Below are 54,373 nucleotides of genomic sequence, written 5' to 3'. Positions count from 1 at the left end.
GAGGAGGCGTCCCGGGAGGCGTCGGGGGAGAGCGTCCGCGTGAACGCGAACTCGCGCTCAACGTCCGCCTGGAACTGCTCGAGGTCCTGGCCCTGGAAGATTTTCGCGACGAAGTTCCCACCCTCGCCGAGGAGGTCGTCCGCCGTCTCGAGCGCCTGCTGGGCGAGGTAGGCCGAGCGGGCGTGGTCGAGGTTGTACTCGCCGGTCATGTTCGGCGCCATGTCCGAGACGACGGTGTTGACGCGGCCGTCTGCGGCCTTCCGCACCTTCTCCTTCGTCTCGTCCTCGGTCATGTCGCCCCGAATCGTCTCGACGGGCGCGTCGCCCTTCTCGACGTCGTCGATGCGCTGGAGGTCGACGCCGATGACGCGGCCGTGCGAGCCGGCCTTCTCGGCGGCGACCTGCAGCCACCCACCGGGGGCGGCGCCGAGGTCGACGACGGTGTCGCCCGACGAAATCAAATCGAGTTCGCGGTCCAGTTGCTTCAGCTTGTACGCCGAGCGGGCGCGATAGCCCTGCTGCTTCGCCCGGTTGTAGTACTCGTCTTTCCCGGCCATTGTTGGCCTAGTAAAGGGCGTGGCGGCGTTTACGCGCTTCGCTCGGCGGCCGCCGTCGCCCGCCACTTCTTCACGCGCACGCGCGCATACCGGGGGTTTATTATGCGGCCCGGGCGTACCGATTTCCAAGATGTTCAAGGCGATCGTGAGTGCCGACACGCTCCGGGACACGCTCGACTCCGTGAGCGTGCTGGTGGACGAGTGCAAGATCCACCTCAACGAGGACGGCCTCGAAATTCGTGCCGTCGACCCCGCGAACGTGGGGATGGTGGACCTGGAACTCTCCGCGGACGCCTTCGAGTCCTACGAGGCCGACGGCGGGCTCATCGGCGTCAACCTCTCCCGGCTTGAGGACATCGCCGGGATGGCGGACGCCGGCCAGCTCGTCCAGCTCGAACTCGACGAGGAGACCCGCAAGCTCCACATCCAGATCGAGGGCCTCGAGTACACCCTGGCACTCATCGACCCCGACAGTATCCGACAGGAACCCGACCTCCCCGACCTCGACCTCCCCGCGCAGGTCGTCGTCGAGGGCGCGGACATCGATCGCGCCGTCCGCGCCGCCGACATGGTCTCCGACCACATCGCACTGGGTGTCGACGCCGAGCGCGAGCTCTTCTACGTCGACGCCGAGGGCGACACCGACGACGTCCATCTCGAACTCGAGCGCGAGGACCTCATCGATCTGGAGGCCGGTGACGCGCGCTCGCTCTTCAGCCTCGACTACCTGAAGGACATGAACAAGGCGCTCCCGAAGGACGCCGAGGTCACCCTCGAACTCGGCGAGGAGTTCCCCGTCAAACTCCACTTCGACATCGCGGAAGGGCTGGGCTCCGTCACCTACATGCTCGCGCCCCGTATCCAGTCGAACTAACGCCCGAGCCGCCGTTTCTCTCTTTGTGCTTCCCCGTCCAGTGGCCGCGCCGCTCGCGTAACACCCACGTACCCGCGCCGCCTATCCCCGTGCGTGAACCGTGCGTACGCCCTCGCGCTCGCCCTCGGCGTCCTCGCCGTCGTCTGCCTCGCGAACCCGCTCTACGTCGCGGCGATACCGGAGGCGAACGTCCTCGGGCATACACCGAGGGGCGGTGACGCGGCGGCGTTCGCGCCCGACTTGCGGTATCTCGCGCGCCTCGGCCTCTCCGCGGTCGGCGTCTTCGCGCTCGTCGGCGCGCTCGCCTCGCTCTTCGCCGTGGGTGTCGCGGTGTCGGCGGAGGAACGCCCGTAACTCGTGACGGGACCGTCGCGACGAATCGCGCGCCTCTTGGCGCCCCGTCGCCTCCGCTCGGGTATGAGCGACCCCGAGTTTCCCGACCCGGATTCGGCACATCCGGTTGCCCCGGGTTGTGAGCGCTGTCCCGCGCTCGCGGAGGCACGCGAATGCATCGCGTGGGGGAACGGTCCCCTCGACGCGGACATCGTCGCAGTCGGCGAGGCGCCGGGCGCGGGGACGCCCGAGGCCGAGCAGTGGCAGGGCGGCAACTGGACGGGGATGGCCTACACGGCGCGCCATTCGGGACGAATCGTCCGCGAACTCTTCGCGGACGCGGGCCACGACGCGGTCTTCTACACGAACGCGGTGAAATGCTTCCCGCCGGACGGTGAGGGGTCGAACCGCGAGCCGCGCCAGTCCGAACTCGAGAACTGCTTCGAGCACTTGGAGGCGGAACTCGAGTCCGTCGACCCCGCGGTGGTCGTCACCACCGGGAAGCACGCGACGCACGTCATGTTCGACGCCGCGAGCCGCGAGCTCGAGGGCTTCCTCGACTCGGTGCTCGAGCCCGTCCCGTGCGAGCCGCTCGGCGTGACGATACTGCCGGTGCTCCACCCGGCCTACCAGCACATGTGGCTCTCGCGGCTCGGCTACGACTACGAGGAGTACGCCGCGGAACTCGGCCGACTTCTCGAGGAGTACTGTTAGGCGCGACGCGACTTACGCGAGCACCGTCTCGCCCGCGCGAACCGTGTCACCCACCTCGACGGTGACGTCCTCGACGTCGTACTCGGGCGGGAGGAGGACGTCGGCGCGGCTGCCGAAGGAGATGTGGCCGACGCGTTCGCCGCGCTCCACGACGTCGCCGGGTGCGACGTAGGGGTGGATGCGGCGGGCGAACGCGCCCGCGATGAGGTCGAGCTCGTAGCTATCGGTGGTGACGCGGACGCGCTCGTTCTTCTCGGACTCCTTCGAGAACGCAGGGCGGTGCGCGCCGTCGCGGTGGTCGACGGACGCGACGACGCCGTCGAGGGGCGCGCGGTTCACGTGGACGTCCGAGACGTTCATGAAGACCCCAATGCGGACGCGACCGTCCTCGGTTCTGAGAACGCTCACGCGGCCGTCGGCGGGCGAGACGACACCGTCCGCGGGAACGTCCCGGTCGGGGTCGCGGTGGAACCAGAGGACGAACAGCCCGAGGCCGGCGAGCGCGAGCCCCACGGGCAGGAGGACGAACAGGCAGGGAACCGCGAGCGCGAGCGGCGGGACGGCGTACGTGCGGGCGCCGGGCGCGAGACGCATACGCCACGGATGGGGGCGCGGCCGTCAACCGTCTTGCGGTCCCGACGCGGCGCGGACCGGGCGGTTTATCGGCGTCGGACCCCACCGACAGTCCGTATGGAGACTCGTCACGCCCGATATCCGTTCGCCCGCGACGCCCGTCGGGCCGTTCAGGAGGCGGGCGTGGATCTCGTCGAAGTCGTCCGCGAGGACGACGCGGTCGTCGAGCGCGCGACCGAGCGCGTCCAGAACGCGCTCACGGAGCGCGACGTCGGCGAGCGCGCCCCCTCGGACCGCGTCGAACTCCTCTCGTATCCGGTCGCGCGTGTCCTCGTCTCGCTCGTGGACGAGAACGTCTGTACGCGCTACTACGCGCAGGCAGAGGCGAACCGCGCCGAGACGCGCTTCCGCGCTGACTTCGGGGACGAGCGCGGCGTCGTCACGCGCACGGACCTCCTCCGCGAGTTCGACCTCGCCGACGACGTCCGCCCGGTCCGCGACGGCGGCTTCGAGGCGGGTGTCGCCACCTACCTTCGCCTCGCGGCGTCGCTGCGCGGCGACGAGTGGCGCCTCGTGAACCGGCCGCTCGACGACGGCGTCGTCCCGGTGAGCGAACCAGAGCTCGACACGCTGCTCCGCGAGGCGGTCCAGGAGCGCGTCGAGGACGGCCTCCCGCTCGGGGTGCCGGACGCGATCGGCGACGCGCTCGACGAGCCGCTCGCGGCGATTCGGGAGACGCTCGCGGACCTCGACCTCACGCGCGAAATCGACACCGTCGTTCCCGACCTCTTCCCGCCCTGTATGCAGCACCTGCTCGACGCCGTCCAGCGCGGCGACCACCTCGCGCACCACTCGCGCTTCGCGCTCACGGCGTTCCTCGGCAACATAGGCCTCTCGACGGACGAAATTGTCGAGCTCTACGAGGTGAACCCGGGGTTCGGCGAGGAGATGACGCGCTACCAGACCGACCACATCAAGGGCGAGTCGAGCCCCACCGAGTACACCGCGCCGTCGTGCGCGACGATGCAGGCCTACGGCGACTGCGTGAACCCGGACGCGCTCTGCGAGCACATCAGCCACCCGCTCAGCTACTACGAGGCGAAACTCGAGGACGCCGACGAGGACGAACTCGAGGACTGGCGGGAGGCGGACGCGACCGAGGAGACCGCAGAATAGGGCGTGGCAGACGGGCGTTCGAAGCGCGGCGCGTGTTCGGCGTTCGTCGGCGGTTTTCGACGGCGCTCAGTCCTGTTTCGTGGAGAGGTAGAGGCCGGCACCGGCCATCACGAGGACGAAGGCGACGATGGCACCGACGACGGTGTACCCCTCCTGCGTGGTGAACGCCTGCGTGTGCGTAATCGTGTCACCGACGAGGATGATGCCGATGAAGAGCGCGACCGCCCCGAGCGTCACGGCCGCCTCGACGACGGTGTCGCGTTCGATGAGCATACCGCTTCTTTCCGCACAGCGAGCAAAAGGGTGGCGGTCTGCCGCTCGTGATACCGCACAGATGGCCGATAGGAGCGCCGGTGATGCGCTTTTAGGGCTGTAGCACCTATCTGTTCTCATGGTGCCAACGAAACCCACCCGCACCACGAACCCCCGCATCGAACCTCTCGTCCCGGACGGCCGGACGGACAGCCGCGCCGCCCGCGCGCGCAGCGAGCCGATGGCCGTCGTGCCGCTCGGCGACGGCCGCTACGACGTCGTCGTCGGTGCCGGCACCGCCTATACTGTCGCGCTCCCCGAGGGGACCTGCACGTGTCCCGACTACCAGTACCGCGAGACGCGCTGCAAGCACCTCCGTCGGGTCGCCATCGAGATTACCGACCGCCGTGTCCCAGCGCCCGACGAACGCGACGCCGACTGTGCGGCCTGTGGCGAGCGCGTGTTCGTCGACGCCGAGACGCCCGACCCGGTCTACTGCGACGACTGCACGCTCGACGCCGGGACGCTCGTCCGCGACCGCGAGCGCGGCGACGTCCTCGTCGTCGTCGACACCCTCCAGAAACGTGCCCGTGCCGTCGACGTCGGCGACCACACCGTCGCTACCCACCCGTCGAACGAGGGCTACGACCCCGACGACGTCGTCGTCGAGGCCGTCTACCCGGTTCGTGACGCCACGCCCGAGCGCCTCCGCGAGCGCGGCGTGCGGACGTACGCCTTCCCGCGCGGCCGCCTCGAACGCGTCTGACTAGTCGAGCATCTCCGCGCCCTCCTCGACGCTGAGGACGCCCTGCGCGACGGCTTCGAGGACCTTCGTGACGTCCGTGTCGTCCGCCTCACCCTCGCCCGCGGCCTTCAAGTCGGGGATGGTGTCGCCGTCCGCGAGCGCCTTCTCCTTCTTCACGCGGTAGTTCCCGCCGTCCGTGACGTGCAGGTCGCTCGGATGGAAGAAGTACCAGTCCTCCCGGTCGAAGCGCACGCCGATCTTCGGCCGCGCCCCGAAGTTCTGCGAGAAGTAGACGAGCGCCTCGACCTCCTCGCCGGTGAGGTAGATGGGCTTCCCGGAGGAGGACTTCGCCTCCACCGCGTAGAAGACCGTGCCGTCGCCCGCAAGGACGTCCGGGAGTTCGCGCGTCGTCGCGGACCCGGACGCGGGCGCACGCATCACGGCGAACCCCGCGTCGTCGAGACGATTGACGAGTTCGCGCTCGCGCCGGTCGCCCTTCTCGTTTCGCACCATATCCCCTCTCGCCGCCGAACGCGGATAAACTGGCCGATGGCGACGGGGTCGGCCGGGGTTCTTAATCCGGTTCGTCCCGAACCACGCTCGCGTGAGCGAGTCCTCCACGTCGAGTTTCGATGCCGACGACGCGGCGGAGTCGGGTACGTCCGGCACCGACATCCTCGCCCGGCAGATCCGCTCCGGTCTGAACGAACTCCAGCGGCCCGCGGACGGCCTCCTGCTCTCCGCGCTCTCCGCCGGTCTCGACATCGGCTTCGGCCCGCTCTTCATGGGTGTCGTCCTCACCCTGACGGCGGGCGTCTACGACCACGCGACCCAGACGTTCCTCGTCGCGAACGCCTACGCCATCGGCTTCGTCTTCGTCGTCCTCGGGCGCTCCGAACTCTTCACCGAACACACCACGCTCGCCGTCCTCCCCGTGCTCGACGGCCGTTCCTCGTTCGCATCGCTCGCGCGCCTCTGGGGCCTCGTCTACGTCGGCAACATCGTGGGTGCGTCGATCTTCGCCGCCGCGATGGTGTGGCTCGCGCCCGCTTACGGCATCGTTGAGCCCGGCGTCTTCGCGGAAATCGCCACACCCCTCCTCGCGCACGGCCCGTTCGTCGTCTTCACGGGCGCCATCCTCGCCGGCTGGCTGATGGGCCTGCTCTCGTGGCTCGTCGCCGGCGCTGACAGCACGCTCGCACGCTTCGCCGTCGTCTGGCTCGTCACCGCCGCCATCGGCCTCGCACACCTCCCACACTCCATCGCCGGCACCGTCGAGGTGCTCGCCGGCGTCCTCACCACTGACGCCTACCCGCTCGTCGCCTACTTCCGCTTCCTCGTGGTCGCCACCGCTGGCAACGTCGTCGGCGGCGTCGTCTTCGTCGCCCTCCTCAAGTACGGCCACGTCGTCCGGGGCGGCGAGTGAGGGGCGTAACGGCTATCTCGTCGTACTCAGTATCACCGCCCGAAATGGCGGACACACCCGACTCCGGCGGCGAACCACAGCGCGTCGGCCGCTGCACGTCCTGTGGACGTGTGTTCCCGGTCCAAGTAGACGGCGACGCCGCCCGTCCCATCGGCACCGACGGGACGTGCGTCTGCGGGAACGCGACGTTCCGACTGCTCCCCGAAGAAGAGTAGTGCGCGTCGTCCGTCGCTCGATGCGGCCGTGTTCGACGGCGGAGCCGTCGGGCTTGCTCACGGATCGTTCCTCCCCGTTCGCGTGTTCGGCGAACTCTTCGAGTTCGCCTACGTCCCGTGCCGCCAGGAGCCCATGTACTGCTCCTGCTCGGTGGAGAGGACGTCGTGCTCGATGCCCTCGGCGTCGAGTTTCGTCTCCGCGACCTCGCGGTCGAGCTCGTCAGGGACGGAGTGGAGGCCGGCGTCGTACTCGTCACCGTTGTTGGCGAGTTCGCGCACGCAGACGGCCTGCACGCCGAAGGACTGGTCCATGACCTCGACGGGGTGGCCGAGCGCGACGGGGCTCGCGAGGTTGACGAGGCGGCCCTCGGCGAGGACGTTGACGCGCGAGCCGTCCTCGAGTTCGTACTCGCGGACGCCCTCGCGGGCCTCGCGCTCGTTCACGGCGAGCTCGGAGAGCTGTTCGAGGTTGATTTCGACGTCGAAGTGGCCGGCGTTCGCGAGGACGACGCCGTCCTGCATGCTCGCGAAGTGCTTCTCGGTGATGACGTCGCGGTTCCCGGTGGTGGTGACGAAGACGTCCCCCACTTTGGCGGCCTCGTCCATCGGCATGACCTCGTAGCCCTCCATGTGGGCCTCGAGCGCGCGACGGGAGTCGACCTCGGTGACGACGACGTTCGCGTTCTGGCCGGCGGCCTTCTTCGCGACGCCGCGGCCACAGTAGCCGTACCCGGAGACGACGACGGTCTTGCCCGCCCACGAGAGGTTCGTGGTCATCGCGATGTTCGCGAGCGCGGACTCCCCGGTGCCGTGCACGTTGTCGAAGAGGTGCTTCATCGGGGTGTCGTTCACGTTGAACATCGGGTAGTCGAGGGCGCCCTCCTGATCCATCGCGCGGAGGCGGTGGACGCCGGTCGTGGTCTCCTCGGTGCCGCCGACGATGTCCTCGATGAGTTCGGGGTACTCCTCGTGGATACGGAAGACGAGGTCGCCGCCGTCGTCGACGGTGATAGTGGGTTCGTGGTCGATGACGGCGTCCATCGCCTCGTAGTACTCCTCGTCGTCGACGCCGCGCTTCGCGTAGGACGTGATGTTCTCGTGGGCGTCGAGCGCCGCGCTCACGTCGTCGTGCGTCGAGAGGGGGTTACAGCCCGTGATGGCGACGTCCGCGCCGGCCTCGGCGAGCGTCTCGACGAGGACGGCGGTCTTCGCTTCGACGTGGAGCGCCATCCCGACGCGGTGGTCGCGCAGGGGCTTGCCGGCCTCGAACTGCTCGCGGAGCGCGGTGAGGATGGGCATGTGTTCGAGCGCCCAGTCCATCTTGCGTCGACCCTCCTCGACGTGCTCGTCGACGTCGTCGAGGCGGTCGCTGATAGGAGCGGCGGTGTCCATACGTGTTCGTGCACGGGGCGCGTGGAAAATACTTCGCATACCCGCTCGCGTCGCCGTGCGGCGTGTGCGCCGGCACGTGAGCAAGGCGTGCCGGCGCCGGTGGCTCCGATGGCCGTCGCGTTCACCCGTGGCGTCGCGTCTCCGCCACGGCGGCTCTAGTTCGGAGCGCTCGTCAGAAAAGGACGGTGGCTGCTGAGGTACTAGTCACTCACGGTACAACGGCGCTCGCGGCCGATTAGCCGTCGTGGCCGTGGGCCTTGCCGTTGCCGTTTCCGGGCGTCTCGTCCTCGGTGTCGGAGTCGCCGTCGTCGCTACTCTCGGCGTCCGTGTCGGAGGACTGCGTGCTGTCGGAGTCCGCGTCGGACTCGGTGGAGTCGTCAGTCTCGTTCTCGGCGGCATCGTCGTGGCCGTTGGCGCCGGCGTGCTCGGGCGGCCCGCGCTCGTTACCGTCGTCAGTCTCGTTCTCGGCGGCGTTGTGACCGTTGCCCTGCTTCTTGTCGTGACCGTTGGCGCCGGCGTGCTCGGGCGGCCCGCGCTTGTCGTCGTCAGTCTCGTTCTCGGCCGTCTCGTTCTCGTCGCCTTCGACGTCGGTCTCGTTCTCGTCGGCGTCGTGGCCGTTCGCGTGGGCGTTACCGGGGTTGTTCGAAGTGACCCACTCGGAGACCGCCTGCCCGCTCATGTTGCCCGAGGCGAGGAGGCTGTGGACGAACGCGGAGACGCGTTCGCCGAACGGCTCGTCGAGCTCAGTCTCGTTCTCGGTGGCGTTCTGCGTCGTGTTCGTCGCGACCGTCAGGGTCGCGGTCGTGGAGGCCGTCAGGTTGTCCGTCATCGCGGTGACGACGACAGTGACGTTCTCCTCGGGGGCGGGGAGGGCGACGGTGCCGCTCTCGCCCGTCGTGTAGCTCCCGGTGCCGGCGTACGTCACGTTGTCCTGTGTCTCGACGTCCACGGAGGCGTTCGCGGCCGCGCTCCCGTTCTGCGTCACGGAGACCGTCGCGCTGCCGTCCTCAGACTGCGTGACGTCGACTGCGAGGGTCGCGTTCTGGGTGTCGTTCGTCGGCGCGACGAGCGTCGCGGTCGTGGACGCGCTGAGGTTGTCGGCCGTCGCGGTCACGTCGACCGTGACGTTCTGCTCGGGGGCGGGGAGTGCGACGGTGCCGTTCGCACCCGTCGTGTAGCTCCCGGCGCCGGCGTACGTCGAGTTGTTCGTCGCGGCGACGTCGACAGTCGCGTTGGAGACGGCACTGCCGTTCTGCGTCACGGCGACGGTGGCGTTCCCGTCGTCAGCCTGCGTGACGTCGACGGCGAGCGTCGCGTTCTGGGTGTCGTTCGTCGGCGCGACGAGCGTCTGCGTCACCGTCGCCGACTCGTTGTCGGCCATCGCGCTCACGGCGACCGTGACGTTCTGTTCAGGGGCAGGGAGGGCGACGGTGCCGTTCGGCCCCGTCGTGTAGTTGCCCGCACCCACGTACGTGGAGTTGTTCACCGGCTCGACGCTCACAGAGGCGTTCGCCACCGCACTCGCGTTCTCGGTGACCGTCACCGTCGCACTGCCGTCGTCGGCTTGCGTCACGTCGACCGTGAGGCCGTCACCTGACGCGGCGAGGGCGCCCCCGGCGAAGGGGACCGCCAACGCGGCGACGAGCATCACCGACATCGCAATCGTTCGGGTCCGTGTCATCGTACCCTTCCCTACTCCCCAGGAGGGGAAAAACCCGGACGCTCGTTCAGTCGCGTTCCGTACGTTTAGAGGGTTCTGAACGGTTTAAACGGTTATTCTCTCTCGGCCCGAGCCACCAGTTCCTCGGCGTGCCGCTGCGCGCGCGCCCGGACGGCCGCCTCGTCGAGGACCGTCACCTCGCCGTCGCGCATGAGCACGTCCCCGTCGCAGACGGTGTGCCGGACGTCGCTCCCGCGCGCCGCGTACGCGAGGTGCGAGACGGCGTCGTGCGTCGGCGTCAAGTGGGCGGTCTCGAAGTCCACGACGGCGAGGTCCGCCTTCCGTCCGGGCTCGATGCGGCCGGCGTCGATGCCGAGCGCGTCCGCACCGCCCACTGTCGCCATCTCCACGACGGCCTCGGCGGGCACGGCGCTCGCGTCGTTCGCAGCGTGCTTTCCGAGCATCGCGGCGTCGCGCATCTCGTCGAAGAGGTCGAGGTCGTTGTTCGACGCCGCGCCGTCCGTCCCCAGTGCGACGGTCACGCCCGCCTCGCGGTAGGCCGGAATCGGAGCCGCGCCCGACGCGAGCTTCATGTTCGACGCCGGGCAGTGGACGACGGCCGTGCCGCGCTCGGCAAGCAACGCGACCTCGTCGGCGTCGCTGTGGACACCGTGCGCGAGGAAGTCCGCGTCGCCGAGCATCCCGAGGTCGTCCGCGTACTCCAGCGGGCGCTCGTCGTGCTCCTCGACGATGGGCGCGACCTCGTCCGCGGTCTCGTTCGCGTGGTAGTGGAGTGCCACGCCGGCCTCGCGGGCTTTCGGGACGTACTCGCGGAGGAGGTCCTCGTCCACCGTCGTGAGGCTGTGGGGCGCGTAGACGGTGCGGATGCGGCCGTCCGCGTAGCCGTCGTACTCGCGGGCGAAGGCGAGACTCTCCTCGTGGTCGGCGCGCGCCGCGTCCTCTTCCTTCCCGACGCCGACGACGCCGTGGCCGAGGCGCGCGCGCAGGCCCGCCTCCTTGACGGCTTCCGCGACTTCCGGCATCTCGAAGTACATGTCCGCGAACGCCGTCGTCCCCGCCTTGATGAGTTCGACGAGCGCCAACTCGGTGCCGACGCGGACGTCTTCGCCCGTTAGTTCGGCCTCGACCGGCCAGACGTCCTCGCGGAGCCAGCTCTCCAGGGGTTTGTCATCGGCGTACCCCCGCAGGAGCGTCATCGCCGCGTGGCAGTGCGCGTTCACGAGACCGGGCATTACGAGACAGCCCTCGGCGTTCAGCGTCTCGTCGGCCGCCTCGACGTCCTCGCCGACGTCGAGTATCTCGCCGCTCTCCCCGTCCACGAGCACGTCGCTCTCGCTCACCGAGACGTCCGGGTGGAGGACGCGCCCGCCCGCGATTCGGAGCGTGGTCATACGCCCGACTGTGCGCCGCGACGCCTTAGTCCGCCCGCTCTTCGAGGCGATTGATGCGCCGCCGGAGGTTCGGGCGCATCTTCAGGAAGTTCCGTATCCGGCCGCCAGCGTCGAGCGAGAGTCCGTAGTCCTCGGCGAGCGCGCGGAGGAATTCGACGACGGTTTCGGTGCTCGTTGCCGCCGCGGCGTCCCGGTCGGCGGCGTAGCGGGCGCGGTTGCCGTACCAGAGAATTGCGACTGCCACGACGAGGCCGAGCGCGCCGACGGCGAGGCCGACGGCGTTCGACGCGGTGACGAGCGTGCCGAGGGCGACGACGAACGCCACCAGCGCGCCGACTTTCGCTTCGAGGTAGCCCCGGCGCGCCTGTCCGGCCCCGCGCGCCACCTGCACGGTCAGCGCGTCGTCGTCGTACGCCGAGAGGAGGTAGCTCCCGACGAACAGCGAGCGGTAGCGCGGCGGGCCGCGGACGGCGAGCCCGGGCCACTCGTTCTCCTCGGACTCAATGACGCGCACCGAGCGCGGGGCGAAGTCGGCGGTGTCGCAGGCCGCCGCGATGCGCTCGCGCTCCGCGTCGGTCGGCTCCCGCGTCGACTGTGCGAGGCGCACGATGTACCCGTTCCCGGCGTAGCCGAGGGCGAGGAGGGCGAGCACGACGAGATAGTAGCCGGGCCCGCCGGGCATGTGGAAGAAGGCGTAAATGACGACGGCCATCGGCCCGAGGACCGCGGCGAGCGCCCGACCGAACCGGACGGCGGCGTGTGCCGTCGTGGCCTCGAGGTCGCGCGCGGCGCGAATCGCCGGCCAGAACCCGAGGTAGCACGCGAGGACGGCGACGTACACCGCGGCGTCCATCGCCACGACGCCGACGGCGTCGCCGACGTACCCCTCGCCCAACACGCGCTCTATCGGGTCGAGGCCGCCCGCGCCGACGAACGCGAGGAGGCCGAGGAGCGCGCTCACCACGCAGGCGACGACGAGCGAGCGCCGGAGGCGCGAGAGGGCGTTCTCGGTGCCGTGGACGGCGGCGCCGTAGAGGCGCGCGACGCCGTAGGCGAGAAGCGAGACGACGAGGAGGGCGGCGACGGCGGCGGGGAGGGCCATGTCGTCCCGTTACCGTTCCGACCTATCAACGTTCGGGGTTCTCCTGTCGCGCCCACCGCTAACCCTTAGGAGCGACCCCGCGTTCGCTCCGGTATGAAGATTGCCGTCCCGAACAAGGGCCGCCTGCACGAGCCGACCCTCGAGTTGCTCGACCGGGCGGGCCTCGCCGTCGAGTCCGGCGCGGACCGCCAGCTCTACGCGAACACCGTCGACCCGGACGTCACCGTGCTCTTCGCGCGCGCCGCCGACATCCCCGAGTACGTCGCGGACGGCGCGGCGGACGTCGGCATCACGGGCTACGACCAGCACCGCGAGTCCCGCGTCGAGGGCGTCACCGAACTCCTCGACTTGGGCTTCGGGTCGTGTCGCCTCGTCCTCGCCGCGCCCGAGGACGGCCGAATCACCGCGCCCGAGGACGTGGAAGGGCTGACCGTCGCCACCGAGTTCCCGAACGTCACCGAGGACTACTTCGCCGAACAGGGCATCGACGTCGAAGTCGTCGAGGTGACGGGCGCGACCGAACTCACGCCGCACGTCGAGATGGCGGACGCCATCGTCGACATCACCTCGACGGGCACCACGCTGCGCGTGAACCGCCTCGAAGTCGTCGACGAGGTGCTCGACTCCTCGGTGCGGCTGTTCGCGCGCGACGACGTCGCCGGGGACGAGAAGGTCCGGCAGGTGGAGACCGCCCTGAACTCCGTGCTCGCCGCGAACGGCAAGCGCTACGTGATGCTGAACGCGCCCGAGTCCAAACTCGACGCCGTCGAGGACGTCCTCCCGGGGCTCGACGGCCCGACCGTGATGGACGTCGAGGGCGAGGACGCGGTGGCCGTCCACGCTGTCGTCGAGGAGCGCGACGTCTTTGAGACCGTCTCGAAGCTGAAGGACGTCGGGGCGAGCGGCATCCTTGTCACGGAAATCGAGCGCCTCGTCGAGTAACGCGGTCGCTCGACGGGGAGTCTCGAAAAAGGACGTTTCGTTGCCCGCGGGCGCTCGACGGGCGCGACGCACGCGCCGCCAACCGTCGCATGACGGGCGACCGACGCTAAGGGCTCAGTCGAGGAGACCGAGTTCTTCGAGCCGGGAGACGATCTTGTCGACGGCCTTCTCGGCGTCCTCGGGCTCCTTCCCGCCCGTGATGACGAGCTTGCCGGAGCCGAAGAGGAGCGCGACGACCTCGGGGCCGTCGAGCCGGTAGACCAGACCGGGGAACTGCTCGGGCTCGTACTCGATGTTCTCGAGGCCGAGGCCGATGGCGATGGCGTTCAGGTTGAGCTGGTGGCCGAGGTCCGCGGACGTAACGATGTTCTGGACGACGATTTCGGGCTCGTCCTCCACCTGAATGTCGAGCTCGCGGAGCTTGTCGAAGACGATGCGGAGGCTCTCGTGGACGTCCTCGGTGCTCTTCGCACCCGTGCAGACGATCTTGCCGGAGCGGAAGATGAGTGCCGCCGACTTCGGGTCCTGCGTGCGATAGACGAGGCCGGGGAACTGCTCGGGGTCGTAGTCCGCCCCTTCGAGGTCCATGGCGACGGACTGCAGGTCGAGTTCCTGCCCGATGCCCGTCGACGCGACCACGTTTTCAATGTTGATGGTTTCCTTTGGGTCGGTCATCCTTCGACTTTAAGGTCGTATTTAACCTTTATAAATGTTGGCGGTCCCGACACTGCCTGCCCTTATAGCTTCCCCGACGACCGACAGACAGAGGATGGTGGCGGGTCGACTACGGGCGTGTACTGCCTCGAACTCGCTGGCGAAGACGACGCCTTCGCCGCCGCGGAAGCCGACGCTGCGGCCGCCGACGGCCTCACGCGCGTCGCGCCCGGGCTCGCCGTCGCCGACGACGTCGCCCTCGACCGGGTCGCCGTCCTCGCGTATACCCGGCACGCCGACGTCCTCCTCGCCCGGACGGACGCCAGCGTCGAGGCCGCCGTGGCCGCCCTCGGCGACGCCGACCTCTCGCGTGCGGGGAGCGTCGCCGTCCGCGCCCGCGACGTCCGCACCACCACGGGCGTCGACACCCAGCGCGCCGAGCGCGCCCTCGGGAGCGTCCTCGTCGAGCGCGGGTTCTCCGTCGACCTCGAGGACCCCGACCACGAACTCCGCGCGCTCTTCAGCGACGACACCTGCCTCCTCGGGTGGCACGCCGCCGCCTCGATCCGGGACTACGGCGAGCGCCGGCCGACAGACCGGCCTTTCTTCCAACCTGGGAGCATGGACCCGCTGCTCGCCCGCGCGCTCTGCAACCTCGCGGGCGCAGACGGGCACACCACCCTCCTCGACCCGATGTGCGGCACCGGCGGCGTCCTCATCGAGGCCGGACTCGTCGGGGCGCGCGTCGTCGGCAACGACGCCCAGGAGAAGATGGCCCACGGGGCCGCGGAGAACCTCGCGCACTTCCTCGAGGACTACGATGTCCTCCACGGCGACGCCACCCGCCTCGGCCTCGATGCGGACGCCGTCGACTGCGTCGTCTTCGACGCGCCCTACGAGCGCCAGTCGAAGGTCGCGACGCACGCGCTCGGCGACCTCGTCGCCGGCGCGCTCGCCGAAGCGAACCGCGTCGCTACCGGCCGCTGCGTCCTCGTCGCTGACCGCGACTGGCGCGACGAAGCCCGCGAGGCCGGCTGGCAGGTCGAGGCGCGCTTCGTCCGGCGCGTCCACCGCTCGCTCGACCGGCACATCCTCGTGCTGGAGTAGGCCCGAACCCCGTCCCGCTCGGCGCTCCGGACGTTCACTTTCGTCGTCGGCTCCTGTCACCTCGTTTTCCGAACGATAACTGCATTGAACGATGCGTCCGTAGGCTGACGTATGCCCGCCGACCCGCTCCCGCCACGGCTGGCCCGCGCCGCGGACGCCGGCGCCCTCGCGCTCGCCGTCGGCACCCTGCTCGGACTCGTCTCGTTCCTCACGAACCCGGTGCCTGACCCGTCCTTCCCGTGGGCGACGCTCCCGGCGTCGCTCCGCCTCCCAGTCACTCAGCCCCGCATCGAGCATTGGCCCGTGACCTACACGCTCGCCGTCTGGCTGTGGGTGTTCGGCCTCCCGTTCGCGCTCCTCGCGGCCTACCGGCGTTTCGCGCCCCGGGCGGCCCTCGGCTCGCGGACGTGGCTCGTCGGCCTGCCCGCCGCGCTGATGCTCGCGCTCACGACCTACTGTCGGTTCTTCTGGCCGAAACTCCACCCGCCGACGTGGAACGCCCCCGCGTACACCTTCCTCTGCTGGGGCTACTGCTCGACCTACGTTCCGTCGTGGAGCAACCTCGCCTACCTCGTCGCCGGCCTCGGGGTCGTCGCCGTCCTCCTCGGTCGACGCGACGGCCCGCACTCTCGCGTCGTTGCCGGCGCGTTCGGCGTCCTCGCGCTCCCGCTCGGCCTCCCTGCGCTCTACGCCGCGCTCCGCGACTAGTCGATGGTGAGCGCGTCCCAGATGCGGTGGTAGTAGGCGACGGCGACGGCGAGCGCCATCCCGGCGACGTAGTAGCCGAGCGCCGCGCCGGTGTTCGTGGGCGGCATCGCCAGTTGGGCGCCGCGCCACCCCGCTGTCGTCAGCATGCCGGTCGCGAGCGTCCACCGGAAGAACACGGGGTAGGGAACGGGGAGCGCCTCCGCTTCCACCGCGGCCGCCGCGAGCGCGCCCGGGACGAGGAGCGCGACGACAGCGAGCCACCACGGCGTCCACGCGACCCCCGCGAGGAGCACCGCGAGCGGGAGCGCGGCGATACAGCCGAGCACCGCCCCGCCGAGCAGTCGTCCGGGCCGGCCGAAGCGCGCGCCGAGAACCATACGCGAGGAGAGCGACTTCCGCGAGGAAAAGCTACCGCTCGCCGTCGAAGAGCGATTCGGGGAGGCCGTCCGCGAGCGGGAGGTCCCGCGCCTCGGCGGGCGTCGCCCAGACGTGCCCGACGAGCGGCTCGTCGTCCACGTTCCCCGTGACGTCCACCTCGCCAGTCGGCGCCTCGCAGGCCAGCACGACCGAGCAGACGTGGTGTGCGCCCCCGCCGTACTCGACCGTGAACGTGTAGGCGTCCACCACCTCGCCCGCCTCGACGTCGAGGCCGGTCTCCTCCCGGACTTCGCGCTCGACGGTCTCGGCGTGCGCCTCGCCGAAGTCGACGCCGCCGCCCGGAAGGACGTACCGGGTGCCGACGTCGAACTCCGCCTCCAGCAGGAGGTAGCGCCCGTCGCGCTCCACGAGGCCGCGCGCCGCGGCGCGAACGTCGCTCATGCCTCCCGACCGAGCTCCGCGAGCAACCGCGAGAGGTGGACGCGGTCGTTCGTCCCGGTGTTCAGCTCGAACTCGACGTCGCCGGCGAGCGCGTGGAGTTCCGCGAGGTCGTCGCCGCTGTACTTCGAACGCCCCACCCGGAGGAGTTCGCGCAGGAGGTCCGCGCCGTCGTACCCCTCGTCGACGAGCAGGTCGTCGAGGGTTGAGCGCGCCGCGGAGAAGTCGCCGTTCGCCGCGTCGTCCAGCATCTCCCGGAGGTCGTCGTCGAGGCCGACGTCCTGTAGGGCCTCGTAGGCCGCCTCCATCGTCACCTCGCCGGCCTCCTCGTGGGTCGTCTGCGCGGCGAGAATTGCCTTTCGGAGGTTGCCGTCTGCGTAGCCCGAGAGGTATTCGAGGCCGTCCGCGCCGTACTCGACGCCTTCGGCCTCGAGGACGTCCCGGAGGACGCCGACCGTCTCCTCGTCGGTCGGCGCGCGCATCGAGACGGGGAAGCAGCGCGAGCGAATCGGCGGGATGAGCTTCGTCGGCTGGCGGGTCGCGATGACGAACTGGGTCGCCTCGTGGTACTGCTCCATCACGCGCCGGAGCGCCTGCTGGAAGTCCTCGCGGATGGCCTCGGCGTTGTCGAGCAGGATGGTGTTGTAGTCGCCGGCGACCGGCGCGTAACTTGCCGACTCCTTCAGCACGTGATTGATGAGGTCGGCCTTGGAGGAGTTGCGCCGGCGCTTCGACGAGATGAACCGCGAGAAGCGCGGGTCCTCGCTGACCTCCTTCTTCGTCATTCCGAAGAAGTCCGCGACGTTCAACTCCACGAAGTCGTTCTCGGGGTCCGCGTGCGCCTCCTCGGCGAGTGCCCGAACCGCCGCCGTCTTCCCGGCGCCGACGGGGCCGTGGACGACGAGGTTCTGCGGTTCGTCCAGCGCGTTCCGCAGGCGGTCCCGGACGTCCTCTTGGGGGAGGTCCGAGATGGCGGGCGCGTGCGTGTCCGTCCAGAGCGGCGCGTCCATTACGCCGTCTCTAGCGTGCGCCCAGCAAAGAAAGGGTCGGATTGGTCGTCGCGCGAGTCGGCCGGCGCGTCGTCAGGCCGACGCGTTCCCGGCCGTCGTGGTGGTCGACGTTGAGGTAGTCGTGGTGGTCGTGTTGTCCGACGTCGTGGTGGTCGTGGTGGTCGACGTTGAGGTAGTCGTGGTGGTCGTCTTCTTCTCGTCCGTCTCGTTGCCCTGGTTCACCTTCTTGATGGGCTGGTCGGCGCCGGACTCGCCGGCGTTCGGCTTCACCATGTAACGTCCGTTGCCGGTCTCGTGGACGGCGAGGTCGAAGACGAAGTTCACCGTCTCGCCGTTCCCGACGGTGAAGTTCGTGGAGAGGTGGAGCTTGTTGGAGGGGAGCTTCACGGCGGGGTGCGAGCCGTCCGTAAGCGTGCCGTTCAGGTCGCCGACGTAGACGAAGACCTTGTTGTAGGTGCCGTTCGGGACGGTCTGGTTGACGATCGGCGTCGCGTTCTGCCCCTGGAGTTCGGTGAGGTCCACCGTCTCGTTCACGGCGACGGACTGCCACGCGCTCGTGTTCGTCGAGCCGTTCGCGCCGCCGACGCGGTGGAGGCCGACCTCAGTCACCGTCGCGTTCAGGTGCCGGAAGTCCTCGATGGCGGCGGGCTGGTCGCTCACGTACGTCACGACGTTCCCTTGCGTGGTGCGGTTCTCGGCCATCCGAGAGTCGCTCTGTCCGCCCTTCTGGCCGCCCTGCTGCTTCGCGCTCGCGTTCACCTTCGTAACGGGCTTGTTCGCTCCGGACTCGCCGGCGTTCGGACGGATGATGTACTTGCCGTTGCCCGTCTCGTGGACGCGGACGTCGTAGACGAAGGTCGCCTCCTCACCGCTGCCGATGGTGAAGTTCGCCTGCACGTGGAGCTTGTTCGAGGGGAGCTTCACGTCGGGGTGCGTGCCGTCCGTGAGCGTCCCGTTGACCTCGCTCACGTGGATGAAGACGTTGTTGTACGTCCCGTTCGGCAGTCCGAGCTGCGTGAGGTTCGTGGCGTTCTGCCCTTTCAGCTGGGTCAGGTCGTAGGTGCCGGTGACGTTCTTCTGTATCCACTCGCCGCTCTCGTTCCCGCTCTGGTTCCCGCCGCTCGAGGCGTTCACCTTGTGGAACCCCACCGAGGAGACGGTGACGTTCAGGTGTTCGAAGTCCTCGATGGCGCCGGGCTGGTCGCTCAGGTAGACGGTCATCGTGCCGGTCCCGGCCTCGCCGCCGTCCCCGCCGGGGGCTGTCGAACAGCCGGCGAGGGCGACGAGCGCGACCATCGCGAGTGCCAGAAGGCTCTGTCGTTGCATCACTGTTTGTCCCGTCGGCCGGGAACTGTATAAAACTCGACGGCCGTTTACGGCCTGCCGAACCGTTCAAACCGTTCCGAAGCCGGTTTACGCCGGCCGACCGTCGTTCCGCTATGACGCTCTCCGCGACCTTCCTCGGCACCAGCGGCGCCGTCCCGACGGTGGACCGCAACCCGAGTTCGATATACGTCCGCCGGGAGGGCGACGCCTTCCTCTTCGACGCCGGCGAGGGCACGCAGCGCCAGATGATGCGCTACGGCACCGGCTTCGACGTCGAGGCCGTCTTCCTCACGCACGTCCACGGCGACCACGTCCTCGGCCTCCCCGGCCTCGTCCAGACGTGGGGGTTCCACGACCGCGAGGCCCCGCTCGACGTCTACACGCCCCGCGGCACCGGCGACGAGGTCCGCGACCTCATCAGCGCCGTCGGTGCGACGCCCCCGTACCGACTCGACGTCCACGAAGTCGGCCCCGGCGAGACCGTTCTCGACCGCGAGGAGTACGGTGTCGAGGCGTTCAACACCCAACACCGCACTCAGTCGGTGGGCTACGCGCTCGTCGAGGACGACCGGAAGGGTCGCTTCGACCGGGAGCGCGCCGAGGACCTCGGCGTCCCCGTCGGCCCGAAGTTCTCCAAACTCCACGAGGGCGAGCCGGTCGAACTCGAGGACGGCACTGTCGTCCGCCCCGAGGAAGTCGTCGGCGACCCGCGACCCGGCCGCAAACTCGTCTATACGGGCGACACGCGCCCGACGGACGCCACCGTCGCAATCGCCGAGGACGCGGACCTCCTGATTCACGACGCGACGTTCACGGACGCCGACGGCGACCGCGCGACACAGACCGCGCACTCGACTGCCGGTGAGGCCGGCGAAGTCGCGCGGCGCGCCGGCGCGCGCCGGCTCGCGCTCACGCACGTCTCCTCGCGCTACGGAGGGAACGTCGGTCAGCTGAAGACGGACGCGAACGCAGAATACACCGGACACACGCTCGTCGCGCACGACGGCCTCACCGTCGACGTACCCTATCCCGAATAGGCACGCCGACGGCGGTCCGCTGTGCGCACTCGCGGACGTGAATAGTGTGAGAACCGCCGAGGGACGTCCCACCGGAGCGGGGCACGGTGGTGGGTGGGTGGCAACTGTAGACTGGGGGTGACAGCGATGCTCCGGTCGGGGACTCCCCAATCGAGTGTATGGGGCGGGTCTCCTTCTACTCACCCATCGACCGGACCGGTCACAAGCGGGGCGAGGACGACAGAACGCGACCAGCCAGTAATTACTTTTGTGGCCGGCGTGTACGAAAGGCCATGACAGCGGACGGGCCACCCGCCACCGACGTCCTCGAGACGCTGGCGGCGAACCACGACCTCGTCGCCGCCCTCGTGGACGGCCCACGGCAGAAGCAGGCGCTCGCGGACGACCTCGACGTCTCCCCGAAGACGGTCTATCGGCGGACCCGCCGCCTCCGCGAACACGGCCTTCTCACCCGTGGTGACGCCGGCTACCGGCTCACCGTCCTCGGGTCGCTCCTCGCCGACCTCCACCTCGACGCCGCCGACCTCGTCGACCGGGCCTCCGACGCCGACTCCCTCCTCAGCGCCCTCGACGAGGACGTCGTCCCACCCTACTGGGTGCTCTACGAGGCCGACGTCGTCCAGTCCGAGCCGTTCGCGCCGAACCAGCCCATCGGCCGGATGCGCGACCTCGTCACGGAGTCCGACGCCCTTCGTGGGTTCAGCCCCGTCGTCCTCCCGCAATACGTCGAGCTGTTCCACGAACGCGCGCAGGCCGGCCTCTCTGCGGACCTCGTCGTCACGCCGCGCATCGTCGAGGCCCTCCGCGAGAGCGCCCCCGACGAACTCCGCGCCGCGCTCGAGCGCGACGTCACGCTCCACCAGACCGACCGCGACCTCCCCTACGGCCTCATCGTCGTCGACGAACCCGTCCCGAAGGCATTCATCCTCTTCTACGCCGAGAACGGTGGCCTGCAAGGTGTGCTCTCCAACGACGACCCACGGACGGTCGTCTGGGCGCGCCGCCAGTACGAGACCTACGCCGCCGACGCCGAGCGCGTCGACCCCGCGACGTTCTGAGCGGGTTCCGTGCCGTTCTTCCCCCGCTGTCCCTAACCGCCCGGTATGACCACTGCCGCCGACCTCGGCGCGTTCGCCGCCGACGTGACGTTCGAGGGCCTCCCGCCCGCCGTCGTGGACGCGACGAAACGCCGCCTGCTCGACACCGCCGGCGCCGCGTTCGCCGCCGACGATTCCGCGCTCCTCGACGGCGTCTCGGCCACGACGGACGTCGCGGGTGGCGACGCCTGCACCCGCTGGGCGAGCGACGGTGCGCGTGCCGGCCCCGCGAGCGCCGCCGCCGACACCGCCGCGACGGTGCGCGCGAGCGGCCACGCAGACGCCTACCTCGCGCCCGGCGGCCCGAGCTATCCCAGCGACGCGATTCCCGCCGTCGTCGCCGCCGCCGAGCACGCCGACGCCGACGGCGAGACGCTCCTCACGGCCGTCGCCGCCGCGTACGAGGTCCACGGCGAACTCGCGTGGCACGTCCCCGTCCGCGAGCACGGCTTGGGGCCGGCCACCCACAGCGCCCTCTCCGCGGCCGCCGGGGCGGCGGTCGCCCTCGAGCTCGACGCTGCGGAGGCCGAACACGCCGTCGCGCTCGCCGCCGCCGACCACACGTCGCTCGCCGTCGATGACGGCCACCAGCCGGTCGCGTCCGCGAACGCCGCGGCGGCCGGTGTCACGAGCGCACTCCTCGCCGCGAACGGCATCGAGGGACCCACAGACGTCTTCGAGGCCCACCCGGCCCTCCACGACCTCACCGTCGAGTCCGACCCGGACCCCGAGGCGACAGCGGGCGACGCCGAGGTGGACGCGGAGGAGGGTGCGGCCTGCGAGTTCGACGGCGAGGCCGCCCACGACCACGACGACGGCTTCGCGCTCGAGGCCACCTGCGAGCGCGTCCACGACGCCGTGAGCACGCGCTACGCAGGGATGCTCGCCGCCCAGCCCGCGATTTCGGCGGCCATCGACCTCGTCCAACGCGTCGACATCGACCCCGCCGACGTCACGTCCGTCTCCCTCCAGACGTTCGACCCGCTCACGCTGGAGACGCCCCGCACCGACCTCCCCGACGCGTCTGATGCCGCTGGGCGCTCGCTCCCCTACGCGCTCGCCGTCGCGCTCGCCGACCAGTCGTTCGGCCCCGAACACCTCGACGGCGGTCGCCTCGAGGACCCCGAGGTCCGGCGCCTCGCCGAGTCCGTCACCGTCGAGGAGGAGCCGAGCCTCACCGCCCAGTTCGACGCCGGCCTCATGCCCGCCGTCCTCGCCGTCGAACTCGTGGACGGCGACGTCCACCACACCACCGTCGGCGCCTACCCCGGCCACCCCACCCAGCCGATGGACTGGGAGACGCTCGAAGCGAAAGTCGCCGCGCTCGTCGGCGAGGAGCGCGCAGCCACCCTTCGTGCGGCCTGCGAGGACGTCGATGACGCCGCCGTCGGCGACTTCCTCGCCGCGCTCGCCTGAACCGGAGCCGAACTTATACTTCCGCGTCACCTAGTCAGTCGCGTATCGTGAGTACCCGCACGCGCGCGCTCGACACGCTCGTCTACGGCGTGGACGTCCAGAGCGGCGACGTCCGCGGCGACGCGCCCTCCTACGCGCTCGTCACCTTCGACGGCGAGTCACTCGAACGCGACGTCGTGACCCACCGCAAGCTCCGTCGCCTCATCGAGGAGGAGGAGCCGGACATCGTCGCGACGGACAACATGTACGAACTCGCCGCGGACAAGGACGCCCTCGTCCACTTCCTCGGGAGCCTCCCGAACGAGACGAAGCTCGTCCAGGTCACCGGCGACGAACGCCCCGAACCGCTCTCCCGCGTGGCGAAACGCCACGGCGTCCCGTACGGCAAGCCCGCCATCGAGGAAGCCGAGGCCGCCGCCCGCCTCGCCGCCCGCAACGTCGGCTACGAGGTCTCCGCCTTCACCGACGAGACCACCGTCAAAGTCTCGCGCGGGCGCTCCACTGGAAAGGGCGGGTGGAGTCAGGACCGCTACACCCGCCGCATCCACGGGAACGTCAAACGCGAAACCCGCGACGTCGAGGCCAAACTCGATGACGCCGGCCTCGACTACGAGCGCGACGTCACCGAGAAGTACGGCGGCTTCTCGAACGCCGTTTTCACCGTCGAGGGTCGCCCGCAGGACATCCCCGTCTCGAACAAGCGCTCCGGCGACGTCCGCATCACCGTCGAGCGCGTTCGGCGCGACGGCATCGAGTTCCACCCGCTCGCCAAGCGCCGCGACCGCGTCTTCGTCGGCGTCGACCCCGGGACGACGACTGCCGTCGCACTCGTCGACCTCGACGGCCACCTCCTCGACGTTCTCTCCACGCGCACCGCCGACACTGCGGACGTCATCGAGTGGATCGTCGAGCGCGGCCGGCCCGTGCTCGTCGCCGCCGACGTCACGCCGATGCCCGCCACCGTCGACCAGATTCGCCGCAGCTTCGACGCCGCCGGCTGGCAGCCCGAGAGCGACATCCCCGTCGACGAGAAACAACACCGCACCCGCGACGACGGCTACGACAACGACCACGAGCGCGACGCGATGGCCGCCGCGTTCTACGCGCACGACGACCACGCCGACCAGATTCGCCGCATCACGCGCAAGACCCCACCACAGCTCGACCGCGGCGAGGTCGTCAAGCGCGTGCTCTCCGACGGCGAGACCGTCGAGTCCGTCGTTCGGGACCTCACCGAGGACGACGGCGGCGAGGAGGACGAGCACGAACACGAGGAGCGCGAACTCACCGAGGAGGAGCAGACCATCAAGCGGCTGCGCGAGCAGGTCGAGCGCCTCGACGACCACGTCACCGACCTCGAGAGCCAACTCGACGAGAAGGACGAGCGCATCGCCGAACTCGAAGCCGAACTCGATGACGCCCGGCGGAAGGAACGCAAGGAGGCTCGCGAGCGCCGCGAAGTCACCCGCCTCGAGTGGGAGAACGACCGCCTCGAGGAGGAACTCGAGGCGGAGCGCGAGCGCGCCGACGCCCTCGCCAAGAAACTCGAACGCCTCAAGGAGCTCTGGAAGCTCGACCACTCGAACTTCGCGGACGTCAACGGCTCCGGGTCGCTCACCGCCGTCAAACCCGTCGAACAGTTCACCCTCGACGCCATCGAGGCCGCCGACGAGGACTACGGCATCGCGCGCGGCGACGTCGTCTACTTCCGCGACGCCAGCGGCGCGGGTCGCCGCACCGCCGAAGCGCTTGTCGAGCGTGGCCCTCGCGTCGTCCTCCTCGAGGGCGAGACGAGCGACGCCGCCCGCGAAGTCCTCTACGAGGCGGACGTCCCGTTCGGCCCCGCCGACGGCGTGAGCATTCGTGAAATCGACGAACTCGCCATCGCCCGCGAGAGCGACGTCGCGGACGTCGAGGACGACTACGACGAGCGCGCCGCGGAGCGCGCACAGGAGGAGACCGAGAGCATGGTCGACTCCATCATCAGCGAGCACCGCGCCGACCGCGACTAACGCGGCTTGCACCGCTCGCCTGTCCGTGGACGCTTCGCGTCCACGTGCTCACGCTTCCAGCGTTCGCCCGTTCCGCGAAACCGATGGTTCCGCGTGCTTCCAGAACACCTAACCCCCTCCTCCCGTTTCCCCACGGTATGGACGCCTACGAGCGTATCACTCGGAACGCGGCGGAAGTCGTGACCGAGGAGGAGGTGGAGGCGCTGGCCGAGGACCCCGACGGGAAGCGGGCGTACGTCGGCTACGAGCCCTCCGGTGTGCTCCACATCGGTCACCTCCTCACGGCGAACAAACTCATCGACCTCCAGAAAGCGGGCTTCGACGTCGTCATCCTCCTCGCGGACGTCCACGCCTACTTGAACGACAAGGGCTCCTTCGAGGAGATTCGCGAGACCGCCGAGCGGATGCAGGAGCAGTTCCTCGCCTACGGCCTCGACGAGGAGTCGACGGAGTTCCGCTACGGCTCGGAGTTCCAGAACGACGAGGAATACGTCCTCGACCTGCACGAACTCGAGCGCGAGACGTCGATTTCGCGCGCCGAGCGCGCGATGAGCGAAATCAAGAGCGGCGAGACGGTGACAGTTTCCCAGGCCGTCTACCCGCTGATGCAGGCGCTCGACATCGAGTACCTCGACGTCGACCTCGCCATCGGCGGCATGGAGCAGCGCAAGGTCCACATGCTCGCCCGCGACGTCCTCCCGAAGGCGGACTACGAGGCCCCGACCTGCCTGCATACACCGCTCATCGCCGACCTCACCTCCGGTGAGGGGAAGATGAGTTCTTCGTCGGGCGTCTCCATCAGCATGGAGGACTCCAGCGAGGACATCGAGGAGAAGGTCAACAGCGCCTTCTGCCCGCCGACGGCCGACCCCGAGGACGACCTTGAGAACCCCGTCCTCCAAATCTTCGAATACCACGTCTTCCCGCGCTACGAGGAAGTCGTCGTCGAGCGCCCCGAGCAGTACGGCGGGAACCTCACCTACGACTCCTACGCCGACCTCGAAGCCGACCTCGACTCGGGCGAACTCCACCCGGCGGACGCGAAGTCCGCGCTCGCCGACTACCTCGACGACCTCATCGCGCCCGGCCGCGAGCGCCTCCGCGAACTCCGGGACTGAGCGCCGTTTCGACGCGCGACGAACTTTTTTGGGTTGGATTTAACCGTCTCCCGGGCCTATACAGCGGTATGAGCGAGGAACGACGGAACCTCCGGATGCCGGAGGAAGACGAACTGTTCGCCGAGGTGACGGAGATGCTCGGCGCGAACCGCGTGCAGGTTCGCTGCGAGGACGGCGTCGAGCGCACCGCGCGCATCCCCGGCCGGATGCAGAAGCGCGTCTGGATTCGTGAGGGCGACATCGTCCTCGTCGACCCGTGGGACTGGCAGGAGGAGAAGGCGGACGTCGAGTGGCGCTACGAGAAGTCCGAGGCCGACCAGCTCCGCGAGGAGGGCCACATCTGACGTGGCCGGCGAATTCATCGAGGAGACGGAGGGCGCGGCCGGCGACGAGTGGGAGGACCTCGACGTCTCCGACGACGAAGTCGACCGGATAACGCGCCGACAGGACCGCGAGTTCGAGTCGTTCCTGAAGCGCCTGAAGGACGCCGACCAGTTCAAAGTCCAGGACGGCGCGTTCGACGACGCGACGTTCGCCGCGCTCTACAAGCTCGTGCAGGACGGGCATCTCGCGGCGTTCGGCGGCCCGATTTCGACGGGGAAGGAGGCGAACGTCTACGAGGCGAGTGCCCCTGAGGGCGACGACGTCGCGGTGAAGGTTTACCGCATCAACGCCTCGAACTTCCAGCACATGCGCGACTACCTCGAGGGCGACCCGCGCTTCGAGGGCATTCGCGGCGACAAGAAGGCCGTCGTGATGGCGTGGACGCGCAAGGAGTTCGCGAACCTCAAGCGCGCCCACGCGGCGGGCGTGCGCGTCCCCCAACCCGTCGCGGTCCAGCGCAACGTCCTCGTGATGGAGCTCATCGGCGAGGCGACGAACCCCGCGCCGACGCTCCACGACGTCACGATGGAGAATCCCGAGACGGCCTACGACGTCGTCCGGGAGTACATGCAGCGCCTCTACAGCGCCGGCCTCGTCCACGGCGACCTCTCGGAGTACAACATCGTCATCCACGACGGCGAACTCTGCATCATCGACGTCGGGCAGGCGGTCACCGTCCACCACGGGAACGCCGACGAGTTCCTCCAGCGCGACTGCCGGAACGTCGCCTCGTTCTTCACCCGGAAGGGCGTCGACGTCGACCCTGAGGCGCTTTACGACTTCGTCACGGACGTCGAGGCGGACCCGAGCGGGAACGCGGACGACACCGACGACACGGACCCAGCCGACGATACTGACGGCGAATCTGACGCCTGAGGCCCGAGCGCCGACGCGCGGACCAACATCTCTCATCCTCGCTATCTCTTACTGAAGCAGCAGCGTCGAACGCGTCCGCGGGATTCGATGCCTCGGAGCGACCGTATTCTCGATGTAGTCGCCGAGCCGCTAGTCGCCGATTCCGTTTCTGACTACGCGAACGGCCACAGACGGCTGATAGCGACGCTGGCGACTGTGTCTGATCATTCTCGCCTGACGTCCCGCCGACTACATAAACTACATATCGATATACAGAATTGCGTGTGCCACCCGTCTCGTGGCTCTGTCGGCGATAGTCGACAGCGCCGCGCACGCCGCCGCTCGTGCGTGTGAGGGCCGAAGTAATACCCGCCATACCGACGCCGGTCGCGTCCGATTCTGGTACTGTACGCCGGCTGTCCGGACTGCCAATTTCGGCTCGACCTCGTTGCCGACACTGTCCCTTCGCTTCATTCGCCACGCTCTCACCTCGCCACTCGTCTCGGGCACTCCGAACCTACGCTGTTCACTTCATCGCGCCGTCGCGCTCGGCATGACTACCCCCGAAGCACTTCGCGTAGACTTCGATGCGTCTCGGACCGGGTGTTGCCTCAGGCATCGCTGTAGTTCTCCTCTCTCGTGCGCCCGCGAGAACGTGCGAGCGGTGACTCCCGAACCGCCGCGTCCACAGCGTCGGCTGACCGTCGACGGCGCTCCAACCGGCCGACCGGCAGATTCTATATCGCGACATGGAATTCATCACGTTCCCGCCGTCCCGTCTCCGCGGCGCGTGGTCGCGTGTAAGTCTTAAACCGCTCCGGCCCGTATTCGGTGTATATGACGCAACACGTGAAGATACCGCAGGACCGCATCGGGGTCCTCATTGGGGAGGGTGGTGAGACCCTGCGCCGCATCGAGCGGGCGGCCGAGGTCAGCCTCGACGTGAACTCCGATGACGGGGCCGTCGCGGTGGAGAAGACGGGCGACCCGATTCGCGGGATGAAGGCTCCGGACATCGTCCGGGCCATTGGCCGCGGTTTCAAGCCGGACGCGGCGCTCTCGCTGCTCGACGACGACATGCGCCTCTTCGAGACCATCGACATCGAGCGCGCGGCGCGCAACGACAACGACCTCCGGCGCAAGAAGGGCCGCCTCATCGGCGAGAACGGTCGGACGCGCGAGCTGATGGAGGAGCTGACGGGCGCGAGCGTCGTCATCTACGGGACGACGATGGGCATCATCGGCGGCCCGAAGGAAGTGGACGTCGTCCGCTCGGCGGCCGAGATGATTCTCGACGGCGCGCCCCACGGAGCCGTCTACTCGTTCCTCGAACGCAAGCACGTCGAGGAGCTCAAACATCAGGGTATGGAGTACCACGAGTACTCCGGCTGACTCTCCGGACAGTCACCGCGGGCGCCTCCCTGCGTCCACCGATTTTACTTAAACTGAGCCGTTGGTATTGTCTCACACACTCCGTACGCCCCGTCTGCGCCCCGCTGTCGCGCACCTCCCAAACTTTTATATAGAACGGCAAACAATCAGCGTGTGATTATGGCGCAGCAGATGGGCAACCAGCCGCTTATCGTACTCTCCGACGACTCGCAGCGAACGTCGGGGAAGGACGCGCAGTCGATGAACATCTCCGCCGGGAAGGCCGTCGCCGAGGCCGTCCGGACGACGCTCGGCCCGAAGGGGATGGACAAGATGCTCGTCGACTCCACGGGCTCCGTCGTCGTCACGAACGACGGCGTCACCATCCTCAAGGAGATGGACATCGAGCACCCGGCGGCGAACATGATCGTCGAGGTCGCCGAGACGCAGGAGAACGAGGTCGGTGACGGCACGACGTCCGCCGTCATCGTCTCCGGCGAGCTCCTCGACGAGGCCGAGGACCTCCTCGACCAGGACATCCACGCCACCACGCTCGCGCAGGGCTACCGGGAGGCCGCCGAGCAGGCCAAGGAGTTCCTTTCCGAGATCGCCATCGACATCGAGGCCGACGACACCGAGTACCTCGAGCAGATCGCCGCCACCGCGATGACCGGTAAGGGCGCCGAGAACGCCAAGGACGCCCTCTCCGGCCTCGTCGTGAAGGCCGCGCAGTCCGTCGCCGACGACGGCGTCGTCGACGAGGACAACATCAAAATCGAGAAGGTCACCGGCGGCTCCATCGACAACTCCGAGCTCGTCGAGGGCGTCATCATCGACAAGACGCGCGTCAACGAGAACATGCCCTACGGCGTCGAGGACGCCAAGGTCGCGCTCGTCGACGGCGCGCTCGAAGTCCAGGAGACCGAAATCGACACCGAGGTCAACGTCACCGACCCCGACCAGCTCCAGCAGTTCCTCGATCAGGAGGAGAAGCAGCTCCAGGAGATGGTCGACGCCATCGCCGACGCGGGCGCGAACGTCGTCTTCGTCGACGGCGGCATCGACGACATGGCCCAGCACTACCTCGCGCAGGAGGGCATCCTCGCCGTCCGTCGCGTGAAGGACTCCGACATGAGCCGCCTCGCGCGCTCGACGGGCGCGACGCCGGTGTCCAACCCGAAGGAAATCGAGGCCGAGGACCTCGGTGAGGCCGGTTCCGTCGCCCAGAAGGACATCGGTGGCGACGAGCGCATCTTCGTCGAGGACGTCGCGGACGCGAAGTCCGTCACGCTCATCCTCCGCGGCGGCACCGAGCACGTCGTCGACGAGGTCGAGCGCGCCATCACGGACTCGCTCGGCGTCGTGCGCGTCACGCTCGAGGACGGTCAGGTCCTCCCCGGCGGCGGCGCCCCCGAGACCGAGCTCGCGCTGCGCCTGCGCGACTACGCCGACAGCGTCGGTGGCCGCGAGCAGCTCGCCGTCGAGGCGTTCGCGGACGCCCTCGAAGTCGGTCCGCGAACCCTCGCCGAGAACGCCGGCCTCGACCCGATCGACTCCCTCGTTGACCTCCGCGCGCGCCACGCGGACGGCGAGACGGCGGCCGGCCTCGACGCCTACACCGGCGAAGTCATCGACATGAAGGAGGAGGGCGTCGTCGAGCCCCTCCGCGTGAAGACGCAGGCCATCGAGTCCGCCACCGAGGCGGCCGTCATGATCCTCCGCATCGACGACGTCATCGCCGCGGGCGACCTCGCCGGCGGGCAGGTCGACTCCGACGACGGCGGCGACGAAGGTCCCGGCGGTGCCGGCGGCCCCGGCGGTATGGGCGGCGGCATGGGCGGCATGGGCGGCATGGGCGGTATGGGCGGCGCGATGTGAAGTAGGCCGAACGCCCACACTCACACACCCACGCCCACCCGTCGCACCGCGCGCTCGACTACCGACGCACGTTTTCTTTCGACGCCACGTCCGTAGCGGCGCTGCTCGACAGGCTTCCCGATACTTCCGCGACGGTCGTTCTCAGACGGGGTTCTCGTCGGCGGTCACGCCCTTCACCATCCGGTAGGCGGTGAGGAAGAAGAGGACGACGGCGAGACAGACGGTGATGAGCAGCAGGAAGAAGACGCTGACGTGCGGGAGCGGAATCCATCCGCTGATGGTCCCGATGGCGAGGATGAGCGCCACCGTCGCGATGGACGTGAGGACGCCGTGTGCTCTCATTGCGCCGCGTTACGGCGGCGACGCACAAAGCCTGTGCGGTGGCGTCCGCCCGCCCGTTCTAAGTAGGCCCCGGTAATTCTTGCACGTATGGAGACACTCCTGCTCGCGAAGGACGACGTCCGCGAGAACACCCCGATGTCCGAACTCGTCACGGCGGTTCGGGAGGCGTTCGTCGCCTATGAGAACGGCGACGCGCAGATGCCCGCGAAGTCCTACATCGACCTCCCGCAGTACAACGGCGACTTCCGCTCGATGCCCGCCTACCTCAGTACCGAGGAGTGGGACGCCGCCGGCATCAAGTGGGTGAACGTCCACCCGGACAACCCGGACGCCTACGACCTCCCCACGGTCATGGGGACGATGGTCTACTCCGACCCGGAGAACGCCTACCCGCTCGCCATCATGGACGGCACCGAACTGACGATGAAGCGCACGGGTGCGGCCGCCGCCGTCGCGACGGACGCGCTCGCCGTCGCGGACGCCTCCTCGCTCGGCATCGTCGGTGCCGGCGTCCAGTCCTACGCGCAACTCGAGGCCATCAGCGAGGTGCGGGACATCGAGGAAGTCGTCGTCAGCGACCTGCGCGAGGAGCGCGTCGAGCGCTTCATCACGCGCTTCGAGGACGAGTTCGACGTCCGGGCCGGCTCCATCAGCGAGGCCGGCCACTGCGACGTCCTCTCGACGGTGACGCCCGTCGAGGACCCCATCGTCCACCCCGAGGACGTCGGCGAGCACACCCACATTAACGCGATGGGCGCCGACGCCGCCGGGAAGCACGAACTCGCCGACGACGTCCTGCTCGCCGCGAAACTCGTCATCGACGACTACGCACAGACGACACACTCCGGCGAAATCAACGTCCCGTGGAGCGCCGGCGTCCTCGACGACGAGGACCTCTACGGCGAACTCGGCGAAATCCTCACGGGGGAGAAGGCGGGCCGCACCGACGCCGACCACGTGACCGTCTTCGACTCGACGGGGCTCGCGATTCAGGACGTCGCCGCCGCGCACGTCGTCTACACGCACGCCGACGAACACGGCGTCGGCACCGGGTTCGACCTGCTCGGCGTCTAATACTCCTCTTCGCGCGGGCGGCGGTACGGGTCGTAGAACGACCGCACCATCGAGTAGAGCGCGTTCACGACGAAGAGGAACGGAATCAGCGGAATGACGAGCGCGAGGATGACGACCGCGTAGAGCAGGCCGAAGAAGTCCATCTGGCCACGCCCGACGAGACCGCCCTCTTCGAGGTGCGGCGAGAGCGTCCGCTTCAGTTTCTCCCGGAAGTTCCGCGGCGCTTCGGTGGTCATACGCGGCGCTTCGACGTCCGGGGGATTAAACGCCCCGGCTTCCGCTCGCTTATTCGAGCCGGATGGCCGGGCGGAACGGCACCGCCGACGACGCCTTCTCGTCCTCGGCGTCGCCCTCGGGGACGACGTCGACGGCGGCGTCGAATTCGCGGCTGAGGAAGCCCGCGGCGTCCGAGTAGAGGTCCTGCTCGTCGAGCGCTTCGAGCGCCGCGAGCTCGTCGTCGTCGTACTCCCGGACGTCCGCGACGAGGTCCTGCACGAGGTCGTTCACCTCGTCGCCCTTCTCGCGCAGCGACTCCTGCTGCATGACCTTGCCCATCACCGCACCGATGTCGGGGCCGGTCTCCGCGACCGTCTCGAAGACCCGGTGCTTCCACGCGGCGGGCGTGTAGACCGTGATGGTCTCCGGCTCAGTGCCGGTGACCTCCACGATGTCCCGGACGTCGTCCACGAGGTCCTCGACGAGGCGCTCCTCGACTTCGACCTGCGTGCTCCGGAACTCGGGCTCGACCTCGGGCCACGTGGCGTCCTCGACGGGCACGCCCTCCAGTTTCTCGTGGAGTTCGTTCGCGAGGAACGGCACGACGGGCGCGAGCAGGCGCAGGCGCGTGCGCAGCACTTCCTGACGGACCCACTTCGTCGCCGGCCGGTCGAGGTCGGCGCGCTTGCGGTACCAGCGCAGGTCCTCCTCGAATCGGTAGAAGGCCTCCTGGGAGGCGCTGCGCGTCTCGAACTCGTCCATCGCGCGCGTCGTCGTCTCGACGGTGCGCTGGAGGCGCGAGAGCAGCCAGCGGTCGATGCGTTTCAGTTCGACGTCGTCCTCGGCGGGGGCGTCGAGCGCGACGACGTCCTCGGCGCGGTTGTAGAACCGGTCGAGGCTCTTGCGCGTGGACTCGACCTCGTCGGCGCGCCAGTCGTAGTCCTGCCACGGCTGGGCGGAGTTCAGGAGGAAGAAGCGGACGGTGTCCGCGCCGTACTCCTCGATGGCTTCGGCGGGGAGGACGACGTGGCCCTTCGAGGAGGACATCTTCTGGCCCTCCAGCAGGCCCATCCCCATGATGGCGACGCCCTCCGGCCACTGCTCGCGCTCGAAGAGGTCGGCGTGGTGGAAGAGGAAGAACGTCAGGTGGTTACTGATGAGGTCATTGCCTGAGACGCGGAAGTCCACGGGGTACCAGTAGTCCCACTCCTCGCGGAGTTCGAGGGCCTTCTCGGGCGCCTCGCCCTCCACCGCGTCCGCGCCGTAGAAGAGCGCGTCGAAGAACTCGGGCGTGAGCTCCTCGGGGGGCACGTCGTTGATGCGGTGCGCGATGGTGTAGTAGGACATGTAGACCGTCGAGTCCGAGAGCGGCTCGATGACGAAGTCCTCGTCCCATGGGAGGTTCGTCCCGAGGCCGTAGTTCCGGATGCACGGCCACTCCTCCAGCCAGTCGATGGTGTGGTCGAACTGGTCGCGGCTCGTCTCCGGGACGGCCTCCATGTTCGAGACGGCCTCGTGGGCGAGTTCCTTCCAGTCCTCGTCGTTGTACGTCAGGAACCACGTCTCCTGCTCGGCGACCTCGACCTTCCCGCCGCAGCGGCAGACGACGGGCTCGGAGAAGTCGTACATCGCGTCGAACTCCCCGGACTCGCGGTAGGCGGCGGCGAGTTCGTCCCGAACGTCCTCGACGACCTTCCCGGCGTAGTCGCCGTACATCTCCTTCAGCGTGCCACCGTGGAACTCGCGGTTGTAGACCTCCTGCGTGGCCTCTTCGAGCGCGGGGTCGTCCGTGCCCGTGATTTCATGCTCCTCGACGGCGGCGCGCGCCGGGAAGACGTCGTCGTAGGCCTCGACGTCGATGATGGCCTTCGGCTCGATCTCGTCGACCTCAGCGGGGTCGATGCCGTACTCGCGCATCCGCTCGTCGTCTTCCTTGGCCGCTTGCAGGGCCATCCAGTCGTCCGGCGAGTGCGCGGGCACGCTCATGACGACGCCCGTCGCGTTGTCCGGGTCGACGAAGTCCGCGGGCAGAATCAGCACGTCCTCGCCCGTCACGGGGTTCTCGACGCGCTCGCCGACGAGCGCCTCGCCGCGGAACTCCTCGATGATTTCGACGTCGCGCTGCTGGAGGGTGAGTTTGCGCGCGGCGTCGTGGCTGATGAGCCACGTCTCGCCGTCCACCTCGGCCTCGACGTACTTCCCGTCGGGCTTGATGTAGGCGTTCGTCACGCCGCGCACCGTCTCCGGTCGGAGCGTCGCCATCGGCACCTTCGTCTCGCCGAGGCCGAACTTCACGAGGGTGTACTCCTGGCGCTCGGCGTCCTCGCCCTCGAGCAGGTCGTGGGTGGTGACGGGGTTCTCCTCCTCCGTGCAGTACTTCACGGGGTGGAAGCCCTTCTCGAGGCGGTCGTTCTCCCGAAGGGTCTCGTACTGCCACGTGACGAACTTCGAGTAGCGCTCGTCGTTCGTCGTGAACTCCCGGCGCCAGTCGATGCTGAGGCCGAGGGACTTCATGTTGCGCTTGTAGTGGTTCTCGATGAAGTAGCGCGCGAAGCCCATCGGCGTCTCCAACTCCTCGAGTTCGTCCTCGGGAACGTTGTAGGTGTCCCGGAGGACGGAGAGCTGTTCGGGTTCGCCCTTCTGCAGGCGGTTCACGGCACCGATGATGGGCGTGCCCGTGACGTGCCACGCGATGGGGAAGAGCACGTCGTCGCCCTGCAGGCGCCGGTAGCGCGCGTAGACGTCCGGCACGGTGTAGGTTCGTGCGTGCCCGATGTGCATCCCGCCCGAGGGGTAGGGGTAGGGGACGGTGACGAACGTCGCGTCCTCGTCATCGCCGGGGTCGGCTTCGTACCGGCCGCCGTCCTCCCAGCGTTCCTGCCACTTTCGTTCGAGTGCCCGTGGCTCGTAGGTCATGGTCCGTCGTTCACCGCCGCGGGCCAAAAGGCCTCCCATCGCGGGGGAAGGCTCTTGGTGGTTCGTGGCGACGCCCAGCTCGTGGCCGACTTCACCGAGCGCGTCCACGCGCGCCTCCGTGACGCCCTCGCCGAGCGCCTGCCCGGCCGGTCGTGGGCGACCGAACACTACGTCCGCCGGACGCCCGTGGACGTCGCCGGTCGCGGCGCCGACCCGCTCGTCCTCGTGGAAGTCGAGATGCGCCGCGCGGACCCCGCGAACAATCCCGTGAAGCTCGCGCGTTACGCCCACGAGGGCGACTTCGAGCGCCCGGTCCGCCTCGTCCAACTATTCAGCGACTACTACGACCTCGACTCCGGTGGCGTCTCCTCGAAGCGGGAGAACGCGGAGTTCGTCGGCAACCTCGCCACCGCGCACGTCGAGGGGTTCGCCTACGACGGTCTCGACCTCACGCTCGCGCCGCCGAAACACGGCGCGACCCCGGACGGCGAGTGGGAGGGCGCCGTCACCGATGCCGCCGACGCCGTCGCCTCACTCCTCGGGGAGTAGGCCCGAGTGGCGGATGTCTTCGAGCACCTCCTCGGCGTGCCCGTCCGGCGAGACGCCCGAGTATGCTGCCTTCACCTCGCCGTCAGCGAGCACGTAGGTGACGCGCTCGGCCGCGCCACGGGAGGTGTCGACGTCGAAGGCGTCGGCGACGTCGCTTTCGGTGTCCGCGAGCAGGTCGAACTCGAGGCCGTGCTTCTCGCAGAAGTCCGCGTGGCTCTCGACGTCGTCCGTCGAGACACCGTAGACGGCGACGCCCGCCTCGTGGTAGGCGTCCAATTCGGTGTTGAACTCCTTCGCCTCCACCGTACAGCCGGGGGTGTCGTCGCGCGGGTAGAAGTAGAGCACCGTCGGCTCCGCGAAGTCGAGGGTGACGGTCTCGCCGTCCTGGTTCGTCGCCATGATCGTGGGTGCGTCGTCGCCTTCGTCGAGCATACGCGCCCTTGCACCGCCCGCCACTTCGCCGTTCCGCACGCGGCATCCTTTAAGTGCTTCTCGTCACAAGCAGTAGATACGATCGAAGTGGGCCGTGGTTCTCGGCCCACACACGTTCCACCGGTGAGCGACGGCGCCGCCCGCACTGCCGGCCCGGCCGTTCTTTAAGTGCTTCTCGCCACAAGTAGTAGATACGAACAGGGGCGCCCGTCCTTCTCGGGCGTCTACAGCTGACCGTCGAGCGACGCGGCTCTCGTTTTCGGAGTCGACACTACTCGATATCGATGTGCTCCTCGTTCGGCCCGGCTTTCGGCAGGTGGACCGTCAGCACGCCGTTCTCGTAGTGTGCGGACGTCCCGCGCTCCTGGACCTCGCCGGGGAGCGTCACCGAGCGTTCGAGCGACTCGTGGTGGCGCTCGCGCTGGACGTATCGCTCCGTCACCGTCTCCTCCGTCTCGTGGCTCGCGCGGACGTGGAGCGTCCGGCCCTCGAGTTCGACGTCGATGTCGGACTTCTCGAAACCCGGCAGGTCGGCATGTACCTCGTAGGCCTCGCCGGTGTCCTCGACGTCCACCGGCACTTGGAACTGCCGTCTGCCGCCGTCCCTCTCCTCGTTCAACTGCTCGAGCATCGACTCGAGTTCCGCGAACGGGTCGCGTCGCGACATACTCGTGTCGTCTCACCGACCTCACAAAAAGCGGGTGGCCGGCCACGGACTCGTCCGGCCGTTCGCGTGTTCGTCGGCTTCGGAGAAGCCGACTACACCACGTGCTCGACGTCGTAACTCCCGAGCTTCCGGACCCAACCGCCGTCGGCGAGGTCCTCGATTTCGGCGAGTGCGGCCTGCGTGCGGTCCTCGTAGAGGCCGCCCGCGATGTCGAAGTGGAAGAGGTAGTCGCCGAGGCGCTCGCCGGTCGGCCGGGACTCGACGCGCGTCAGGTCGAGGCCGCGCTCGGCGAACGGTTCGAGCAACTCGAGCAGGAGACCAGGATAGTTCGCGCCCGGGCTGACGATGAGACTCGACTTCCCGCCGGCCTCCGAGCGCTCGGCGGGCGGCGCGAGGACGAAGAAACGTGTCGCGTTCGAGCGTCGGTCCTGGATGTCCTCGGCGATGACCTGCAGGTCGCCGGTCGCGTTGTCCGGGTGGCCGATACCCGCCACCGTCGCGTCCTCGGCGGCGAGTTCGACGCCGCGCGCGGTGGAGGCGACGGCCTCGACGGTGACGTCCGGGTAGTGCTCGTCGAGGTATTCGCGACACTGCGCGAGCGCCTGCGGGTGGCTCGCGACGGTGTCGAACTCCTCCGACTGGGCGAGCAGACCGTGGCGAATCGGCGTGATGACCTCCTTCACGACGGCGACGTCCCGGTCGGCGAGCGCGTCCAGCGTCTCGGTGACGCTCCCCTCGATGCTGTTCTCGATGGGCACGACACCGCGTTCGGCGTCGCCGTCCGCCACCGCATCCACGATGTCTCGGACGGACTCGCGGAACTCGATGTCCTCGTCGGAAGCGACCGCTCCGGCGGCGCGATGCGAGTACGTCCCGGCGGGACCCAGTGTGACCGTTCGCATACCACACGATAGGTCGCGGGGGTGAGAAAAGGCCGTCGGCGTCGGCTCACCGGTTCAGCGTGTGAATCGCCTCGCCGAGCGCGTTCTCCGCGGCCTCCAGCACGGCCTCGGAGAGTGTCGGGTGGGTGTGGACCGTCGCCGCGATGTCCTCGAGCGTCGCGCCCATCTCGATGGCGAGACCGACCTCCGCGATAAGTTCGCTCGCCTCGGGCCCGACGATTTGCGCGCCGAGGACGGACCCGGTTTCGCCGTCGGCGACGACGCGGACGAAGCCGTCCGTCTCGCCCGTCGTGAGCGCGCGCCCGGACGCCCGCATCGGGAACTGGCCGACGACGGGGTCGACGCCCGCCTCCGTCGCTTCGCCCTCGGTCATCCCGACCGTCCCGATTTCGGGGTCGGTGAACACCGCCGCCGGAATCGCCTGATGGTCCAGTGTGGCGGGTTCGCCGGCGACGACGTCCGCGACGACTTTCCCCTCGGCACTCGCCTTGTGTGCGAGCATCGGACCGGGCGCCACGTCGCCGACGGCGAAGACCGAACCGACGCTCGTCCGGCCCTGGTCGTCCGTCGCGAGGCGCCCGTTCTCGGTGCGCTTGACGTCGAGGGCGCCGAGGTTCATCGTGTCGAGGACGGGCGTGCGGCCCACCGCGACGAACACCTTCTCGGTGCGGTACTCGAACGTCTCGCCGGCCTCGGTCTCGGTGGTGACGATGACGTTGTCACCGTCGGCCGCTCGACACGCTGTCACGCCCTCGCCGACGCGGACGTCCACGCCCACCGCCTCGGCGCGCTTGCGGACGACGCGCGCGACGTCGTCCTCGTAGTCCGCGAGCACGTCGTCCAGCTGCTCGACGACGGTGACGTCACAGCCCATCTTCGCCAGGGTCGTCGAGAGCTCCATTCCGATGTAGCCGCCGCCGACGACGACCATCGAGGGCGGCACGCGCTCCATGTCGAGGACGGCCGTCGAGTCGAGGACGTGCTCGCCGTCGAACGCGACGTTCGGAATCTCGACGGGCCGCGACCCCGTCGCGACGACCGCGTGCTCGAACTCGACGGACTCCGTGCCGTCCGCCGTCTGGACGCGCAGGGTGTGCTCGTCCACGAACTCCGCGCGGCCGTCGAGGAGGGTGACGCCGTTCGCCTTGCAGAGCTTCTCGACGCCGGAGGTGAGCTTCTCGACGACCTCGTCCTTCCAGTCGGTCATCTGTCCGAGGTCGACTGTCACGTCCGCGTGAATGCCCATCTCCGCGGCGGTGTCGGCGGCGTAGCCGACGTCCGTCGCGTGGATGAGCGCCTTCGAGGGGATGCAGCCGACGTTCAGGCAGGCCCCGCCCAGGGCGTCTTTCTCGACGAGCATCACGTCGACGCCGCGCTGTGCCGCGCGGATGGCGGCGACGTAGCCGCCCGGCCCCGCGCCGATGACCGCGAGCTCCGTTTCGGTCGTGCTGTCTCCGTCGGTCGGGGGCGCGCCCTCGCGTGCCATGCTGTATCACCTCGTGCGGTGGCCGGTCCCTTGAGTGATGCGGGGACCACACTCGGCGTCCCGGTGTCTCGTGCCCGTCTCGGCGAGCATCATTCACTGTCAAAATACCACAATAGGCGGCGCTGTGGCACCATGTATCCATACCTTGAAGAGGGAGACGGGAAGTTCCATACACGTAGGAGAATGAGTTATGCTTGACGTGTCTCGCGAGGACATCGTCGACGGGTCGGTCGCCCGGAGTCTCGTCGTCCTTGCCCTCCCGCTCGTCGCACAGAACCTCGTCCACGTCGCCGATCAGATTATCGACATCTTCTGGGTCGGCCGCCTCGGAGCGGACGCCGTCGCCGCCGTCGGCCTCGTCGTCCCGCTCGTCGGCATCATCACCGCCGCGCTCGCCGCCGCCTTCGTCGGCGTCCAAGTCAACGTCGCCCAGCACGTCGGCGCCGACCGCCACGACGCGGCGAACGCCGCCGTCGCCAACGGCGTCTACCTCGCGTTCGCCGTCGCCATCGCCGTCGCCGGCCTCCTCTACACCTACCCCGAGGTCGTCGTCTCCGTCCTCGACCTCGACCCGCACGTCGCCGACCTCGCCGCCGTCTACCTCGGTATCTGGGCGCTCAGCGTCATCCCCGCCGCCGTCAGCGACCCCATCGAAGCCGGCTTCGTCGGCTTCGGCGACTCGCGCGCCGCCCTCTACATCAACGTCACCGCCGTCGTCGTCAACCTCGTCCTCGACCCCGTCCTCATCTTCGGCGTCGACGGCCTGATTCCCGGCATGGGTGTCGCCGGGGCCGCCTACGCCACCGTCGCCGGCTACGCCGTCGGCGGCCTGCTCGCCGTCTGGATGGCGGCCGGCGGCCGCAGCGGCTATCGGCTCAGCCTCGAGGCACTCCGCCCGCACGCGGAACGCGCCCGCGAAGTCCTCACCGTCGGCGTCCCCACCGGCGGCCAGCACGTCGCCCGACAGGCCGTCCGCGTCGTCATCGTCGCCATCGTCGCCGCCGCCGGCGGTACCGCCGGCCTCGCCGCCTACACCGTCGGTGCGCGCGTCGCCAGCCTCGCCTTCATCCCCCCGCAGGGCCTCAGTCAGGCCGCCTCCAGCGTCATCGGACAGAACCTCGGCGCCGGTAACCCCCGCCGCGCCCACGACACCACCCGAACCGCGTTCGGCATCGCCGTCGCTGCCCTCGTCGTCCTCGGTGTCGTCCAGTGGGTCGTCCCCGGCGCCATCGCTCATCTGTTCGTCCCCGGCATCGAGGGCACGACGCTCGCCTACACCGTCGACTACCTCCGGATTCTCGCGCTCGGCTACTGGGCCATCGGCGCCACCTACGTCTTCGAAGGCGCGTTCAACGGCGCCGGCCGCACCGAACTCAGCATGGCGATGACGCTCACCCAGTACTGGCTCGTCCGCCTTCCCATCGCCGCCGTCGGCGTCTACGCCCTCGGCATGGGCGTCCACGCCGTCTTCTGGGCCGTCACCCTCTCCAACGTCGTCGCCGCCGTCGGCGCCGGCCTCTACTACCTCCGCTCCGAACGCAACGGCCTCCTCGAGCGCGCCGCCGACGCCGCCGGCGCCGACCCCGCCGGCTGACGCGCGAAACCCCGTCGCTCCTGCTCGCGTTCGGGTGGCCCTCTCGTCTGGCCCCTGGTCGCGCCTCGTCTCGCTCGGCGCTCGCTTCTCGTGGTTCCTCGCTTTGCTCGGAACCACGTACGTAACGCCTTTCCCCCCGGACGCTCTTTCGTTCACCCGTCAATGGAGGTTGCCGAGGCGGTCCCGGAGTTCGCGGACGCGTTCCCGTTCGATGAGTTCAACCGGATGCAACGGGAGGCGGTCCCCGCGCTGTTGGAGCGCGACGGCAACGTCGTCGTCGCCGCGCCCACGGGCTCCGGGAAGACCGCGCTCGCCGAACTCGCCATCTGCCGCGCGCTCGACGCGGGCGGCACCGCGCTCTTCGTCGCGCCGCTGCGCGCGCTCACCAACGAGAAGGAAGACGAGTGGGAGCGCTTCGAGGACCTCGGCTATTCGGTCTACGTCGTCACGGGCGAACGTGACCTCGACCCACGGCGCGCCGAACGCGCGGACGTCCTCGTGATGACGCCCGAGAAGGCCGACTCAGCCACCCGCAAACACGACTCACCGAGATATTCGTTCGTCACTGACGTGGACGTCGTCGTCATTGACGAGGTCCACCTGCTCGACTCGGAGAAACGCGGCTCCGTCCTCGAAGTCGTCGTCTCGCGCTTCCGACGGCTCTGCGACCCGCGCGTCGTCGCGCTCTCCGCGACGATGCCGAACATCGACGACGTCGCCGCGTGGCTCGACGCACCCCCCGAGTGTACCTTCGAGTTCGGCGACGACTACCGGCCCGTCGACCTCCACGCCGACGTCACCACCTACGTCCACGGCGACAACTCCTTCGCGGACAAGTATCGGCGCCTCTACAAGGCGCTCGACCGCGCCGAACAACACCTCCGCGAGGACGGGCAGGCGCTCGTCTTCGTCTCCTCCCGACAGGACACCGTTCGCGCCGCCGAGAAGGCGCGCGACGAACTCGCCGAACGCGACGTCCCGATGGGCGCGCGCGGCGACTACGACTTCCACACCGAGGCCGACGACCTCGACAACGACACCCTCCGCAAGAGCGTTCTGGACGGTGTCGCGTTCCACCACGCCGGCCTCTCCAAGAACGACAAGGACCACGTCGAGGCGTGGTTCCGCGAGGGCAAAATCGGCCTCCTCTTCTCGACGTCGACGCTCGCGTGGGGCGTCAACCTCCCCGCGCGCTGCGTCGTCATCCGCGACACGAAGTATCACGACCCGCTCGAGGGCGAAGTCGACATGAGCCCGCTCGACGTCCTCCAGATGCTCGGGCGCGCCGGCCGCCCCGGCTACGACGACGTCGGCTACGGCTGGGTCGTCTGCGACAACGCCGAGGCAGACAAATATCGACAACTGCTCCGCGACGGGAAGGAAATCGAGTCCACGCTCGCCGGGAACCTCGCCGAGCACCTGAACGCCGAAGTCGCGATGGGCACTGTCAACGGCCTCGACGACGTGATGGAGTGGCTCGAAACGACGTTCTACTACCGGCGCGCGCAATCCGAACCCGACGCCTACGACTTCGCGAACGTCCGCGAGCGCGTCCGGGGTGTCCTCGACGACCTCATCGAGGGCGGGTTCGTCCGCACACACGACGACCTCGGCCTCACCGCCACCCAGTTGGGGATGCTCACCTCCACCTACTACCTCGACATGGAGACGGCCGCGGGCTTCCGTGACCTCGCGGAGTCCGGCGTCGACGAGGCCGGCGTCCTCGAGGCCGTCGCGCACGCCGCCGAGTTCGAGAGCGTCAGCGCGCGCCGCGACGAGCGTGAAGCCGTCTCGTCGGTGCTCGGCCACCGCGGCGACGACCTCGAACCCGGCCCGCGGAAGGTGCTCGCCATCCTCTACGGTTCGATGCGCGGCTCCACCCCGCCCGAACTCCGCTCGGACGCGTGGGTCATCCGGCAGAACGCCCTCCGCCTCCTCGCCGCACTCGCCGAGTTCTTGGAGCGCTTCGAGGAACCCGCGGGCGCGAACCTCGCGCACCGCCTTGAGGCACGCATCGAGACCGGTGTCCCCGCCGAGGCGGTCGAACTTACCGCGCTCGACGGCGTCGGTTCCGGGCGCGCCCACCGGCTCGCCGACGAGGGCATCACGAGCATCGACGACGTCCGCGCCGCCGGCCACGACGGCCTCGTGGAGGCGGGCCTCTCGGGCGGCGTCGCCGACGCCGTCCTCGGGCAGGCCGCCGACCTCCCCGACGTCGCCATCGACTGGGGCGACTTCCCCGAGACCGTCGCGCGCGGCGAGAACGACATGCAGGAAGTCGTCGTGGACAACGACGGGGGTGCCGCTCGCGTCTCCCTGCGCGTCACCGCCACCCGCGACGGCGGTGACGGCGAGACCGTCGAGATGTCGCAGAAGACCACCTACCTCGACGGCCCGACGACGCTCCCCGTCGGCGTCTTCGGCGCGGACGACGACGCGCTCGTCTACGCCGTCGAAGTCGTCTTCCCCGAGAGCGCGCTCGACACCCGCCGCGAGGAACGTCGCGTCGACATCGTCTGAGGGTTCTTGTAGCGAGACGGGGCCACCCATGCCCGATGCAGGACGCGACACGCGTACTCGCCGGCGACTGTACCGTCACCTACGAGAGCGACGACCGAATCGAGAAACGCGGCGAAGTCGTCGTGCTCGTCAAACCCGACAACACCGTCCTCGTCCACGACGCCGAAGGCTATCAGCCCGCGTCGTGGCTGACCCGCGCGGACGTCGTGCGCTACGCGAGCGACGCCGACGGCGCGCGCCTCCACGCCGGCTCGGGGAGCGAGAGCCTCCGCGTCCGGAGCCACGAGACGACGCTCGACACCTTCGCGCCCGTCACGCCCGCCGGCCCCGAAGTCGGCGACTGCCCGGACTGCGACGGTCCGCTCGTCCGTGCCCGCGCCCGCGTGGTCTGTATCGGCTGCCACGCCGGCTACCCGATACCGCGCGACGCCACCGTCCGCGAGTCGACGTGCGACGACTGCGGCCTCCCCGAGATGCACGTCCGGCGCGGCGCCGCCATCGACGTCTGCCTCGACCGGGCCTGCGAGAGCATCGACGACGCGGTGCGCGAGCGCTTCGAGGGCGCGTGGGACTGCCCGCACTGCGGGAGCGCGCTCCACGTCCGCCGCGAGCGCGGCCTCCGCGCCGTCTGCGGGGAGTGCGACGCCGGCTTCCCGATTCCGTCGGGTGTCGTCGTCGGCGAATGCGACTGCGGCGGGCCCCGCTTCGAGACCGCGACCGGCGAGCGCTGTCTCGCCGCCACGTGCCCGGTGCGCGTCGCCTGACGCGCCGAACGACGGGAGCCGTGCAGGGTGCACCGTAGCCCCTTTGGTCGCGCCCGCCGCACGTCTTCCGTATGAACGGCCAGCTACGGGGAGACCGCGTCGTCGTCGGCGGCGACGCGCGACAGCGGTTCCACGACGCACGGGGCTACGGGGTGCCGCGCGAGGGCAACGAAATCGCCCTCTCGCGCGTCGAGGCCGCCCACCTCCTCTTTCGGGGCGACCTCGACGCCGTCGACGGCATGGGATTCCGGGAGTTCCTCGCCGCCGGCGACCGCGGGTTCAGCACGCGCTTCCTCGTCTACATGGACCTCCGCGACCGGGGGTTCTACCTCTCGCCTGCGCGCGAGGACTGGGTGGACGACCCGGGCGACGCCGACTTCGTCGTCTACCCGCGCGGGAAGGGGCCGGGCGACGACGAAATCGCCTACCGTGTCCGCGTCGTCGGCGAACGCACCGACGTCCCCGCCGACGAACTCGGCGAGCACGTCCTCGCCGTCGTCGACGAGGAGTCCGAACTCACCTATCTCCAGACCGAGTTCGTCGACCCCGAGGGCGACACCGAGTACGACCTCGAGGCTCCCGCGGAGGGTGCGCTCCTCGACGACCGCGTCGTCGTCTGGGAGCCACCCGAAGCCCTCCACCGGTCCGCCTTCTACGGCCAACAACTCACCGGGCGCGCCTCCGACGTCGCGGCCGTCCAACTCTCGCTCGTCGAGGCAGCCTACCTCGCCGCCGAGGGCGACCTCGTCCTCCCCGATCGCGACAGCGATGTCAACGCGCTCGTCGAGCGCGGTCGGGAAGTCGAGCGCGGCCGCTTCGACCGGCGCCTGCGCGCCTACCGGGCGCTCCGGGACCGCGGCCTCGTCCCCAAGACCGGCTTCAAGTTCGGCGCGGACTTCCGGACGTACGCGAGCGTCGAGGACGTCGACGACCTCGGCCACTCCGAGTGGCTGGTGCGCTGTCTCGAACCCGGCCACGTCTTCGACCCGCGCGACCTCGCGCTCGACGTGCGGCTCGCGCACGGGGTACGGAAGCGAATGGTTTTTGCACTGGCACACAGAGACGAAATTACCTGGCTCGCAGTGAGCCGACTGACACCATGACCGGAGACGACACGCCCGCGACGGACGGGGGAACGGACACAGAAGGAGCCGACTCGCTCGCCCTCGACCCGTGGGGCTCCTCGACGGTCTCTGACTACCGCAAGCTCTTCGAGGAGTTCGGCATCGAGTCCTTCGAGGACGTCCTCGCGGACATCCCGAACCCCCACTACCTGATGCGTCGGGCCATCATCTTCGGCCACCGGGACTACCGGCGCGTCCTCGAGGCGATGCGCGACGACGAGCCCTTCGCCGCGCTCTCGGGCTTCATGCCGACCGGCGACCCCCACATCGGCCACAAGATGGTGTTCGACGAAATCATCTGGCACCAGGAGCAGGGCGGGGACGCCTACGCGCTCATTGCCGACCTCGAGGCGCACTCCGCGCGTGGGCTCTCTTGGGAGGAAATCGACGAGCACGCGCGCGACTACCTCCTCAGCCTGCTCGCGCTCGGCTTCGACCCCGAGGAAGGCACCCTGTATCGGCAGTCCGAGGACCGCGACGTGCAGGACCTCGCCTTCGAGCTCGGCATCGAGGCGAACTTCTCCGAGTTCCAGTCCATCTACGGCTTCGACGGCGAGACGGACGTCTCGCACATGCAGTCCGTCGTCACGCAGATGGCGGACATCCTCAGCCCCCAGTTGGACGAGCCGAAACCGACCGTCATCCCGGTCGGCCCCGACCAGGACCCGCACGTCCGCTTCGCGCGCGACCTCGCCGCGCGGACGCGCTACTTCGGCGTCACCGAGGCGTACGCCTCCTTCGAGATGGACGACGAGGAACGCCGCCTCGTCGCGCGCGCCTACGAGGCGCTGACCGACGAGTCGGACACGGTGCGCTGTACGGACGCCGCCGACTGGCTCGCGGGCGCGGACATTGCGGGTGGCGAGACGGACGCCCTCGATTCGGCCGTCGAGAAACTTGAGGCCGCGGGGAAGGAGCCGCTCCGCCCGCGCGTGCGCTTCCTCGATCGGAACGCCACCGACGAGGCGTTCGAGGCGCTCATTGACGCCATCGAGGGCGAGAAGCGCGTCTTCGAAGGCCACATCGACAGCTTCGACATGGACCGCGCGGACGCCGAGGACCTCGCGCGTGAGGTCGAGGTCGCCCATGGGGGGTATGGCTTCGTCCCGCCGTCCTCGGTCTACCACCGCTTCATGACCGGTCTGACCGGCGGGAAGATGAGCTCGTCAATTCCGGCGAGCCACATCAGCCTCCTCGACGACCCCGAGACGGGCTACGACAAGGTGAAGGCCGCGACGACCGGCGGCCGGACGAGCGCCGAGGAACAGCGCGAACTCGGCGGCGAACCCGACGACTGTCCGGTCTACGAACTCTACGCCTACCTGCTCGCGGCGGACGACGACGAGTTCGCCGAGCGCGTCTACGAGGAGTGTCGCGAGGGCGATCGCCTCTGTGGCGACTGCAAGGAGCAGGCTGCACAGCTCATGAAGGAGTTCCTCGCCGAGCACCAGGAGAAGCGCGCGGAGGTCGAAGACCTCCTCGAGGAGACCGACATCGAGTTGGAGTCGCCGCGACGGCGCTGAGCGGCTCCGTTATTCGATTTCGGTGTCGTCCGTCGTGTCCTGACTGTAGCGACCGGAGAAGCGGTCCGTCTGACTCAGGAGGTAGACGTTCCCGATGCCGAAGAGCGCCGCGGCGCCGAGCGCGAGGTTCGGGAGCGGGCCGCCGCTCGTCTCCGGGAAGTACGGGTAGGCGAGTGCCTTCTCCTCGACGATCGTCTCGGAGTCAGGCATGACCCCGCTGCCGACGTCGTCCGGGATTTCCTGATTCTCGGCGGGGCCCCCGGGGCTCCCGCAGACGACGCGCCCGACCATGCCGAGCGTCTTGTGCGGGATGCAGTAGTAGTCGTAGGTGCCCTCGACCTGGAACTGGTAGTCGAAGGTCGCACCCTGCTCCTGGTACGTGCCGCTGTCCCAGGCCTTCGCGCCCTCAGGGATGAGCCGCACCTCCGCGTTCGGGTTCGAGGGGTCGTAGGCGGTCGTGGAGTGACTCCCGCTCACGTTCACCCACCGCACCCAGTCGCCCTTCTCGACGTAGAGGCCGACCGGGTCGAAGAGGAACTCCGAACCCTCCGTGCGCATCTCGACGATGTACGGGTCGTCCTTCGTGCCCGACCCCTGACGCGGGTCGCTACTCTCCTGTGCGGCCGCCGAACCTACGACGCCGGTCGCGGCGAGACTCGCGCCGCCTGCCTTGGTGATGAATTGCCTCCGTTTCATGACAACGCCGTCCTTGGACGGGTCTACTCAACCCCGGATTGAGTGTGTTTCGATAGCCTGCTCGGATAAGTAACCTCGTGGCGGCCGAGATAATCGAAACAACGATGTACGTAACGGGGTAACGTCCGCACAGCGACGAGTACCGAGCGCCGCTGGCGCGTCGGGACTTCAAGGACCAACAATGAGACGTGAAACGGCCATCGTACTGTCACTCATCGGCGCGGTGCTCCTGCCGATGTGGGGCGTCGCGATAGCGAGCGGAGGGAATAGCTTCCATAAGATACCGTTACAGACCGGAGAGAACGTCTCGATCGCGCCGACCGGGCAGTTCATCACGATGCCGACCGAGATTTCGGTCTACGCGGCCGGGATTGTCTCGTGGCTGGCGCTGTTCGGGCTCGTAGGCGTACTCTTCCTGCAGCTGCGCTACGCGCACAACGTCGGCAGGCGCACGGAGCCGATCGTCCCGGAAGAAGGCGAGTCGCTCCCGTACGTCCCGAGCTTCCTCGAGACCGCACACCGCCGCGTCGTCGCGTACTACCCCGCGGACGCGGGACTTCGTGGCGTCTGGCTCGTCGGGATATTCACGTTCCTGAGCGTCGTCTTCGCCGCGCTGTTCGCCGGCGAGGTGCTCGGTCTCGCTCGGAACCAGTTCCTCGGGTTCTACGGCGGCCTGCTGGCGTTCTCCCTCTCCGAGGCCATCCTGATGTACTACACGCACTTCATGCCGACAATCGAGGTTGCGGAGGAACGCGACCACTAAACCATGTCCACGAACGACGACACCGACGCCGAAACCGGCACCGAGGCACAGCCCGCCTACGAGGAGGACCGCCTCCAGACGACCCGGCGGAACGCCGCGAAGTTCTTCGCGGCACTCGGCGGCGCGGCCGCTGTCGGGACCTTCGCGGTCTCCGGCCTCTACGGCCTCAATGAGTCCGCGCTCTCCGGCGGTCCCGACTACAACTACAAGACCCTCTACACGCAGGGTACCCGCCTCGTCGACGGCGAGGGCAACCCCATCGCCGTCGACGCGATCGAGGAGGGGAGCGGCAAGAGCATGACCGTCTTCCCGGAGAAGGAGGGCGGCGGCGCCCTGCAGGTCCCGGTGGCGAACACGCTCCTCGTGCGCTTCACCGAGGACGACTACCAGGAGCCGACCATGCTCGAGGGCACCGCGCAGGGATACGCGGCGTACTCCGCCGTCTGTACGCATGCCGGGTGTACGGTCTCCTCGCGGACCGGCCCGAACAACCAGAACTTCCTCTGCCCGTGCCACCAGAGCGTCTTCAACCCGCTGCAGGGTGCGAAGGTCGTCGGCGGACCGGCCCCGCGCCCGCTCCCCCAGCTCCCCGTCGGCGTCACGGAGGAAGGCGACCAGCTGATAATCGCTACGGGTCCGTTCGAGGCCCACATCGGGGCGGAGTAGAACGATGAGTACGATCACTGACGACGAGTCGGAGGACGCACAGAAGTACGAGGAGAGCCGCGTCTACACCTGGCTCGACGACCGTCTCGACCTGAACGAGGAGTTCCTCGGGAAGGCGTTCCCGGAGGACCGCTACGCTTCGTTCCTCCTCGGTGAGGTGTCGCTGTTCAGCTTCGTCATCCTCGTTCTGACGGGGACGTTCCTCGGGATGCTCTACCGGCCGGGCTCGGCGTCCGTCACCTACGACGGCATCCTCGCGGAGTACGCGGGTACGGAGGTGCCGATGGCGTTCGCCTCCGTCCTCCGCATCACGTACGACGTCCCGATGGGGATGTTCATTCGGATGGTCCACCACTGGGGTGCGTACCTCTTCGTCGCCGCGATGGGCCTGCACATGCTTCGGGTCTTCTTCAGCGGCGCCTACCGCAACCCGCGCGAACTGAACTGGGTGGTCGGCTCGACCCTGCTCTTCCTCGGTATCGGCGAGGGGTTCATGGGGTACGCCCTCCCGTTCGACGAGTACGGGTCGACGGCGACCGGCATCGGCTTCAACATCGCTAGCTCCATCCCGGTCATTGGTGAGACGCTCACCAAGATCCTCTTCGGCGGTATGTGGCCGGACAACGCCGCGGTCGTCCTGCCGCGGATGTTCTTCTACCACGTCTTCCTCCTCCCGCTCATTATCGGCGGCCTCATCGCGGTGCACATGCTCCTGCTCATCCGGCAGAAGCACACCGAGCAGAAAGGGTCCCGCGACGGCGAGGCGGACGTCGAGGCGGACAACGAGTCCGTCGTCACCGGCGTCCCGCTCGTCCCGAACCAGGTCGCGGTGACGCTCATCGTCTTCCTCTCGGTCTTCGGCGTGCTCGCGCTGCTGGCGGGCTTCTTCCCGGTGCAGCGCCTCCCGGTCTGGGGTCCGAACGACCCCTTCGCCACGCCGGCCGGCGTCGCGCCTGACTGGTACTTCATGTGGGTGTTCGGCATCTTGAAGATCATCCCCGGGTTCGTCCCGCGCGCCGAGTTCACGGGTGGCGTCCTCGTGCCGGGCGTCATCGCGACGGTGCTCGTGCTCTGGCCGTTCATCGACTACAAGCGCGATCCCGTCCACTTCACCGCGGACCCGATCGAGCGCCCGCTCCCGACTGCAGTCGGCGTCGGCGCGGTGACGCTCATCATCATGCTGTCCATCGACGGCATGAACGCGACCGTCGCCGGCCTCGTCGGGATGGATACTGACCCGGTGACGATCCAGTACCTGCTCCCGCTCACGATCATCATCCCGATCGTCTGGGGACTCATCACCTACTACGTGCTCAAGCGTGGTGTCGAACGGCGCGCGGACTCGGGTGCCGCGCCGACCGACGACGACTCCGACACCGCGGCCACGCCGTCGGACGACTGAGCGGCGCGTGGCTCTCACGACACTCACGCCGCGTCAGTATCGCGCACTCGACCGCGTGACGAAGCTCGTCGCGGTCGTGCTGTTGACGACGGCGCTCGTGCCGGGCGTGCTCTCGGGGGTTCCGAAACTCCTCTGTGGGCTGCTCGGCGTCGTGCTCGGCGTCCTCACCGTCTTCGTCGACGTGGCGGACGGCGTGGACTCGACGGACTGAGCGCTCGTCTCTCTCTGTTTCTCGTTCTGTCCTCAGCCGCGTAGAAGGAGTGTCGTCAGTCGTCCGCGGCGGTGACAGCTTCGCGGAACGCCTGCTCGCTCATCCGGTACTTGAACTTCGGCGTTCCCTCGACGAACACGTACGGGACGCGCTCGCCGTATGCCTCGCGCAACTCGGGGTCGTCGTCGACGTCGACGACGGTGACGTCGAGGTCGTAGTCGGCGCCGACGCGCCCGACAGTGTCGAGGACGTCCTCGCAGAGGTGGCAGTCCTCGCGCGTGTAGACGGTGACGCTGACGGCCATCTAGTCGCTGCGGTGGAGGAGGGCGAGGAAGGCGACGGCGACGACGAGCGCGAGGACGGTGCCGACGGCCTGAATCACCATGACGGCCGTCCCGCCGGTGTACTGCCACGGCATTCCGACCAGCGTCGCGAGCGCGGCGAGCGCGACGTAGACGCCGAGGAACGTGCCGAGGACGTCGAGCGTGTCGTATCCGGAGATGACACTGGGCATGCGTGAGTCGTGGGACGGTGGCCTCCTAACGCTACCGGAAAAGGTACAACGTCTTTATTGCCGCCTCACGTATGGTTCGAATATGCCCTTTCGCCGGACGCGACGGTCCGTGCTCGCCTCCCTCGGTACTCTCGTGTCTGTGGGCTGTCTCGGGGTTTCGCCGCGCCGGCGGACGGGGTCGGTCTTCATCGACAACCGCGACGTCACCGCCCACACCGTCCGCGTCGTCGTACTGGACGGCCCCGAGAAAGTCGGCGAGAAGCGGACGGTCACGGTGAAACCGGGCTCGCAGCGGACGATGTCACGCTACTTCGTCGCGGCCGGCGTCTACAGGGTCCGCGTCGTCCTCGACGACGGCGCCTCGACGGCGACGGCGACGCTGACGGTCCGGAGCGACTCGCCGGGCGAATACCTTCGTGCGACCATAGAGGGCGGCGGCATCACCCTCGACGTCCGGCACGCCGAATAGAGGAGGAGTGCCGTCGCTTGTGGGTTTGTAGAAGCGGGCCGAGCGCGATTTGAACACGCGACCGTCTGGTTAAAAGCCAGACGCTCTGCCAGACTGAGCTATCGGCCCTCGTCCGATATCTGGTGGGCGCGCGGTTAAACGTTTACTACTCGCGCCGTGGGGCGCGTACGTGCTCGTTGACGCGGTGGGCGCGCTTCAGTCGAGGTAGGCGTCGAGGGCGTCCGTGACAATTTTCCCGGGGCCGGCGTCCTCGAGGGCAGCCTGCCGGCGGAGCTCCCGATAGGTGTCGAGCGGGAGTGTGACGGTGAGCTCGCCGGGCGTGACGCCGCGCTCGCGGAGCGCTTCCTCGACGGGACGGCCGTCGTTCACCTCGCTCGCGATAGCCCGGACTTCGCGTACGGTGAGGTCGTTGTCGATGACGGCGAACGCGAGTTGGTAGCGGGCCTCGCCGCCGACGCGCGCGATGTGCTTCGCGGCGGTCGGCGGGATGTGCCCGACGGCGACGTGCCGGCGGACGGGGCGTGGGAGGTCGTGGACGCGCGCCCACTTCCGGATGAAGGAGACGGTGACGCCGTCGCCGGCGCGTTCGGCGGCGGCCTTGTAGGAGCCTTCGGCACGCACGAGCGCGGCGCAGGCGGCGGCGCCGCGAAGCATGTAGAAGCGGTCGTCGCCCAACTCCCCATGTGCGAACGCGTTGACGGTTTCCGCGGCTTCGCGGACGCTTTCTGGGTCGTTGGGGTCGAACTCGACGGCTTCTTTCGCGCGCTCGCCGGCGACGCGTTCGTCCCCGCGGATGACGGGCGCACCGACCGGCGACTCTCGGTCGGTTGGTGGTATCTCTGCGGGCCCGTCGCTCATACTACGCGGTAGAACACCCGCGATATAAAGGTCTATTCCTCGGCGCGGCGCTCGCTGAGGTGCTCCCAGATTTCGGTGCACCCCGCCCCGGGCTCGACGTCGTCAAGGTGGTCGTCCCCGTCGCGTCCGGCTTCAGTTTTCGTCTCTGCCATGTACCGTCTCGTATGTCGTCTACCCGGATAAGTACGCCTACGCTCGCACTACCCGCCTTTGCTCCCGGTTAGAGGATGGTGTTGCCTCTACCGGTGACAGGCGTCACTTAGCCGAATTTCGGCCGAGTCACCGCAGGGGTCCCCTGTGTGTGGCTCCCGGCCACTCACGCTCGGCTGTCGAATCGGGGTCAGCCCCGATACCGGAAATTCCCGCTCCTTTCGTGTGGCACCGATTTTGCGCCATTAGATATCGAGTGACACACCGTTTGTCGGCGCGCTCGCGGCGAACCCGTCCTCACGGAGGGCGGCGGCGAACCGGTCGGTCGCGTCGCCGTGCACGGTCAGCACGCGCGCGTCCCGGTAGTCATCGAGGAACGAGCGGAGCCCCTCGCGGTCCGCGTGCGCGGAGAAGTCGAACGCCTCGCGGCGCGCCGCCACCGGGAGGACGCGGCCGTCGAAGTCCGCGCGCCCGCGTTCGAGCAGCGCGCGCCCCGGCGTCCCCTCGACCTGGTGGCCGACGAACGCCACGAGGTTCGTCGGACTCCCGCGGATCTCGGGGACGTACGTCATCGCGGGGCCGCCCGTGAGCATCCCGCTCGTCGTGACGATGACGGTGTTCTGTCCCGCGATGCGCTTCTTCTGGCCGCGACGCCCCGTCACGAAGCGCGCGTGGCGCATCGCCGACCGGAAGGCCTCCGGGTCGCGCAGGGAGTCATCGACGCGTCGCAGGCGCTTTGCCACCTCGACGCCCATCCCGTCGACGTAGCAGTCGATGTCGTAGGCGTCGCAGACGAGCATCGCCTCCTGCGTCCGTCCCACCGCGAACGCCGGGACGACGACGGTACCGCCGCGATGCACTGTCTCGCGGAGCGCGCGGGCGAACCGCTCCTCGGTGTCGCGCCTGTCGCCGCGCGTCACGTCCGCGTACGTGCTCTCGCAGACGACGACGTCCGCGTCGGGGCGCGCCGTCGATCCCGACAGCAGGCGCTGGTCCTCGGTGTGGAAGTCGCCGGTGTAGAGGAGCCGCGTGTCGCCGTCGTTGACGAGGACGTGCGCGCTCCCGGGGATGTGGCCGGCGTCGAAGAACGTCACCTCGTGGCCGGCGGCCTCGAAGGTCTCGCGATAGCCGTGCGTCTCGGAGACTTCGCCGAGCGCGCCGATTTCGGCGCGCGTGAACGGTCGGTTGTACTGGTCGCGCTGGAGTTTCAGCGTGTCGCGCGCGAGCAACTCGGCGAGTTCGCGCGTCGCCGGCGTCCAGTGAATCGGCGGACGGCGACCGCCCGAGAGGAGGCTCGGCACCGCGCCGACGTGGTCGAGGTGGCCGTGTGAGACGACGACGGCCTCCGGGTCGACGTCGATGGGGGTGCGCGGCGGCGTCCCGCCCTCGAGTCCGTAGTCGATGAGGAGGCGGTCGTTCACCAGCAGGGCGCTGCGGCCGATCTCGTCCGCCCCGCCGAGGAACCGGATGTCCATTATCCGGACCTAGGGCCGCAGGCGGTTTGGGCGCGTCGACTCCGGCCACCCGACTTACGGCGATTCACTCGCTAGCCCCGCGTGATGACGGAGCTCTACGCGTTCAACACGGGCGATTGGGCCTACGAGTACAGCTCGATGCTGCGCCTCAAGAACCCAGGCGAGCGCTACCCGTCGCTCTGCCCATGCTACCTCATCGACCACCCGGAGGGGCTCGTCCTCGTGGACACGGGCGTGAGCCACGACCTCGTCGCGAACCCCGCGGAGTACGGCGCGTACGGCGCGCCCGGGTTCGCCGACTTCGCGGCGGACGACGTCTCCGTCGAGGGCCGACCGAGCGCCGCCGACGCCGTCGCGGACGCCGGCTACGACACCTCGGCGGTGGACTACGTCGTCCTCACACACCTCCATCTCGACCACGCCGGCGGCATCACGGAGTTCCCGGACGCGGAGTTCCTCGTACAGCGCGACGAACTCGCCTACGCGTGGTGGCCCGCCGACCCCGTCCAGCGACGCCTCTACGTCGAGGGCGACTTCGGCGTCCTCCGCACGCCCGACTACGAGGTGACGGAACTCACGGGCCGCCACGACGTCTTCGGCGACGGCAGCGTCCGGTGTGTGCCGACGCCGGGGCACTCGCCCGGCCACCAGTCGGTCGTCGTGGACCTCCCTGAGACGGGGACGGTGGTGCTCGCGGGTGACACGGCGTTCACGGAGGAGGCCGTCGAGCGCGACCTGCAACCGCCGTTCGCGTGGGACACCGAGGCAGCACTGGCCTCAACGCGCCGCATTCGGGACCTCGCGCGCCGCGAGGACGCGGACGTGGTGCTCGCACACGACCGGGAGCACCACGAGGACCTGCCGACGCCGCCGAACGCGCTCGAATAACCGGAAGAAG

At 68.9% G+C, this 54,373-nt stretch carries 57 protein-coding genes and 1 tRNA gene (1 of these 58 running past the window's edge); 32 read left to right on the top strand and 26 right to left on the bottom strand.

Annotation, left to right across the window (positions count from 1 at the left end; all coding sequences use genetic code 11):
* Positions 1-557, bottom strand: partial view of an SAM-dependent methyltransferase gene (locus ACQUS8_RS10975; protein ID WP_435100909.1) — the 5' portion only. Its footprint begins 217 nt before the window's first position; the window shows 557 of its 774 coding nt (coding positions 1-557); it begins with the start codon at positions 555-557; the stop codon falls past the left edge of the window.
* 130 nt (positions 558-687) lie between these two features.
* On the opposite strand from ACQUS8_RS10975, the gene ACQUS8_RS10970 reads away from it, so the two are divergent.
* The 3 genes from ACQUS8_RS10970 to ACQUS8_RS10960 all read left to right on the top strand — a co-directional run bounded on the left by ACQUS8_RS10970 (position 688) and on the right by ACQUS8_RS10960 (position 2,478).
* Positions 688-1,431 carry a DNA polymerase sliding clamp gene (locus ACQUS8_RS10970; RefSeq protein ID WP_435100907.1) on the top strand — a complete coding sequence of 248 codons (744 nt, stop codon included), beginning with the start codon at positions 688-690 and terminating at the stop codon, positions 1,429-1,431.
* 93 nt (positions 1,432-1,524) lie between these two features.
* Complete coding sequence (locus ACQUS8_RS10965; RefSeq protein ID WP_435100905.1) at positions 1,525-1,785, top strand: hypothetical protein; 261 nt, start codon at positions 1,525-1,527, stop codon at positions 1,783-1,785.
* Positions 1,786-1,848: 63 nt separating this feature from the next.
* Positions 1,849-2,478 carry a uracil-DNA glycosylase gene (locus tag ACQUS8_RS10960; RefSeq protein WP_435100903.1) on the top strand — a complete coding sequence of 210 codons (630 nt, stop codon included), beginning with the start codon at positions 1,849-1,851 and terminating at the stop codon, positions 2,476-2,478.
* A gap of 12 nt (positions 2,479-2,490) precedes the next feature.
* On the opposite strand, the gene ACQUS8_RS10955 is transcribed toward ACQUS8_RS10960, so the two are convergent.
* A complete protein-coding gene (locus ACQUS8_RS10955; RefSeq protein WP_435100900.1) occupies positions 2,491-3,072 on the bottom strand; it encodes a protein sorting system archaetidylserine decarboxylase in 582 nt (193 codons plus the stop codon).
* A 96-nt stretch (positions 3,073-3,168) separates the two neighbouring features.
* Here ACQUS8_RS10955 and priL point away from each other — a divergent pair, with 96 nt between their 5' ends.
* The gene (gene priL, locus ACQUS8_RS10950; RefSeq protein ID WP_435100898.1) at positions 3,169-4,227 is read left to right on the top strand and encodes a DNA primase regulatory subunit PriL; all 1,059 of its coding nucleotides are present in this window, start codon (positions 3,169-3,171) and stop codon (positions 4,225-4,227) included.
* A gap of 66 nt (positions 4,228-4,293) precedes the next feature.
* Here the strand turns inward: priL and ACQUS8_RS10945 are convergent, their stop codons facing one another.
* A complete protein-coding gene (locus ACQUS8_RS10945) occupies positions 4,294-4,500 on the bottom strand; it encodes a DUF7472 family protein (protein WP_435100896.1) in 207 nt (68 codons plus the stop codon).
* 118 nt (positions 4,501-4,618) lie between these two features.
* Here ACQUS8_RS10945 and ACQUS8_RS10940 point away from each other — a divergent pair, with 118 nt between their 5' ends.
* Complete coding sequence (locus ACQUS8_RS10940) at positions 4,619-5,245, top strand: SWIM zinc finger family protein (RefSeq protein WP_435100894.1); 627 nt, start codon at positions 4,619-4,621, stop codon at positions 5,243-5,245.
* On the opposite strand, the gene hjc is transcribed toward ACQUS8_RS10940, so the two are convergent.
* Positions 5,246-5,737 carry a Holliday junction resolvase Hjc gene (gene hjc, locus ACQUS8_RS10935; RefSeq protein WP_435100892.1) on the bottom strand — a complete coding sequence of 164 codons (492 nt, stop codon included), beginning with the start codon at positions 5,735-5,737 and terminating at the stop codon, positions 5,246-5,248.
* 91 nt (positions 5,738-5,828) lie between these two features.
* On the opposite strand from hjc, the gene ACQUS8_RS10930 reads away from it, so the two are divergent.
* The gene (locus ACQUS8_RS10930; protein WP_435100890.1) at positions 5,829-6,650 is read left to right on the top strand and encodes a formate/nitrite transporter family protein; all 822 of its coding nucleotides are present in this window, start codon (positions 5,829-5,831) and stop codon (positions 6,648-6,650) included.
* A 44-nt stretch (positions 6,651-6,694) separates the two neighbouring features.
* Positions 6,695-6,865, top strand: a complete 171-nt coding sequence (locus tag ACQUS8_RS10925) for a hypothetical protein (protein WP_435100888.1) — start codon at positions 6,695-6,697, stop codon at positions 6,863-6,865.
* A gap of 108 nt (positions 6,866-6,973) precedes the next feature.
* On the opposite strand, the gene ACQUS8_RS10920 is transcribed toward ACQUS8_RS10925, so the two are convergent.
* The 4 genes from ACQUS8_RS10920 to ACQUS8_RS10905 form a co-directional block, all read right to left on the bottom strand.
* Positions 6,974-8,257 (bottom strand): adenosylhomocysteinase, encoded by a 1,284-nt coding sequence (locus ACQUS8_RS10920; RefSeq protein ID WP_435100886.1) that lies wholly within the window; start codon positions 8,255-8,257, stop codon positions 6,974-6,976.
* A 235-nt stretch (positions 8,258-8,492) separates the two neighbouring features.
* Positions 8,493-9,938, bottom strand: a complete 1,446-nt coding sequence (locus ACQUS8_RS10915; protein WP_435100884.1) for a DNA primase — start codon at positions 9,936-9,938, stop codon at positions 8,493-8,495.
* 92 nt (positions 9,939-10,030) lie between these two features.
* On the bottom strand, positions 10,031-11,329 hold the full coding sequence (locus ACQUS8_RS10910) for an amidohydrolase (RefSeq protein ID WP_435100882.1): 1,299 nt from the start codon (positions 11,327-11,329) through the stop codon (positions 10,031-10,033).
* A gap of 25 nt (positions 11,330-11,354) precedes the next feature.
* Positions 11,355-12,431 (bottom strand): hypothetical protein, encoded by a 1,077-nt coding sequence (locus ACQUS8_RS10905; RefSeq protein ID WP_435100880.1) that lies wholly within the window; start codon positions 12,429-12,431, stop codon positions 11,355-11,357.
* A 93-nt stretch (positions 12,432-12,524) separates the two neighbouring features.
* Here ACQUS8_RS10905 and hisG point away from each other — a divergent pair, with 93 nt between their 5' ends.
* Positions 12,525-13,373, top strand: coding sequence for an ATP phosphoribosyltransferase (gene hisG, locus ACQUS8_RS10900; protein ID WP_435100878.1), 849 nt, complete (start codon positions 12,525-12,527; stop codon positions 13,371-13,373).
* Between the two features lie 114 nt (positions 13,374-13,487).
* Here the strand turns inward: hisG and ACQUS8_RS10895 are convergent, their stop codons facing one another.
* Positions 13,488-14,048, bottom strand: coding sequence for a TATA-box-binding protein (locus ACQUS8_RS10895; protein ID WP_435100877.1), 561 nt, complete (start codon positions 14,046-14,048; stop codon positions 13,488-13,490).
* Between the two features lie 117 nt (positions 14,049-14,165).
* Here ACQUS8_RS10895 and ACQUS8_RS10890 point away from each other — a divergent pair, with 117 nt between their 5' ends.
* Together ACQUS8_RS10890 and ACQUS8_RS10885 are read left to right on the top strand one after the other, a co-directional pair.
* Complete coding sequence (locus ACQUS8_RS10890) at positions 14,166-15,134, top strand: methyltransferase domain-containing protein (protein WP_435100876.1); 969 nt, start codon at positions 14,166-14,168, stop codon at positions 15,132-15,134.
* 111 nt (positions 15,135-15,245) lie between these two features.
* Entirely contained in the window at positions 15,246-15,842 is a 597-nt protein-coding gene (locus ACQUS8_RS10885) for a hypothetical protein (RefSeq protein WP_435100874.1), read from the top strand.
* Here the strand turns inward: ACQUS8_RS10885 and ACQUS8_RS10880 are convergent.
* The 4 genes from ACQUS8_RS10880 to ACQUS8_RS10865 all read right to left on the bottom strand — a co-directional run bounded on the left by ACQUS8_RS10880 (position 15,839) and on the right by ACQUS8_RS10865 (position 18,994).
* The gene (locus tag ACQUS8_RS10880) at positions 15,839-16,219 is read right to left on the bottom strand and encodes a hypothetical protein (RefSeq protein WP_435100872.1); all 381 of its coding nucleotides are present in this window, start codon (positions 16,217-16,219) and stop codon (positions 15,839-15,841) included. The genes ACQUS8_RS10885 and ACQUS8_RS10880 overlap by 4 nt on opposite strands.
* 31 nt (positions 16,220-16,250) lie before the next feature.
* On the bottom strand, positions 16,251-16,661 hold the full coding sequence (locus ACQUS8_RS10875) for an NUDIX domain-containing protein (RefSeq protein WP_435100870.1): 411 nt from the start codon (positions 16,659-16,661) through the stop codon (positions 16,251-16,253).
* Positions 16,658-17,668, bottom strand: a complete 1,011-nt coding sequence (locus tag ACQUS8_RS10870; RefSeq protein ID WP_435100868.1) for an AAA family ATPase — start codon at positions 17,666-17,668, stop codon at positions 16,658-16,660. Before ACQUS8_RS10870 ends, ACQUS8_RS10875 begins: the two co-directional genes overlap by 4 nt.
* Positions 17,669-17,740: 72 nt before the next feature.
* Positions 17,741-18,994: a DUF4382 domain-containing protein gene (locus tag ACQUS8_RS10865; protein WP_435100866.1), complete on the bottom strand. Its 1,254-nt coding sequence runs from the start codon at positions 18,992-18,994 to the stop codon at positions 17,741-17,743.
* A 113-nt stretch (positions 18,995-19,107) separates the two neighbouring features.
* Between ACQUS8_RS10865 and rnz the strand changes: the two genes are divergently transcribed.
* The 9 genes from rnz (at position 19,108) to thsA (ending at position 30,162) form a co-directional block, all read left to right on the top strand.
* Complete coding sequence (gene rnz, locus ACQUS8_RS10860; protein WP_435100864.1) at positions 19,108-20,031, top strand: ribonuclease Z; 924 nt, start codon at positions 19,108-19,110, stop codon at positions 20,029-20,031.
* A gap of 272 nt (positions 20,032-20,303) precedes the next feature.
* Complete coding sequence (locus ACQUS8_RS10855; RefSeq protein WP_435100862.1) at positions 20,304-21,089, top strand: helix-turn-helix transcriptional regulator; 786 nt, start codon at positions 20,304-20,306, stop codon at positions 21,087-21,089.
* 45 nt (positions 21,090-21,134) lie between these two features.
* Entirely contained in the window at positions 21,135-22,544 is a 1,410-nt protein-coding gene (locus ACQUS8_RS10850) for an MmgE/PrpD family protein (protein ID WP_435100860.1), read from the top strand.
* A 47-nt stretch (positions 22,545-22,591) separates the two neighbouring features.
* A complete protein-coding gene (locus tag ACQUS8_RS10845) occupies positions 22,592-24,556 on the top strand; it encodes a DUF460 domain-containing protein (RefSeq protein WP_435100858.1) in 1,965 nt (654 codons plus the stop codon).
* A gap of 137 nt (positions 24,557-24,693) precedes the next feature.
* Complete coding sequence (locus ACQUS8_RS10840) at positions 24,694-25,674, top strand: tyrosine--tRNA ligase (RefSeq protein WP_435100856.1); 981 nt, start codon at positions 24,694-24,696, stop codon at positions 25,672-25,674.
* A 68-nt stretch (positions 25,675-25,742) separates the two neighbouring features.
* The gene (eif1A, locus tag ACQUS8_RS10835; RefSeq protein ID WP_435100854.1) at positions 25,743-26,018 is read left to right on the top strand and encodes a translation initiation factor eIF-1A; all 276 of its coding nucleotides are present in this window, start codon (positions 25,743-25,745) and stop codon (positions 26,016-26,018) included.
* 1 nt (position 26,019) lies between these two features.
* Positions 26,020-26,934, top strand: a complete 915-nt coding sequence (rio1, locus tag ACQUS8_RS10830; RefSeq protein WP_435100852.1) for a serine/threonine-protein kinase Rio1 — start codon at positions 26,020-26,022, stop codon at positions 26,932-26,934.
* Between the two features lie 816 nt (positions 26,935-27,750).
* The gene (locus tag ACQUS8_RS10825) at positions 27,751-28,305 is read left to right on the top strand and encodes a KH domain-containing protein (protein WP_435100850.1); all 555 of its coding nucleotides are present in this window, start codon (positions 27,751-27,753) and stop codon (positions 28,303-28,305) included.
* Between the two features lie 171 nt (positions 28,306-28,476).
* Positions 28,477-30,162, top strand: coding sequence for a thermosome subunit alpha (gene thsA / locus ACQUS8_RS10820; RefSeq protein WP_435101038.1), 1,686 nt, complete (start codon positions 28,477-28,479; stop codon positions 30,160-30,162).
* 141 nt (positions 30,163-30,303) lie between these two features.
* On the opposite strand, the gene ACQUS8_RS10815 is transcribed toward thsA, so the two are convergent.
* The gene (locus ACQUS8_RS10815; protein WP_435100848.1) at positions 30,304-30,504 is read right to left on the bottom strand and encodes a hypothetical protein; all 201 of its coding nucleotides are present in this window, start codon (positions 30,502-30,504) and stop codon (positions 30,304-30,306) included.
* Positions 30,505-30,591: 87 nt separating this feature from the next.
* Between ACQUS8_RS10815 and ACQUS8_RS10810 the strand changes: the two genes are divergently transcribed.
* A complete protein-coding gene (locus ACQUS8_RS10810) occupies positions 30,592-31,578 on the top strand; it encodes an ornithine cyclodeaminase family protein (RefSeq protein ID WP_435100846.1) in 987 nt (328 codons plus the stop codon).
* Here ACQUS8_RS10810 and ACQUS8_RS10805 read toward each other — a convergent pair.
* Both ACQUS8_RS10805 and leuS read right to left on the bottom strand, forming a co-directional pair.
* Positions 31,575-31,814 (bottom strand): DUF7535 family protein, encoded by a 240-nt coding sequence (locus ACQUS8_RS10805; RefSeq protein WP_435100844.1) that lies wholly within the window; start codon positions 31,812-31,814, stop codon positions 31,575-31,577. The two genes, ACQUS8_RS10810 and ACQUS8_RS10805, sit on opposite strands and share 4 nt — an antisense overlap.
* A 49-nt stretch (positions 31,815-31,863) precedes the next feature.
* Positions 31,864-34,710 carry a leucine--tRNA ligase gene (gene leuS, locus ACQUS8_RS10800; RefSeq protein ID WP_435100842.1) on the bottom strand — a complete coding sequence of 949 codons (2,847 nt, stop codon included), beginning with the start codon at positions 34,708-34,710 and terminating at the stop codon, positions 31,864-31,866.
* 81 nt (positions 34,711-34,791) lie between these two features.
* Here leuS and ACQUS8_RS10795 point away from each other — a divergent pair, with 81 nt between their 5' ends.
* Positions 34,792-35,259, top strand: a complete 468-nt coding sequence (locus ACQUS8_RS10795; RefSeq protein ID WP_435100840.1) for a hypothetical protein — start codon at positions 34,792-34,794, stop codon at positions 35,257-35,259.
* Here the strand turns inward: ACQUS8_RS10795 and ACQUS8_RS10790 are convergent.
* From ACQUS8_RS10790 to lpdA, 4 genes are all read right to left on the bottom strand, one after another.
* The gene (locus ACQUS8_RS10790) at positions 35,242-35,691 is read right to left on the bottom strand and encodes a peroxiredoxin (protein ID WP_435100838.1); all 450 of its coding nucleotides are present in this window, start codon (positions 35,689-35,691) and stop codon (positions 35,242-35,244) included. The two genes, ACQUS8_RS10795 and ACQUS8_RS10790, sit on opposite strands and share 18 nt — an antisense overlap.
* A 271-nt stretch (positions 35,692-35,962) precedes the next feature.
* Positions 35,963-36,358 (bottom strand): Hsp20/alpha crystallin family protein, encoded by a 396-nt coding sequence (locus ACQUS8_RS10785; protein WP_435100836.1) that lies wholly within the window; start codon positions 36,356-36,358, stop codon positions 35,963-35,965.
* Between the two features lie 92 nt (positions 36,359-36,450).
* Positions 36,451-37,260 (bottom strand): prephenate dehydratase, encoded by an 810-nt coding sequence (pheA, locus tag ACQUS8_RS10780; RefSeq protein ID WP_435100834.1) that lies wholly within the window; start codon positions 37,258-37,260, stop codon positions 36,451-36,453.
* A 46-nt stretch (positions 37,261-37,306) separates the two neighbouring features.
* Positions 37,307-38,746 (bottom strand): dihydrolipoyl dehydrogenase, encoded by a 1,440-nt coding sequence (gene lpdA, locus ACQUS8_RS10775; RefSeq protein WP_435100832.1) that lies wholly within the window; start codon positions 38,744-38,746, stop codon positions 37,307-37,309.
* Between the two features lie 190 nt (positions 38,747-38,936).
* Between lpdA and ACQUS8_RS10770 the strand changes: the two genes are divergently transcribed.
* From ACQUS8_RS10770 to ACQUS8_RS10750, 5 genes are all read left to right on the top strand, one after another.
* A complete protein-coding gene (locus tag ACQUS8_RS10770) occupies positions 38,937-40,340 on the top strand; it encodes an MATE family efflux transporter (RefSeq protein ID WP_435100830.1) in 1,404 nt (467 codons plus the stop codon).
* A gap of 162 nt (positions 40,341-40,502) precedes the next feature.
* Positions 40,503-42,860 (top strand): DEAD/DEAH box helicase, encoded by a 2,358-nt coding sequence (locus tag ACQUS8_RS10765; protein ID WP_435100828.1) that lies wholly within the window; start codon positions 40,503-40,505, stop codon positions 42,858-42,860.
* A gap of 35 nt (positions 42,861-42,895) precedes the next feature.
* Complete coding sequence (locus tag ACQUS8_RS10760; protein WP_435100826.1) at positions 42,896-43,624, top strand: DUF91 domain-containing protein; 729 nt, start codon at positions 42,896-42,898, stop codon at positions 43,622-43,624.
* Positions 43,625-43,695: 71 nt separating this feature from the next.
* Positions 43,696-44,727 (top strand): tRNA-intron lyase, encoded by a 1,032-nt coding sequence (endA, locus tag ACQUS8_RS10755; RefSeq protein WP_435100824.1) that lies wholly within the window; start codon positions 43,696-43,698, stop codon positions 44,725-44,727.
* Positions 44,724-46,271, top strand: a complete 1,548-nt coding sequence (locus ACQUS8_RS10750; RefSeq protein ID WP_435100800.1) for a tryptophan--tRNA ligase — start codon at positions 44,724-44,726, stop codon at positions 46,269-46,271. The genes endA and ACQUS8_RS10750 overlap by 4 nt, the downstream gene beginning before the upstream one ends.
* A 9-nt stretch (positions 46,272-46,280) precedes the next feature.
* On the opposite strand, the gene ACQUS8_RS10745 is transcribed toward ACQUS8_RS10750, so the two are convergent.
* Positions 46,281-46,967, bottom strand: coding sequence for a plastocyanin/azurin family copper-binding protein (locus tag ACQUS8_RS10745; protein WP_435100798.1), 687 nt, complete (start codon positions 46,965-46,967; stop codon positions 46,281-46,283).
* Positions 46,968-47,148: 181 nt separating this feature from the next.
* Here ACQUS8_RS10745 and ACQUS8_RS10740 point away from each other — a divergent pair, with 181 nt between their 5' ends.
* Genes ACQUS8_RS10740 through ACQUS8_RS10725 form a run of 4 tightly spaced genes read left to right on the top strand, consistent with a single transcriptional unit; the run spans position 47,149 to position 50,009 of the window.
* Positions 47,149-47,730, top strand: coding sequence for a hypothetical protein (locus tag ACQUS8_RS10740; protein WP_435100796.1), 582 nt, complete (start codon positions 47,149-47,151; stop codon positions 47,728-47,730).
* A gap of 3 nt (positions 47,731-47,733) precedes the next feature.
* Positions 47,734-48,396, top strand: a complete 663-nt coding sequence (locus ACQUS8_RS10735) for a ubiquinol-cytochrome c reductase iron-sulfur subunit (RefSeq protein ID WP_435100794.1) — start codon at positions 47,734-47,736, stop codon at positions 48,394-48,396.
* 4 nt (positions 48,397-48,400) lie between these two features.
* Positions 48,401-49,798 (top strand): cytochrome b, encoded by a 1,398-nt coding sequence (locus tag ACQUS8_RS10730; RefSeq protein ID WP_435100792.1) that lies wholly within the window; start codon positions 48,401-48,403, stop codon positions 49,796-49,798.
* A gap of 7 nt (positions 49,799-49,805) precedes the next feature.
* Positions 49,806-50,009, top strand: coding sequence for a hypothetical protein (locus ACQUS8_RS10725; RefSeq protein ID WP_435100758.1), 204 nt, complete (start codon positions 49,806-49,808; stop codon positions 50,007-50,009).
* Positions 50,010-50,064: 55 nt separating this feature from the next.
* On the opposite strand, the gene ACQUS8_RS10720 is transcribed toward ACQUS8_RS10725, so the two are convergent.
* A complete protein-coding gene (locus tag ACQUS8_RS10720; protein WP_435100756.1) occupies positions 50,065-50,313 on the bottom strand; it encodes a glutaredoxin family protein in 249 nt (82 codons plus the stop codon).
* Complete coding sequence (locus tag ACQUS8_RS10715) at positions 50,314-50,523, bottom strand: hypothetical protein (RefSeq protein WP_435100754.1); 210 nt, start codon at positions 50,521-50,523, stop codon at positions 50,314-50,316.
* Between the two features lie 82 nt (positions 50,524-50,605).
* On the opposite strand from ACQUS8_RS10715, the gene ACQUS8_RS10710 reads away from it, so the two are divergent.
* Positions 50,606-50,992: a hypothetical protein gene (locus ACQUS8_RS10710; protein WP_435100752.1), complete on the top strand. Its 387-nt coding sequence runs from the start codon at positions 50,606-50,608 to the stop codon at positions 50,990-50,992.
* 34 nt (positions 50,993-51,026) lie between these two features.
* Here the strand turns inward: ACQUS8_RS10710 and ACQUS8_RS10705 are convergent.
* From ACQUS8_RS10705 to ACQUS8_RS10695, 3 genes are all read right to left on the bottom strand, one after another.
* Positions 51,027-51,100, bottom strand: a tRNA-Lys gene (locus tag ACQUS8_RS10705).
* Between the two features lie 87 nt (positions 51,101-51,187).
* Positions 51,188-51,850 (bottom strand): DUF7119 family protein, encoded by a 663-nt coding sequence (locus tag ACQUS8_RS10700; protein WP_435100750.1) that lies wholly within the window; start codon positions 51,848-51,850, stop codon positions 51,188-51,190.
* 395 nt (positions 51,851-52,245) lie between these two features.
* Positions 52,246-53,475 carry an MBL fold metallo-hydrolase gene (locus ACQUS8_RS10695; RefSeq protein WP_435100748.1) on the bottom strand — a complete coding sequence of 410 codons (1,230 nt, stop codon included), beginning with the start codon at positions 53,473-53,475 and terminating at the stop codon, positions 52,246-52,248.
* An 84-nt stretch (positions 53,476-53,559) separates the two neighbouring features.
* On the opposite strand from ACQUS8_RS10695, the gene ACQUS8_RS10690 reads away from it, so the two are divergent.
* Positions 53,560-54,363 (top strand): N-acyl homoserine lactonase family protein, encoded by an 804-nt coding sequence (locus tag ACQUS8_RS10690; protein WP_435100746.1) that lies wholly within the window; start codon positions 53,560-53,562, stop codon positions 54,361-54,363.
* The last annotated feature ends 10 nt before the right edge of the window (positions 54,364-54,373 follow it).

Origin of the sequence: Halarchaeum sp. P4 (assembly GCF_051195175.1) — an archaeon.
Classification (GTDB): Archaea; Halobacteriota; Halobacteria; order Halobacteriales; family Halobacteriaceae; genus Halarchaeum.
The sequence above is the reverse complement of the archived record's forward strand: the minus strand, read 5'-3'. Positions and strand labels throughout refer to the sequence as shown.

What these genes read in the sequence shown, in the direction of transcription:
- ACQUS8_RS10970 (WP_435100907.1), top strand. Translation starts at nt 688, where the DNA reads ATGTTCAAGGCGATCGTGAGTGCCGACACGCTCCGGGACACGCTCGAC.
- ACQUS8_RS10960 (WP_435100903.1), top strand. Translation starts at nt 1,849, where the DNA reads ATGAGCGACCCCGAGTTTCCCGACCCGGATTCGGCACATCCGGTTGCC.
- ACQUS8_RS10955 (WP_435100900.1), bottom strand. Translation starts at nt 3,072, where the DNA reads ATGCGTCTCGCGCCCGGCGCCCGCACGTACGCCGTCCCGCCGCTCGCG.
- priL (WP_435100898.1), top strand. Translation starts at nt 3,169, where the DNA reads ATGGAGACTCGTCACGCCCGATATCCGTTCGCCCGCGACGCCCGTCGG.
- ACQUS8_RS10945 (WP_435100896.1), bottom strand. Translation starts at nt 4,500, where the DNA reads ATGCTCATCGAACGCGACACCGTCGTCGAGGCGGCCGTGACGCTCGGG.
- ACQUS8_RS10940 (WP_435100894.1), top strand. Translation starts at nt 4,619, where the DNA reads ATGGTGCCAACGAAACCCACCCGCACCACGAACCCCCGCATCGAACCT.
- hjc (WP_435100892.1), bottom strand. Translation starts at nt 5,737, where the DNA reads ATGGTGCGAAACGAGAAGGGCGACCGGCGCGAGCGCGAACTCGTCAAT.
- ACQUS8_RS10925 (WP_435100888.1), top strand. Translation starts at nt 6,695, where the DNA reads ATGGCGGACACACCCGACTCCGGCGGCGAACCACAGCGCGTCGGCCGC.
- ACQUS8_RS10920 (WP_435100886.1), bottom strand. Translation starts at nt 8,257, where the DNA reads ATGGACACCGCCGCTCCTATCAGCGACCGCCTCGACGACGTCGACGAG.
- ACQUS8_RS10915 (WP_435100884.1), bottom strand. Translation starts at nt 9,938, where the DNA reads ATGACACGGACCCGAACGATTGCGATGTCGGTGATGCTCGTCGCCGCG.
- ACQUS8_RS10910 (WP_435100882.1), bottom strand. Translation starts at nt 11,329, where the DNA reads ATGACCACGCTCCGAATCGCGGGCGGGCGCGTCCTCCACCCGGACGTC.
- ACQUS8_RS10905 (WP_435100880.1), bottom strand. Translation starts at nt 12,431, where the DNA reads ATGGCCCTCCCCGCCGCCGTCGCCGCCCTCCTCGTCGTCTCGCTTCTC.
- hisG (WP_435100878.1), top strand. Translation starts at nt 12,525, where the DNA reads ATGAAGATTGCCGTCCCGAACAAGGGCCGCCTGCACGAGCCGACCCTC.
- ACQUS8_RS10895 (WP_435100877.1), bottom strand. Translation starts at nt 14,048, where the DNA reads ATGACCGACCCAAAGGAAACCATCAACATTGAAAACGTGGTCGCGTCG.
- ACQUS8_RS10885 (WP_435100874.1), top strand. Translation starts at nt 15,246, where the DNA reads ATGCCCGCCGACCCGCTCCCGCCACGGCTGGCCCGCGCCGCGGACGCC.
- ACQUS8_RS10880 (WP_435100872.1), bottom strand. Translation starts at nt 16,219, where the DNA reads ATGGTTCTCGGCGCGCGCTTCGGCCGGCCCGGACGACTGCTCGGCGGG.
- ACQUS8_RS10875 (WP_435100870.1), bottom strand. Translation starts at nt 16,661, where the DNA reads ATGAGCGACGTTCGCGCCGCGGCGCGCGGCCTCGTGGAGCGCGACGGG.
- ACQUS8_RS10870 (WP_435100868.1), bottom strand. Translation starts at nt 17,668, where the DNA reads ATGGACGCGCCGCTCTGGACGGACACGCACGCGCCCGCCATCTCGGAC.
- ACQUS8_RS10865 (WP_435100866.1), bottom strand. Translation starts at nt 18,994, where the DNA reads ATGCAACGACAGAGCCTTCTGGCACTCGCGATGGTCGCGCTCGTCGCC.
- rnz (WP_435100864.1), top strand. Translation starts at nt 19,108, where the DNA reads ATGACGCTCTCCGCGACCTTCCTCGGCACCAGCGGCGCCGTCCCGACG.
- ACQUS8_RS10855 (WP_435100862.1), top strand. Translation starts at nt 20,304, where the DNA reads ATGACAGCGGACGGGCCACCCGCCACCGACGTCCTCGAGACGCTGGCG.
- ACQUS8_RS10850 (WP_435100860.1), top strand. Translation starts at nt 21,135, where the DNA reads ATGACCACTGCCGCCGACCTCGGCGCGTTCGCCGCCGACGTGACGTTC.
- ACQUS8_RS10840 (WP_435100856.1), top strand. Translation starts at nt 24,694, where the DNA reads ATGGACGCCTACGAGCGTATCACTCGGAACGCGGCGGAAGTCGTGACC.
- eif1A (WP_435100854.1), top strand. Translation starts at nt 25,743, where the DNA reads ATGAGCGAGGAACGACGGAACCTCCGGATGCCGGAGGAAGACGAACTG.
- ACQUS8_RS10825 (WP_435100850.1), top strand. Translation starts at nt 27,751, where the DNA reads ATGACGCAACACGTGAAGATACCGCAGGACCGCATCGGGGTCCTCATT.
- thsA (WP_435101038.1), top strand. Translation starts at nt 28,477, where the DNA reads ATGGGCAACCAGCCGCTTATCGTACTCTCCGACGACTCGCAGCGAACG.
- ACQUS8_RS10815 (WP_435100848.1), bottom strand. Translation starts at nt 30,504, where the DNA reads ATGAGAGCACACGGCGTCCTCACGTCCATCGCGACGGTGGCGCTCATC.
- ACQUS8_RS10810 (WP_435100846.1), top strand. Translation starts at nt 30,592, where the DNA reads ATGGAGACACTCCTGCTCGCGAAGGACGACGTCCGCGAGAACACCCCG.
- ACQUS8_RS10805 (WP_435100844.1), bottom strand. Translation starts at nt 31,814, where the DNA reads ATGACCACCGAAGCGCCGCGGAACTTCCGGGAGAAACTGAAGCGGACG.
- leuS (WP_435100842.1), bottom strand. Translation starts at nt 34,710, where the DNA reads ATGACCTACGAGCCACGGGCACTCGAACGAAAGTGGCAGGAACGCTGG.
- ACQUS8_RS10790 (WP_435100838.1), bottom strand. Translation starts at nt 35,691, where the DNA reads ATGCTCGACGAAGGCGACGACGCACCCACGATCATGGCGACGAACCAG.
- ACQUS8_RS10785 (WP_435100836.1), bottom strand. Translation starts at nt 36,358, where the DNA reads ATGTCGCGACGCGACCCGTTCGCGGAACTCGAGTCGATGCTCGAGCAG.
- pheA (WP_435100834.1), bottom strand. Translation starts at nt 37,260, where the DNA reads ATGCGAACGGTCACACTGGGTCCCGCCGGGACGTACTCGCATCGCGCC.
- lpdA (WP_435100832.1), bottom strand. Translation starts at nt 38,746, where the DNA reads ATGGCACGCGAGGGCGCGCCCCCGACCGACGGAGACAGCACGACCGAA.
- ACQUS8_RS10770 (WP_435100830.1), top strand. Translation starts at nt 38,937, where the DNA reads ATGCTTGACGTGTCTCGCGAGGACATCGTCGACGGGTCGGTCGCCCGG.
- ACQUS8_RS10765 (WP_435100828.1), top strand. Translation starts at nt 40,503, where the DNA reads ATGGAGGTTGCCGAGGCGGTCCCGGAGTTCGCGGACGCGTTCCCGTTC.
- ACQUS8_RS10760 (WP_435100826.1), top strand. Translation starts at nt 42,896, where the DNA reads ATGCAGGACGCGACACGCGTACTCGCCGGCGACTGTACCGTCACCTAC.
- endA (WP_435100824.1), top strand. Translation starts at nt 43,696, where the DNA reads ATGAACGGCCAGCTACGGGGAGACCGCGTCGTCGTCGGCGGCGACGCG.
- ACQUS8_RS10750 (WP_435100800.1), top strand. Translation starts at nt 44,724, where the DNA reads ATGACCGGAGACGACACGCCCGCGACGGACGGGGGAACGGACACAGAA.
- ACQUS8_RS10745 (WP_435100798.1), bottom strand. Translation starts at nt 46,967, where the DNA reads ATGAAACGGAGGCAATTCATCACCAAGGCAGGCGGCGCGAGTCTCGCC.
- ACQUS8_RS10740 (WP_435100796.1), top strand. Translation starts at nt 47,149, where the DNA reads ATGAGACGTGAAACGGCCATCGTACTGTCACTCATCGGCGCGGTGCTC.
- ACQUS8_RS10735 (WP_435100794.1), top strand. Translation starts at nt 47,734, where the DNA reads ATGTCCACGAACGACGACACCGACGCCGAAACCGGCACCGAGGCACAG.
- ACQUS8_RS10730 (WP_435100792.1), top strand. Translation starts at nt 48,401, where the DNA reads ATGAGTACGATCACTGACGACGAGTCGGAGGACGCACAGAAGTACGAG.
- ACQUS8_RS10720 (WP_435100756.1), bottom strand. Translation starts at nt 50,313, where the DNA reads ATGGCCGTCAGCGTCACCGTCTACACGCGCGAGGACTGCCACCTCTGC.
- ACQUS8_RS10715 (WP_435100754.1), bottom strand. Translation starts at nt 50,523, where the DNA reads ATGCCCAGTGTCATCTCCGGATACGACACGCTCGACGTCCTCGGCACG.
- ACQUS8_RS10710 (WP_435100752.1), top strand. Translation starts at nt 50,606, where the DNA reads ATGCCCTTTCGCCGGACGCGACGGTCCGTGCTCGCCTCCCTCGGTACT.
- ACQUS8_RS10700 (WP_435100750.1), bottom strand. Translation starts at nt 51,850, where the DNA reads ATGAGCGACGGGCCCGCAGAGATACCACCAACCGACCGAGAGTCGCCG.
- ACQUS8_RS10695 (WP_435100748.1), bottom strand. Translation starts at nt 53,475, where the DNA reads ATGGACATCCGGTTCCTCGGCGGGGCGGACGAGATCGGCCGCAGCGCC.
- ACQUS8_RS10690 (WP_435100746.1), top strand. Translation starts at nt 53,560, where the DNA reads ATGACGGAGCTCTACGCGTTCAACACGGGCGATTGGGCCTACGAGTAC.